This is a genomic window from Pseudomonas reactans, from assembly GCF_013387025.1.
Classification (GTDB): Bacteria; Pseudomonadota; Gammaproteobacteria; order Pseudomonadales; family Pseudomonadaceae; genus Aquipseudomonas; species Aquipseudomonas reactans.
In genome coordinates, this window is sequence record NZ_JACAQP010000028.1 from 1 (window position 1) to 57,671 (window position 57,671).

At 61.2% G+C, this 57,671-nt stretch carries 48 protein-coding genes (1 of these 48 running past the window's edge); 27 read left to right on the forward strand and 21 right to left on the reverse strand.

The features are described from left to right. Nucleotides 1-289 precede the first annotated feature (289 nt). Nucleotides 290-1,567 (reverse strand): HAAAP family serine/threonine permease, encoded by a 1,278-nt coding sequence (locus tag HX793_RS22875; protein ID WP_016980153.1) that lies wholly within the window; start codon nucleotides 1,565-1,567, stop codon nucleotides 290-292. A gap of 284 nt (nucleotides 1,568-1,851) precedes the next feature. On the opposite strand from HX793_RS22875, the gene HX793_RS22880 reads away from it, so the two are divergent. The 5 genes from HX793_RS22880 to HX793_RS22900 all read left to right on the forward strand — a co-directional run bounded on the left by HX793_RS22880 (nucleotide 1,852) and on the right by HX793_RS22900 (nucleotide 6,135). Continuing rightward, the gene (locus HX793_RS22880) at nucleotides 1,852-2,445 is read left to right on the forward strand and encodes a TetR/AcrR family transcriptional regulator (RefSeq protein ID WP_177096612.1); all 594 of its coding nucleotides are present in this window, start codon (nucleotides 1,852-1,854) and stop codon (nucleotides 2,443-2,445) included. Between the two features lie 184 nt (nucleotides 2,446-2,629). After that, nucleotides 2,630-3,154: a cysteine hydrolase family protein gene (locus HX793_RS22885; RefSeq protein ID WP_177096610.1), complete on the forward strand. Its 525-nt coding sequence runs from the start codon at nucleotides 2,630-2,632 to the stop codon at nucleotides 3,152-3,154. A 53-nt stretch (nucleotides 3,155-3,207) separates the two neighbouring features. Next, the gene (locus HX793_RS22890; protein ID WP_177096608.1) at nucleotides 3,208-4,161 is read left to right on the forward strand and encodes a 2-hydroxyacid dehydrogenase; all 954 of its coding nucleotides are present in this window, start codon (nucleotides 3,208-3,210) and stop codon (nucleotides 4,159-4,161) included. A gap of 129 nt (nucleotides 4,162-4,290) precedes the next feature. Then, nucleotides 4,291-5,358, forward strand: a complete 1,068-nt coding sequence (locus HX793_RS22895) for a phosphotransferase family protein (protein ID WP_016980157.1) — start codon at nucleotides 4,291-4,293, stop codon at nucleotides 5,356-5,358. A 9-nt stretch (nucleotides 5,359-5,367) separates the two neighbouring features. Further along, a complete protein-coding gene (locus HX793_RS22900; protein ID WP_016980158.1) occupies nucleotides 5,368-6,135 on the forward strand; it encodes an SDR family oxidoreductase in 768 nt (255 codons plus the stop codon). A 117-nt stretch (nucleotides 6,136-6,252) separates the two neighbouring features. On the opposite strand, the gene HX793_RS22905 is transcribed toward HX793_RS22900, so the two are convergent. Further along, complete coding sequence (locus tag HX793_RS22905) at nucleotides 6,253-6,705, reverse strand: carboxymuconolactone decarboxylase family protein (RefSeq protein WP_177060694.1); 453 nt, start codon at nucleotides 6,703-6,705, stop codon at nucleotides 6,253-6,255. A 155-nt stretch (nucleotides 6,706-6,860) separates the two neighbouring features. Here HX793_RS22905 and pdxR point away from each other — a divergent pair, with 155 nt between their 5' ends. The 3 genes from pdxR (at nucleotide 6,861) to HX793_RS22920 (ending at nucleotide 9,158) form a co-directional block, all read left to right on the forward strand. Then, complete coding sequence (gene pdxR, locus HX793_RS22910; RefSeq protein WP_016980160.1) at nucleotides 6,861-8,294, forward strand: MocR-like pyridoxine biosynthesis transcription factor PdxR; 1,434 nt, start codon at nucleotides 6,861-6,863, stop codon at nucleotides 8,292-8,294. Nucleotides 8,295-8,378: 84 nt separating this feature from the next. Continuing rightward, nucleotides 8,379-8,660, forward strand: coding sequence for a putative quinol monooxygenase (locus HX793_RS22915; protein ID WP_177053152.1), 282 nt, complete (start codon nucleotides 8,379-8,381; stop codon nucleotides 8,658-8,660). A gap of 96 nt (nucleotides 8,661-8,756) precedes the next feature. Further along, nucleotides 8,757-9,158 carry a cupin domain-containing protein gene (locus HX793_RS22920; RefSeq protein ID WP_177096605.1) on the forward strand — a complete coding sequence of 134 codons (402 nt, stop codon included), beginning with the start codon at nucleotides 8,757-8,759 and terminating at the stop codon, nucleotides 9,156-9,158. A 134-nt stretch (nucleotides 9,159-9,292) separates the two neighbouring features. On the opposite strand, the gene HX793_RS22925 is transcribed toward HX793_RS22920, so the two are convergent. Next, nucleotides 9,293-9,922, reverse strand: a complete 630-nt coding sequence (locus HX793_RS22925) for a DNA-3-methyladenine glycosylase I (RefSeq protein WP_177053150.1) — start codon at nucleotides 9,920-9,922, stop codon at nucleotides 9,293-9,295. Nucleotides 9,923-10,139: 217 nt separating this feature from the next. On the opposite strand from HX793_RS22925, the gene HX793_RS22930 reads away from it, so the two are divergent. The 4 genes from HX793_RS22930 to HX793_RS22945 all read left to right on the forward strand — a co-directional run bounded on the left by HX793_RS22930 (nucleotide 10,140) and on the right by HX793_RS22945 (nucleotide 13,700). Continuing rightward, nucleotides 10,140-11,465, forward strand: coding sequence for a C4-dicarboxylate transporter DctA (locus HX793_RS22930; protein WP_177053159.1), 1,326 nt, complete (start codon nucleotides 10,140-10,142; stop codon nucleotides 11,463-11,465). Nucleotides 11,466-11,547: 82 nt separating this feature from the next. Continuing rightward, a complete protein-coding gene (locus tag HX793_RS22935) occupies nucleotides 11,548-12,249 on the forward strand; it encodes a FadR/GntR family transcriptional regulator (protein WP_016980165.1) in 702 nt (233 codons plus the stop codon). Between the two features lie 18 nt (nucleotides 12,250-12,267). After that, the gene (locus HX793_RS22940) at nucleotides 12,268-12,975 is read left to right on the forward strand and encodes a GntR family transcriptional regulator (RefSeq protein ID WP_177053149.1); all 708 of its coding nucleotides are present in this window, start codon (nucleotides 12,268-12,270) and stop codon (nucleotides 12,973-12,975) included. A gap of 92 nt (nucleotides 12,976-13,067) precedes the next feature. Further along, complete coding sequence (locus tag HX793_RS22945) at nucleotides 13,068-13,700, forward strand: hypothetical protein (protein ID WP_177053148.1); 633 nt, start codon at nucleotides 13,068-13,070, stop codon at nucleotides 13,698-13,700. Between the two features lie 55 nt (nucleotides 13,701-13,755). Here HX793_RS22945 and HX793_RS22950 read toward each other — a convergent pair whose 3' ends face one another. Further along, on the reverse strand, nucleotides 13,756-18,624 hold the full coding sequence (locus HX793_RS22950; protein WP_016980168.1) for an NAD-glutamate dehydrogenase: 4,869 nt from the start codon (nucleotides 18,622-18,624) through the stop codon (nucleotides 13,756-13,758). A 490-nt stretch (nucleotides 18,625-19,114) separates the two neighbouring features. Here HX793_RS22950 and HX793_RS22955 point away from each other — a divergent pair, with 490 nt between their 5' ends. The 8 genes from HX793_RS22955 (at nucleotide 19,115) to HX793_RS22990 (ending at nucleotide 27,253) form a co-directional block, all read left to right on the forward strand. Further along, nucleotides 19,115-19,468 carry a hypothetical protein gene (locus tag HX793_RS22955; RefSeq protein ID WP_177053147.1) on the forward strand — a complete coding sequence of 118 codons (354 nt, stop codon included), beginning with the start codon at nucleotides 19,115-19,117 and terminating at the stop codon, nucleotides 19,466-19,468. Between the two features lie 146 nt (nucleotides 19,469-19,614). After that, nucleotides 19,615-20,574, forward strand: a complete 960-nt coding sequence (locus HX793_RS22960; RefSeq protein WP_003174327.1) for an AAA family ATPase — start codon at nucleotides 19,615-19,617, stop codon at nucleotides 20,572-20,574. Nucleotides 20,575-20,579: 5 nt separating this feature from the next. After that, entirely contained in the window at nucleotides 20,580-21,512 is a 933-nt protein-coding gene (locus tag HX793_RS22965; RefSeq protein WP_025857778.1) for a DUF58 domain-containing protein, read from the forward strand. Continuing rightward, entirely contained in the window at nucleotides 21,509-22,003 is a 495-nt protein-coding gene (locus HX793_RS22970; protein ID WP_028616472.1) for a DUF4381 domain-containing protein, read from the forward strand. The genes HX793_RS22965 and HX793_RS22970 overlap by 4 nt, the downstream gene beginning before the upstream one ends. Further along, nucleotides 21,996-23,084, forward strand: a complete 1,089-nt coding sequence (locus tag HX793_RS22975) for a vWA domain-containing protein (RefSeq protein ID WP_177096603.1) — start codon at nucleotides 21,996-21,998, stop codon at nucleotides 23,082-23,084. The genes HX793_RS22970 and HX793_RS22975 overlap by 8 nt, the downstream gene beginning before the upstream one ends. Further along, nucleotides 23,081-24,820 (forward strand): tetratricopeptide repeat protein, encoded by a 1,740-nt coding sequence (locus HX793_RS22980; protein WP_177053145.1) that lies wholly within the window; start codon nucleotides 23,081-23,083, stop codon nucleotides 24,818-24,820. Before HX793_RS22975 ends, HX793_RS22980 begins: the two co-directional genes overlap by 4 nt. Continuing rightward, the gene (locus HX793_RS22985; RefSeq protein ID WP_177096601.1) at nucleotides 24,817-26,457 is read left to right on the forward strand and encodes a BatD family protein; all 1,641 of its coding nucleotides are present in this window, start codon (nucleotides 24,817-24,819) and stop codon (nucleotides 26,455-26,457) included. Before HX793_RS22980 ends, HX793_RS22985 begins: the two co-directional genes overlap by 4 nt. A 562-nt stretch (nucleotides 26,458-27,019) precedes the next feature. Then, complete coding sequence (locus HX793_RS22990; RefSeq protein WP_177096598.1) at nucleotides 27,020-27,253, forward strand: DUF6124 family protein; 234 nt, start codon at nucleotides 27,020-27,022, stop codon at nucleotides 27,251-27,253. 488 nt (nucleotides 27,254-27,741) lie between these two features. On the opposite strand, the gene HX793_RS22995 is transcribed toward HX793_RS22990, so the two are convergent. Together HX793_RS22995 and HX793_RS23000 are read right to left on the reverse strand one after the other, a co-directional pair. Continuing rightward, complete coding sequence (locus HX793_RS22995; protein ID WP_016980176.1) at nucleotides 27,742-27,963, reverse strand: helix-turn-helix domain-containing protein; 222 nt, start codon at nucleotides 27,961-27,963, stop codon at nucleotides 27,742-27,744. Nucleotides 27,964-27,973: 10 nt separating this feature from the next. Beyond that, entirely contained in the window at nucleotides 27,974-28,603 is a 630-nt protein-coding gene (locus HX793_RS23000; RefSeq protein ID WP_157787172.1) for a hypothetical protein, read from the reverse strand. Nucleotides 28,604-28,795: 192 nt separating this feature from the next. On the opposite strand from HX793_RS23000, the gene HX793_RS23005 reads away from it, so the two are divergent. The 3 genes from HX793_RS23005 to HX793_RS23015 are packed head-to-tail and all read left to right on the forward strand — an operon-like array spanning nucleotide 28,796 to nucleotide 34,262. Further along, on the forward strand, nucleotides 28,796-30,037 hold the full coding sequence (locus HX793_RS23005; protein WP_177096597.1) for an exonuclease SbcCD subunit D C-terminal domain-containing protein: 1,242 nt from the start codon (nucleotides 28,796-28,798) through the stop codon (nucleotides 30,035-30,037). Next, on the forward strand, nucleotides 30,034-33,672 hold the full coding sequence (locus HX793_RS23010) for an AAA family ATPase (RefSeq protein WP_177096595.1): 3,639 nt from the start codon (nucleotides 30,034-30,036) through the stop codon (nucleotides 33,670-33,672). Before HX793_RS23005 ends, HX793_RS23010 begins: the two co-directional genes overlap by 4 nt. Then, nucleotides 33,669-34,262 (forward strand): glutathione S-transferase, encoded by a 594-nt coding sequence (locus HX793_RS23015; protein ID WP_177053141.1) that lies wholly within the window; start codon nucleotides 33,669-33,671, stop codon nucleotides 34,260-34,262. The genes HX793_RS23010 and HX793_RS23015 overlap by 4 nt, the downstream gene beginning before the upstream one ends. A 17-nt stretch (nucleotides 34,263-34,279) precedes the next feature. Here the strand turns inward: HX793_RS23015 and HX793_RS23020 are convergent, their stop codons facing one another. The 5 genes from HX793_RS23020 to HX793_RS23040 form a co-directional block, all read right to left on the reverse strand. After that, nucleotides 34,280-34,459: a hypothetical protein gene (locus HX793_RS23020; protein ID WP_016980181.1), complete on the reverse strand. Its 180-nt coding sequence runs from the start codon at nucleotides 34,457-34,459 to the stop codon at nucleotides 34,280-34,282. A gap of 156 nt (nucleotides 34,460-34,615) precedes the next feature. Continuing rightward, the gene (locus HX793_RS23025; RefSeq protein WP_177096593.1) at nucleotides 34,616-35,791 is read right to left on the reverse strand and encodes a lactonase family protein; all 1,176 of its coding nucleotides are present in this window, start codon (nucleotides 35,789-35,791) and stop codon (nucleotides 34,616-34,618) included. Continuing rightward, entirely contained in the window at nucleotides 35,778-36,074 is a 297-nt protein-coding gene (locus HX793_RS23030) for a DUF5629 family protein (protein ID WP_177053139.1), read from the reverse strand. The genes HX793_RS23025 and HX793_RS23030 overlap by 14 nt, the downstream gene beginning before the upstream one ends. Nucleotides 36,075-36,152: 78 nt before the next feature. Continuing rightward, entirely contained in the window at nucleotides 36,153-38,528 is a 2,376-nt protein-coding gene (locus tag HX793_RS23035; RefSeq protein WP_033902391.1) for an efflux RND transporter permease subunit, read from the reverse strand. A 15-nt stretch (nucleotides 38,529-38,543) separates the two neighbouring features. After that, on the reverse strand, nucleotides 38,544-39,572 hold the full coding sequence (locus HX793_RS23040) for a WD40/YVTN/BNR-like repeat-containing protein (protein ID WP_177096616.1): 1,029 nt from the start codon (nucleotides 39,570-39,572) through the stop codon (nucleotides 38,544-38,546). Between the two features lie 306 nt (nucleotides 39,573-39,878). Between HX793_RS23040 and HX793_RS23045 the strand changes: the two genes are divergently transcribed. Beyond that, a complete protein-coding gene (locus tag HX793_RS23045; RefSeq protein ID WP_177096591.1) occupies nucleotides 39,879-40,994 on the forward strand; it encodes a Gfo/Idh/MocA family protein in 1,116 nt (371 codons plus the stop codon). 111 nt (nucleotides 40,995-41,105) lie between these two features. Here HX793_RS23045 and HX793_RS23050 read toward each other — a convergent pair whose 3' ends face one another. The 10 genes from HX793_RS23050 to HX793_RS23095 form a co-directional block, all read right to left on the reverse strand. Further along, nucleotides 41,106-42,809: an AMP-binding protein gene (locus tag HX793_RS23050; protein WP_177096590.1), complete on the reverse strand. Its 1,704-nt coding sequence runs from the start codon at nucleotides 42,807-42,809 to the stop codon at nucleotides 41,106-41,108. 31 nt (nucleotides 42,810-42,840) lie between these two features. Continuing rightward, complete coding sequence (locus HX793_RS23055) at nucleotides 42,841-44,139, reverse strand: acetyl-CoA C-acetyltransferase (protein ID WP_016980188.1); 1,299 nt, start codon at nucleotides 44,137-44,139, stop codon at nucleotides 42,841-42,843. Further along, nucleotides 44,136-45,026, reverse strand: a complete 891-nt coding sequence (locus tag HX793_RS23060) for a MaoC/PaaZ C-terminal domain-containing protein (protein WP_177053137.1) — start codon at nucleotides 45,024-45,026, stop codon at nucleotides 44,136-44,138. Before HX793_RS23060 ends, HX793_RS23055 begins: the two co-directional genes overlap by 4 nt. Before the next feature lie 3 nt (nucleotides 45,027-45,029). Next, nucleotides 45,030-46,373 (reverse strand): 3-oxoacyl-ACP reductase, encoded by a 1,344-nt coding sequence (locus tag HX793_RS23065; RefSeq protein ID WP_177053136.1) that lies wholly within the window; start codon nucleotides 46,371-46,373, stop codon nucleotides 45,030-45,032. Nucleotides 46,374-46,508: 135 nt separating this feature from the next. Further along, nucleotides 46,509-49,034 (reverse strand): acyl-CoA dehydrogenase, encoded by a 2,526-nt coding sequence (locus HX793_RS23070; protein WP_177053135.1) that lies wholly within the window; start codon nucleotides 49,032-49,034, stop codon nucleotides 46,509-46,511. 273 nt (nucleotides 49,035-49,307) lie between these two features. Then, a complete protein-coding gene (locus HX793_RS23075) occupies nucleotides 49,308-50,753 on the reverse strand; it encodes an outer membrane protein transport protein (RefSeq protein WP_016980192.1) in 1,446 nt (481 codons plus the stop codon). A gap of 122 nt (nucleotides 50,754-50,875) precedes the next feature. Then, nucleotides 50,876-51,385, reverse strand: a complete 510-nt coding sequence (praB, locus tag HX793_RS23080) for an alkane oxidation protein activator PraB (protein ID WP_095016522.1) — start codon at nucleotides 51,383-51,385, stop codon at nucleotides 50,876-50,878. A 132-nt stretch (nucleotides 51,386-51,517) separates the two neighbouring features. Then, nucleotides 51,518-52,012: an alkane oxidation protein activator PraA gene (gene praA / locus HX793_RS23085; protein ID WP_016980194.1), complete on the reverse strand. Its 495-nt coding sequence runs from the start codon at nucleotides 52,010-52,012 to the stop codon at nucleotides 51,518-51,520. 133 nt (nucleotides 52,013-52,145) lie between these two features. Next, nucleotides 52,146-53,426 carry an alkane 1-monooxygenase gene (locus HX793_RS23090; protein ID WP_177053134.1) on the reverse strand — a complete coding sequence of 427 codons (1,281 nt, stop codon included), beginning with the start codon at nucleotides 53,424-53,426 and terminating at the stop codon, nucleotides 52,146-52,148. A 294-nt stretch (nucleotides 53,427-53,720) separates the two neighbouring features. After that, nucleotides 53,721-54,719, reverse strand: coding sequence for an alpha/beta fold hydrolase (locus HX793_RS23095; protein WP_177053133.1), 999 nt, complete (start codon nucleotides 54,717-54,719; stop codon nucleotides 53,721-53,723). A 266-nt stretch (nucleotides 54,720-54,985) separates the two neighbouring features. Here HX793_RS23095 and HX793_RS23100 point away from each other — a divergent pair, with 266 nt between their 5' ends. The 3 genes in view from HX793_RS23100 to HX793_RS23110 are tightly spaced (at most 15 nt apart) and all read left to right on the forward strand, a layout consistent with a single transcriptional unit that may run on beyond the window. Then, nucleotides 54,986-56,524, forward strand: a complete 1,539-nt coding sequence (locus tag HX793_RS23100; RefSeq protein WP_177053132.1) for a flavin-containing monooxygenase — start codon at nucleotides 54,986-54,988, stop codon at nucleotides 56,522-56,524. Continuing rightward, a complete protein-coding gene (locus HX793_RS23105; protein WP_177053131.1) occupies nucleotides 56,521-57,411 on the forward strand; it encodes an SDR family NAD(P)-dependent oxidoreductase in 891 nt (296 codons plus the stop codon). The genes HX793_RS23100 and HX793_RS23105 overlap by 4 nt, the downstream gene beginning before the upstream one ends. A gap of 15 nt (nucleotides 57,412-57,426) precedes the next feature. Continuing rightward, nucleotides 57,427-57,671, forward strand: the 5' portion of a protein-coding gene (locus tag HX793_RS23110; RefSeq protein ID WP_177096587.1) for a metal-dependent hydrolase. Its footprint extends 589 nt past the window's final position; the window shows 245 of its 834 coding nt (coding positions 1-245); it begins with the start codon at nucleotides 57,427-57,429; its stop codon lies beyond the right edge, outside the window.

A 57,671-nucleotide genomic window follows, 5' to 3' on the forward strand; every position in this document is an offset into this window, starting at 1 on the left:
ACGCTGGCCGAACGCAGGCTTTGGAGCGTGGGTAACCCGGCAGGACGCCGGGTTAGCCGCGCTGGGCCAAGGATGGCCCATCGCGGCGGCCCACGCTCCAAAGCCGGAGTGAGGGCATGCCGAGCCTAGGCGAGGCACCGAGTGTTGGGGCGAAGACCTTTTGCTTACTTTTGGGTCTTTCCAAAAGTGAGCCGCTGTAAGAGCGGAACCCTAAGTGGCCGTTACCGCAGCAACGGATATGTACACTCGCTATCGCAAGTAAGGTGCAGTCAGACAGACCACACCAGCCTCAAGCAAAAAACGAATAAACCACCGCAGTAATCGCCACCAACCCCACCGCCGTGACAAACACATTGGACGCCTGCCCACGGTACTTGGCCATGGCCGGCACTTTGCGAATGGCATACATCGGCATCAGAAACAGGATCGAAGCAATGATCGGCCCCCCCAGCGCCTCAATCATCCCGAGAATGCTTGGGTTCAACGTGGCAACGATCCAGCACACCACCAACATGAACGCCGCCGTCATCCGGTCCAGACGCTTGGCCTCAGGACGACGACCAGTCTTCAGCACCAGCCCCTTGAGGCCTTCACTCGCACCGATGTAATGCCCCAAGAACGACTTGGCAATCGCCACAAACGCGATCAACGGTGCCGCAAACTCGATGGTCGGATTATTGAAGTGATTGGCCAGGTACGACAGGATCGACAAGTTCTGTGCCTTCGCCTCGGCAAGCTGCGCCGGCGACAGGGTCAGCACGCAACTGAACACGAAGAACAGCACCATCACCACCATCAGCAGATGCGCGCGCGACAGGATCTGCGAGCTGCGCTCATCCGCGTGGACGCCGTACTGGCGCTTCTGGTCCACCGCAAAGGCCGAGATGATCGGCGAATGGTTGAACGAGAACACCATCACCGGGATCGCCAGCCACAAGGTATTGAGCAACGCGGACGGCGCAGGGACCTGGCTGGCGGTGCTGAGGATGCCGCCGTTCCAGTGCGGGATCAGGTACACCGCCAGGAACAGCAAGGCGACGATAAACGGATACACCATCAAGCTCATGGCCTTGACGATCACCTGCTCACCGCAACGCACCACGGCCAGCAGGCCGAGGATCAGCACGAACGACAGCAGCGCCCGTGGCGGCGGCATGATGTGCAGTTGGTGCTCCATGAAGCTGCCGACCGTGTTGGTCAACGCCACGCTGTAGATCAGCAGGATCGGGAAGATCGCGAAGAAGTACAGCAAGGTGATCAGCGCGCCGGCCTTGATGCCGAAGTGTTCTTCGACCACGTCGGTGATGTCGGAGCCTTCACGGCCGGACAGCACAAAGCGGGTCAGGCCACGGTGGGCGAAGAAGGTCATCGGGAACGCCAGCAGCGCGAGGATCACCAGTGGCCAGAAGCCGCCCAGGCCCGCGTTGATCGGCAAGAACAGCGTACCGGCGCCAATGGCGGTGCCGAACAGGCCAAGCATCCAGGTGGTGTCCTGGCGGCTCCAGCTTGTGAGGGTTGCAGGTGTCGTTGCATAGCGTTCGTCGACGCTATTGGCCTGATCATTCATCCGGTCGGATCTCCGCATTTACACGGCCGGGACGAGTCAGAAAAACCTGACAGGCAGCGCCCCGACCATAGAAGGGGCCGGATTGTCCGGGATTCTTGTGAATAAGCAAAGACTTAGCTGAGGAACGGTGGTGCGGTGCAGGCCCGCAGGGGCACCTGTATACGGCGGTATTCGGGGCGTGCGGCTGAATGCGGAATATACATTCCCGCACAAATCTATTTTAGAATCGCACGTGATCCTGTAGTTTTCATCCAGCATCCGCCGTTTATCCAGAGAGCCCTGCCATGCCTCGCGTTTCCCGCAAACAAGCCGAACTCAATCGCGAAATCATCGTCGAGGCGGCCACTCATCTGTTTCGCGAACGCGGTTTGCACGGCATTAGTCTGTCGGACGTCATGGCCGCCGCCGGCCTGACCCACGGCGGCTTCTACGGGCACTTCGCCTCCAAGGAAGCCCTGGCTACCGAAGCCTGCCAGCAGGCGTTCGAGCAGGCGAACCTGGGCTGGCAGGCAAAAATCGATCGCAGTGAAGATCAGCAGGCTGCCCGCGAGGCCGTGATGGGGCCTTATCTGACAGCCACCCATCGCGACAACCCTGGCGATGGCTGCCCTGTCTCGGCCTTCGCCCCGGACATGTGCCATGAGCCCGCCGACACCGCCTTGCAGCACGCCTTTATTGATGGCGTCGAGAAGTCCTTAGAAGCCTTTGCGCAGCTACAGGAGGGAGATCGCCAGGCAATGCTGGCCAACTACGCGATGATGATCGGCGCAGTGACCCTGGCGCGTGCAACACGTGGCAATGACCTGTCGGATGAATTCCTGGCTGCTGCACGAAATTCCCTACTGGCCGTTGACAGCCCTTCCTCTGCCCCAGCATGATCGGGCCATGAACATTTTCCAGCGCTGCCTCACCCGCACCACCACCACGACCGCTTCCGGCGGGTCGCGCGGTGGCTGTGAGTGCCTGAGCTAGACACTTCACAGATTCAACCCAAGGCCCCGCCAGCAATGGACGGGGCCTTTTTATTGCTCCGCCCGTTCGGCAACCACAAGGAGCAACACCATGGCTGACGCCCTGCTGATCATCGACATGCAAACCGGCTTATACGATGGCCCGGAAAAGCCCTTCGAGCGCGAACGCGTGCTCGCCACTATCAACCTGCTGATTCAGCGTGCACGCCTGGCTGGCGCCCCGATCTTCGTCGCCCGTCATACCGGGCCAGCAGGCTCACCGATAGAAGCCGGCAGCCCGCTCTGGCAACTGTGTCATGGGCTGGAGGTAGACGAATCTCACGATCACCTGTTCAACAAGACCCGCCCCAGCTGCTTCCTGGGTACAAATCTGGAACAGCAACTGAGAGCAGCGCAGGCCAAAGACCTGGTGATCGCCGGTATGAAAACCCAGTTCTGCATCGACACCACTTGCCGGGTAGCCGTGGAACTGGGGTTTTCGGTGGTGCTACCGGAAGACGGCCATACCTGCATGGACACACCGGCACTCAAGGCCGAGGCGATTATCGAGCATCACAATGCGACCCTTGCCGGGGCGTTTGTGAAGTGTACGCGCGCGGCCGAGATAAGCTTCTGATCGCTCAAATACGGCATACTCCTCCCCTCAAACCCTTCAGGAAGAGCCTTCCGATGACCGCTACTGTTTTGGTCCTGGTTGAAACCATCAACGAATACCTGCCCATCATCGAGGGTAATGACTTTCATGTGATCCTGGCGCCGACACCCGCCGAACGCGCCGAAGCCATCAAGGCCCATGGCAGCCAGATCAGGGCCGTGCTGACCCGTGGCCCGCTGGGCTTGTACGCCGAGGAAATCGCCGCCCTGCCCTTGCTGGAAATCATCTGTGTGATCGGTGCCGGCTACGAACACGTAGACCTGCAAGCCGCCAGCGATCGCGGGATTGTCGTGACCAATGGCGCCGGGGTGAATGCGCCATCGGTGGCCGATCACGCCATGGCATTGCTGCTGTCGCTGGTGCGCGGCATCCCGCAGAACGACGCCGCCGTGCGCCGCAGCGAATGGCCGAAAGTGATGCGCCCATCACTGGGCGGCAAGCAACTGGGCATCCTCGGCCTGGGGGCTGTGGGCCTGGAAATCGCCAAGCGTGCAGCCCTGGGCTTTGGCATGGAGGTGAGTTACCACAACCGCCAGCCGCGCGATGACGTGGATTACACCTACTGCGCCACTGCGGTGGAGCTGGCGCGCACCTCGGACTTCCTGATCCTCGCCACCCCCGGCGGCGCCAGCACTCGCCACTTGATCGATCGCCACGCCCTGGATGCCTTGGGCCCGAATGGCTACCTGGTCAATATTGGCCGTGGCAGCGTGGTGGTCACCGCCGACCTGGTCGCCGCCCTGGAGCAACGCCGCATCGGTGGTGCCGCATTGGATGTTTTCGACGACGAACCCCAAGTGCCCGACGCCCTCAAGAAACTCAGCAATACCGTGCTCACCTCCCACGTCGCAGGCCTGTCGCCGGAAGCGGCCCACGACACCGTGCAGCGTGTGGCCGACAACCTGGTGGAATACTTCGCCGGTCGCCCGGTCCTCACGCCGGTCGCCCTGCCCCCGCCCACTAAATGACCGATCAGGCACGCTGATCATCGTCCAACACGCTAACCTATTAAGCCGCCCCGACCTTGTCGCTGGGCGGTTGTGCGCATTAGATTAGGAAATAGTCCAAGGCCTTTAGAATAAGCAGAAGGGATAAGCATGGCGCTGAACGACCAATCGACCCAGATTCGCCCAGGCGAAGAACTTGATGCCAGCCTGATCGATCCCTACCTCAAGGCCCATATCCCGGGCCTGAGCGGCACACCCACCATCAGCCAGTTTCCCGGTGGCGCGTCCAACCTGACCTACCTGCTGGAATACCCTGGCCAGGAATTCGTGCTGCGCCGCCCGCCCTTTGGCCATAAGGCCAAGTCCGCCCACGACATGGGCCGCGAGTACCGCATCCTCAACCAGCTCAAAGATGGCTTCCCCTATTGCCCCAAGGCCTACGTGCATTGCACCGATGAGTCAGTGATCGGCGCCGAGTTCTATGTGATGGAGCGGGTCAACGGCATCATCCTGCGCTCTGACCTGCCGCCTGAACTGGGCCTGGACGCCGCCAAGACCGAAGCGCTGTGCAAAAGCTTCATCGACAAGTTCGTCGAACTGCACCAGGTGGACTACAGCGCCTGCGGCCTGGCCGACCTGGGCAAGCCGGAAGGCTACGTGGAACGCCAGATCCGTGGCTGGAGCGACCGCTACGAAAAAGCCCTGACCCCCGACGCGCCGCGCTGGGAAGCAGTCCGCGCCTGGCTCAACGACAAAATGCCGGCCGACCACCCGACCTCCAGCATCGTGCACAACGACTACCGCTTCGATAACGTGATCCTCGACCCGCACAACCCGATGCAGATCATCGGTGTGCTGGACTGGGAGCTGACCACCCTCGGCGACCCGTTGATGGACCTGGGCAACACCCTCGCCTACTGGATCGAAGCGGCCGACCCGGCGCCGGTGCAACTGATGCGCCGCCAGCCGAGCAACGCGCCGGGCATGCTCACCCGCCGTGAATTCGTCGACTACTACGCCGAACGCGCAGGTCTCCAGATCGACAACTTCGACTTCTACTACACCTACGGCCTGTTCCGCCTGGCCGGCATCGTGCAGCAGATCTACTACCGCTTCTTCCATGGCCAGACCCAGGACAAACGCTTTGCGCAGTTCATTCACATGAACAAGCTGCTGGAGCAGATGAGCCTGAACGTCATCAGCAAATCGTCCCTTTAAGGAACCGCTATGTCCAAGACCCACCTGTTCGACCTCGATGGCAAGATCGCATTCGTTTCCGGCGCCAGCCGTGGTATCGGCGAGGCCATTGCCAAGTTGCTGGCCCAGCAAGGCGCCCATGTGATCGTATCCAGCCGCAAGCTCGAAGGCTGCCAGCACGTAGCCGACGCAATCATCGCCGATGGCGGCAAAGCCACGGCCGTGGCCTGCCATATCGGTGAAATGGAGCAGATCACCCAAGTGTTCGCCGGTATCCGCGAACAGTTCGGGCGCCTGGATATCCTGGTCAACAACGCCGCCACCAACCCGCAGTTCTGCAACGTGCTGGACACCGATCTCGGCGCGTTCCAGAAGACCGTTGACGTGAACATCCGTGGCTACTTCTTCATGTCCGTGGAAGCCGGCAAGCTGATGCGCGATAACGGCGGCGGCAGCATCATCAACGTCGCGTCGATCAACGGGATTTCCCCGGGTGTATTCCAAGGCATCTACTCGGTGACCAAGGCCGCCGTGATCAACATGACCAAGGTATTCGCCAAGGAATGCGCGGCGTTTGGCATTCGTTGCAACGCCCTGCTGCCGGGCCTGACCGACACCAAGTTCGCCTCGGCGTTGGTAAAGAACGACGCGATCCTGAAAATGGCCCTGGCGCAGATCCCCCTCAAACGCGTGGCCGATCCGAGCGAAATGGCCGGCGCGGTGCTGTTCCTGGCCAGCGATGCATCCAGCTACACCACCGGCGTGTCGCTGAATGTGGACGGTGGTTTCCTGTCCTGATCTCACAAACGACACCCCACCCTGTAGGAGCGAGCTTGCTCGCGAAGAAAGTCAGGCCACCGCGAGCCTCCAGACAGCCCGCGTTATCGTTGACGACCTTCGCGAGCAAGCTCGCTCCTACAGAGGTGAGGCATTCGGCGGCTGCTGCCGAAAACTCACCGCCAGGCGGTTCCAGCCACTGATGCTGGACACCGCCATGGTCAGGTCCACCAGTTCCTGCTCGCTGAATTCCAGCCGCACGGCGGCGAACAGTTCATCCGATACCGTCGAGGTCGGCAGTGTCGCGACCGATTCGCTCCAGGCCAACGCGGCCTTTTCCCGCGCCGTGAAGAACGGCGAATCGCGCCAGACGCACAACGCGAACAAACGTCGCTCGGTCTCGCCGCGCTGACGCGCCGCCATCGAGTGCATGTCCGTACAGAAACCACAGTGGTTGAGCTGCGAGACACGGATTTTGAGCAGCTCCAGCAAAGGCTTTTCGATGGACAAGCCGAAGGTGGTCGCCTCCAGCATCAGCATGCCTTTAAGCGCCTGCGGCGAGGCGGTGTAGTAATCCAGGCGGGGTTCCATGGGGGCGGCTCTCTGGCGGTGGGTGCAATGACTGTCCAGCCTAGAACCCACACGGCATAAGCCCTATAGCCAATCGGCCGGTTTCTGCAGAGACCATTTTGAGCCTGCCGCGCACGCGCGTACGCTTGGCGCAAAGTAAATCCCCGGAATAAGACATGGAACTGCACGTTGTGATCAACGGCCGCAAAGATCTGGCCGAACAGTTGTATCAACAGTTGCGTGAAGCCATTGGCTCCGGACGCCTGGCGGCCGGCGCGCAGCTGCCGCCCAGCCGCTTGCTCGCCGAGCAATTGGGCGTGTCGCGCAAAACGGTGTCGGATACCTACGCTACCCTGACCTACGAGGGATTGCTGATCGGCAAGACCGGCCGCGGCACCTTCGTCAACGCCCGTGCGCCACAGACCGAACGCCTGCAAACCGCCACCGACCTGGCGTGCGCCGCCAACCTGGCGAAGTGGCAATCACTGCCCTCGCCCATGCGTCATCCCACTCGCGACAGCACGTTGCGCTATGAATTTATCGGCGGCGCCACCAGCCGCAACCAGTTTCCCCAGGATGAATGGCGACGCTGCACCCAGGACGCCCTGCGGCGCATCGCCCAGAACAGCGGTTTCTACAGCCAGCCTGAAGGTTTGCCGGCGCTGCGCAGTGCGATCGCCGGGCATATCGCGTTCTCACGCGGGGTCAACTGCCGCGACAGCGACATCGTAGTCACCAACGGCGCACAGCAGGCGCTGGACCTGATCGCCCGTGTCGTGCTGGAACCCGGCAGCATTGTCGCCATGGAAGACCCTGGCTACAGCCCCGCGCGTCAGATGTTCATGGCGATGGGCGCCAGCGTCGCCAGTGTGCCGGTGGATGAACAGGGTATTCAGGTCGAGCGGATTCCCGACGGCACACGCCTGATCTACGTGACGCCCTCGCACCAATTCCCGCTCGGCATGCCGATGAGCCTGCCGCGCCGTGAAGCCTTGCTGGCGCGGGCGTTCGAGCTGGGCGCGATCATTATCGAGGACGACTACGACAGCGAATTCCGCTACGAAGGACGGCCCACCGACTCCCTGCAAAGCATGGACACGCGTGGTGTGGTGACCTACGTCGGCACCTTCTCGAAAACCTTGCTGCCAGAACTGCGCCTGGGCTACGCGGTGCTGCCACCCGCAATTTATGGCGCAGTGCTCAAGGCCAAGCAGCTGACCGACCAGCACAGTTCCACACTGCCGCAATGGGCCCTGGCCAAGTTCATCAGTGAAGGCTACTTGCTCAAGCATATCCGTCGCTGCCACACGGTCTACGCCGGGCGCCGTGAACGCATCCTGCAACGTCTGGCGGGCGACTTGTCGCCGTGGTTCGAAGCGGTGCCTACGGTGGCCGGGTTCCACATGGCGGCGCTGTGCAAAGTACCGGTGAACATCCCGTTGTTGATGGAGCTGGCGCGCCGGGTAGAAGTGGGTTTGTACCCCTTGGATGTATTTTTCCACGATGCGCCGGTACGCCCTGGTTTGATCATCGGCTTTGGCGCCATCGAAACCCTGGACATCGACCCGGCGCTGGACAAGGTGCGCGATATTCTCCAGCAGATTGGCTAGCGGATTTTCCGGCGGATTGGTCATTGGTCCTGGCTTCGCCAGGCTCTAGCCTGTGCACTGACCCCGACCTCGGAGACCATCGCCATGCCAGCCTGTGCCTTCAACACTGTCCATGTCCGTGCGGCAGCCGGGCGCTCAGCGGAACTGGGCGAGCGCCTGCAGCAGATAGCCGACGCCGTGCGCACCGCCCCCGGCTGCCTGGATTACGGGGTGCAGCGCGACCCGATAGACCCCGACCTGTGGACCGTCACGGGACGCTGGTCCTGTGCCGAGCAGCTCAGCGCACACTTCGCATTACCGGCCCTGCAAGGCTTTATCGAATTGACCCGTGAACACCTGGCCTGTCGCCTGGACTTCGACCACTGAGGTATTGGTCTCCTGCTCTTCGCCGGGATTGGTCATTGGTCACCCAGGCCTTGCGGCGTAGGGTGAAGAGGTCTCGAACTACTCGGAAACTTCGCCATGAAACCACTGCTCGCCGCCGCCCTGATGCTCGCCTCGCTCAGCGCCTTTGCCCATGAACCGGTGTACAACCAGGAGTCGATCAAGGTCCTGCAAGAACATGCCTTGACCAATGTGCCCGGCAAGAAAACCATCATGCTCACCGTCGATTACGCCCCTGGACAAGCCACTGTGCCCCATAGCCACACAGGTACTGCTGTGGCCTATGTGCTGGAAGGCGCGATCACGTCGCGGGTGAATGATGAAAAAGCGAAGACCTACCAGGTCGGAGAATCGTTCTACGAGCCTGCGGGTTCGCGGCACTTTGAATCGAGTAATGCCAGCCAGACAAAACCGGCCAAGTTGCTGGTGGTGATGGTGCTGGATGACAAGGCTGAAGTACTCACCCCCTTGCCACATTAATCCGCCACACCGCAGTAAAAATGTGGGAGCTGGCTTGCCTGCGATAGCGGTGTATCAGTGACAGATGTTTCGGCTGACCCACCGCTATCGCAGGCAAGCCAGCTCCCACAGTTTGAACTGTGTTTCGTCAGGTATTAGGGGCGTTTGAATCGCCGGCGCAGGTCTTCGATCTGTGGCCGGCACGCACAGCCTTCCAAATGATCATTGACCATCCCCATTGCCTGCATCAACGCATACATCGTGGTTGGGCCCACATAGGTCCAACCGCGTTTCTTCAAGGCTTTCGACAAACGTACCGAAGCCGGTGATGTGGGATTGCCCGTCCAATACGCCATGTCCACCACCTCAGGGCGCTCGTTTTCACTGGGCTCAAACGTCCACAGCCAGCGTGCCAGCGAACCCGTCTCATCCACCAGTTCACAGGCCCGGCGCGCGTTGTTGATGGTGGACACGATCTTGGCCCGATTGCGCACGATGCCCGGGTCCTGCATCAAGCGCTCGATATCTGCCTCGCCGTACTGCGCCACCCTTCTGAAATCAAAGCCCTCAAACGCCACCCGAAACTGCTCACGCTTGCGCAGGATGGTGATCCACGCCAGGCCCGCCTGAAAACCCTCCAGGCAGATCTTCTCGTACAACTGGATATCATCTGCCACCGGCACGCCCCACTCCGTGTCGTGGTAACGCGGGTATTCCGGCGCAGCCGTGCGCCAGGTGCAGTGGGTCTGCCCGGTTTCGTCAGTGGTCAGTCCTGGTGTGTCCATCCATCACCTCATGTGCCGAGCGGCGGATGATAAGCGAAAAAATTTCCACGGCGCCAACCGCTCAAGCATCACCCTCACCGACCAACTGGTCAGACCGGGACCTGTCAACCGCCAAATAATTGCTTGTGATTTCAAAAATACCGGGCGTAGACTGGCCGCGCACTGGACTTACCGGTAAGACCACAACAATTAAGCCCTGGAACCACCAGGGCACCGAATAGAGATCCCTCCCATGCTCAGATGGTGCTCGCGTTCGATTTTCCTGCAAGTCGTGATTGGCCTGATGCTCGGCATCGCCTGCGGCCTGGCCCTTCCCGAATTCTCCTCGCAACTCAAACCCCTGGGTGACGGCTTTATCAAGCTGATCAAGATGCTGATAGGCCTGATCGTGTTCTGCGTGGTGGTCAGTGGCATTTCCGGCGCCGGCGACCTGAAGAAAGTCGGGCGCATCGGCCTCAAGTCGGTGATCTACTTTGAGGTCCTGACCACCGTTGCCCTGGTGATCGGCCTGGTGATGGCCTTCAGCACCGGTATCGGCCAAGGCGCCAATATCCACCTGGAGCAGTTGTCGTCCGCCGGCCTGAATGAACTGGCCGACAAGGGCCAACACATCCGCGGCACCAGCCAGTTCCTGATGGACCTGATCCCCAACTCAGTGATCGGCGCCTTTGCCGACAACAACGTGCTGCAAGTGCTGCTGTTCTCGGTGCTGTTCGGCAGCGCGTTGAACCTGGTGGGCGAAGCCGCCTCGGGTATCTCGCGACTGATCAACGAATTGAGTCATGTGATCTTCCGCATCATGGGCATGATCGTGCGCCTGGCGCCGATCGGCGTGTTTGGCGCGATCGCCTTCACCACCAGCACCTACGGCCTGGATTCCCTGCAACACCTGGGCAGCCTGGTGGGCTTGTTCTACCTGACGTGCTTTGCCTTCGTCGGGCTGATCCTCGGTCTGGTGATGCGCCTGTCGGGCCTGCGCATGCTGCCGCTGCTCAAGTACCTGCGTGAAGAACTGCTGATCGTGATGGGCACCGCGTCCTCCGACGCCGTGCTGCCACAGATCATGCGTAAACTCGAACATCTGGGTATTGGCAGCTCCACCGTGGGCCTGGTGATTCCGACGGGGTACTCGTTCAACCTCGACGGGTTCTCCATCTACCTGACCCTGGCCATCGTGTTTATCGCCAACGCCACCGGCACGCCGCTGTCGATGACGGACCTGCTGACCATCCTGCTGGTATCGCTGATCACCTCCAAAGGCGCCCACGGCATTCCCGGGTCGGCGCTGGTGATCCTCGCGGCGACGCTCACGGCGATTCCGGCGATCCCAGTGGTGGGCCTGGTGCTGGTGTTGGCGGTGGATTGGTTCATGGGCATCGGTCGCGCATTGACTAACCTGATCGGCAACTGCGTCGCCACGGTGGCCATCGCCCGCTGGGAAAAAGACATCGACCTCCAGCGCGCCAACAAGGTGCTGGACGGCCAGCAAGGGTATACCTTCCAGGCGAAGAAACCGGTATTGCCGGCGCATCAGGAGTTCTGACCGATTTCATGAGCGACACCGCTCCCACAGTTAAGAGTCGCCATGCTCGCTAATGTATTCGCAACATAAAGGAGAGGTAGACGTGATCAGCACCTCAACCGTCGTCAATTCAGTGGTAGAAAAACTCCGCGCCGCCTTGGCGCGTGGCCAGTGGCGCCGGGGCGAAATGCTCCCCGGTCAGCGCGAACTGGCCGAACAGATGGGCATCAGCCGCCCCAGCCTGCGTGAGGCGGTGATCGTACTGGAAACCCTCGGCCTGGTGCGTTCCATGCCCGGTAAAGGCGTGGTGGTACTGGAAACCAGCGTCAGCGAGCCGCAATCCAGCGACGCCGTGGCCGACGCCAGCCTGGAAGACATCCTGCAATTGCGCTACACCCTCGAACCCTTCATCGTCGGCCTGGTGGCCCAGTCCATCAGCAGCAAGGAAGTCGGCCAACTGCGCCTGACCCTGATGGACATGCGTGAAGCCCTCGACGCCGGCGACGCCGAAGCCGGGATGAACGCCTACATCGGCTTTCACGAAGAACTGTTCGCCCTCACCTCCAACCCGATCTTCCAGAACGTGGTGCAACAGACCAGCAACGCCCTCAAGCAAAGCGCCCAGGTACTGCGCAACTCGCCGGAACACCTGGCCGAACGCCTGCAGGAAAACGACGCCGTGGTGCGCGCCATCCGCAACAAGAACAGCGCCCTGGCCAGTGCCGAGATGCGCCGGCACATCCTTCAGGAAGGCCTGCGCATGGGCATTCGCTTGAACATCCCGGACGACCATCTGGGCAGCTGATTTTTTTGGAGACAGGCCATGACCGCCCACGCCTTGCACTACGAACCGATCCTCCCGACCCTGCGCCTGGTCGCCGGTAAAAAACCTTCGGTGGACGACATCTACCCGCGCCTGTTCGACGCCATCCTGGAACAACGTATCGCCCCGGCCAGTCGCTTTACCGAAGAAGGCCTGGGCGAGATCTTTGGGGTGAGCCGCAGCGTGATCCGCCGCGTATTGGCAAAGCTGTCCCATCAGCAAGTGATCATCCTACGTCCCAACCAGCGTGCCCAGGTGGCTGCGCCGGATGCACAGCAGACCCGCCAAATCCTGGAGGCCCGCCGCCTGACGGAAATGACTGTGGTGCAACTGGCCTTCGCGCAGGCCACATCGACGCAGATCCGGCATTTGCGCGAACTGATCGCGCGGGAGCGTGAGCATATTGAACGGGACCAACGCGGGCCAGCCATCCGCCTCTCCGGCGAATTCCACCTGCAACTGGCAGCGATGGCACGTAACGCGCCCTTGGCGCAATTTCTCAACAGCCTGGTGCCGTTAACGTCCTTGATCATCGCCCAGTACGAAGCGAAGGCGTGCACCTATTGCGCGTGGCAAGAGCATGAAGCGATTGTGGATGCAGTCGAACAACGCGATGTGAAGCGCGCAATAAGCCTGATGACCCAACACCTGGATCACCTGGAGGCCAAATTGCTGAGCCACGATGGCCAGATGGCCCACCCTGGCTGACTGCAATTACAACGCTGATCTACGAAATCACCGACAGCACGGACGGTCATAGAACCGCAGAATTGCATTCATTCCTATAGCCTTGAACGCGGATGAATAGCACTATGCACCCCCTCACTTTTGCACTAGTCACTGGCCTGGTCGTCACACAGTTCAGTGTCGATGTACGGGCCGGCGACGCGTTAACTGCCGGGACTTATATCATCACCCCGGCAGCCCCCGTGTGGTTGCTTGAACAGCCCTACGCGGATGGCCCGATGCTGACCGCCCGCACCTTCGGTGGCAGCGCTTACGGCGACTACCACGTCAAGGCCAGCCTTGAGATCAGCTGTCACCCACAGAACCCGACCGCCAGCCTTGCACTGCAGATCACACCGTCGGCGCTAGACTTTGACGTCACCCCCTTCGAAGGTCCAGACGCGAGCGCCAATGGGCCGTTGCGTATCACTACGGCGACACGCACGAGCATCGAACACTCGGTAAACGGCGTCTGGACCTACGGCGGGGCATTCCAGATCGGTACAGTATTTGCGCTCAATGCGACTGTTCCCCACGACGAACTAGCCTACTGGGCCAGCGATGCCTCGCGCGGCCAGACACTAAAACTCTCAATAGCGCCCGCCAAAGAGGGTGACAAGCCGCTGACCGCAACGTTCTTGTTGCCTGCCAACAACAACGGGTTGAAAAGAGTCATTCAGCCCTGCCTCGGTAACGCCAGTTTCTGAGCAAAAAAAAGCCCCGTATCTCAAGATACGGGGCTTTTTTTGTCTTACAGCTAAATCAAGCCGGTTGCAGCACCGACTGACCGCTCAACGCCAGGTCCAGCAACTCACGGTTGGCCACCGCGTACATGGCGTAGTCCGTACCCACAGCGGCACGGATTTCCACCATCATCGCCACCCAACGCTGCGCCATGTCCTTGTGCTGCTCAAGCCACAGGGCCACGCGGGCTTCCATGTCTTGTGGCGCGTCGGCCATTTGCAGCACGGAGATGGTGATTGCGCGTTGCTGCCAGTCCACGTCATCGCGGAAGGCTTCACGGGCCTGGGCCTGCCAGTTGTTGGCCACCGGCAGATCGCTGATCTGCTGCAGGTACCACGGCAAGTCCAAGGCGCTGCCGACGGCGAAGTAGGCCTTGGCCACTTCGGCGGCGTCATGCCCGGTCACGTCAGCGGCTTCGATGATCGGCAGCAAGGTGTACAGGTGCGTCGTGCCTGCAACCATGCGCGCCAACAACTCCGGCACACCGGCTTCGGTGTATTTGCCGTAGCGGTTCTGCCAGCCTTCGCGGGTCGGGCCTTCCAGCAGTTCGTCGAGCTTGAGGCCCAGCGCTGCCAGGTGCGGACCGAAGTGCGCGGTGTCACGACCAGCGTCTTGCTCGTTGCGACGGCTGCGCAGGAACCAGCGTGTAGCACGGCGGCCCAGGCGCATCAGCTCATCCATCAGCTCCAGTTGCACGTCAGCGGAAACCTGGTGGTCCAGGGCTTCAATCTGACGGAACCAGTGCGGGAGGTGGAAGATGTCACGCACGATCACATAAGCGCCCGCCACGTTCGCCGGGCTCATGCCGGTCGACTCTTTGAGTCGCTGAACGAAGGTGATACCCATGTGGTTGACCAGGTCGTTGGCGATCTGGGTGCTGACGATCTCACGCTTCAGGCGGTGGCGACGCATGGCCTCGGAGAACTTGGCGACCAGGCTCGGTGGGAACGCGGTCTCCATGTCACGGGTCAGGTAATCGTCATCCGGCACCAGGGACTTGAGCAGCGCTTCCTTGAGGTCGATCTTGCTGTAGGAGATCAGCACCGACAGCTCCGGACGGGTCAGGCCCTTGCCATTCGCGGCGCGCTCGGTGAGCTGCTCCTCGGTCGGCAGGTACTCGATGGCGCGGTCCAGCTTGCCACGGCCTTCCAGGTCGCTCATCAGGCGCTTGTACTCGGCGGCACGCTCGTAGGCACGGCGCGCAGCCAGGGACAGGGCCTGGGTCTGCTTGTAGTTGTTGCCCAACACCAGGTTGCCGACTTCGTCGGTCATGCTCGCCAGCAACTGGTTGCGTTGCTTGTCGGTCATGTCACCGGCCTGCACCACTTCGTTGAGCAGGATCTTGATGTTCACTTCGTGGTCGGAGCAGTCCACGCCACCGGCGTTGTCGATGAAGTCGGTGTTGGAACCACCGCCATTGAGGCCGAACTCCACACGACCCAACTGGGTCATGCCGAGGTTACCGCCCTCGCCCACTACCTTGCAGCGCAGCTCGTTGCCGTTGACGCGCAGCGCGTCGTTGGCCTTGTCGCCCACGTCGGCATGGCTTTCGGTGCTGGCCTTGACGTAGGTACCGATACCGCCGTTCCACAACAGGTCCACCGGTGCCTTGAGCAAGGCGTTCAGCAGTTCGGTCGGGGTCAGTTTGTCGGCCGAGATATCGAAGCGTTCTTTCATCTGTGGCGAGATGGCAATGCTCTTCGCGCTGCGCGAGAAGATGCCGCCGCCTTCGGACATGATGCTGGTGTCGTAGTCGGTCCAGGCAGAACGCGGCAGCTCGAACATGCGCTGACGCTCAACGAAGCTGGTCGCCGGGTTCGGGTTTGGATCGATGAAGATATGCAGGTGGTTGAACGCTGCGACCAGTTGCAGCTTGTCGGACATCAACAAACCGTTACCGAACACGTCACCGGCCATGTCGCCGACGCCCACCACGGTGATGCTGTCTTCCTGCACGTTGATGCCGCGCTCACGGAAGTGACGCTGCACACCGACCCACGCGCCCTTGGCGGTGATGCCCATTTTCTTGTGGTCGTAACCAGCGGAACCGCCGGACGCGAACGCGTCACCCAGCCAGAAGCCGTAGTCGATGGCGATGCCGTTGGCGATGTCGGAGAAGGTCGCAGTGCCCTTGTCCGCTGCGACGACCAGGTACGGGTCATCGTCGTCATGACGCACGACGTTGGCCGGTGGCACCAGGGCGCCGTCCTTCAGGTTGTCGGTGATGTCCAACAGGCCCGAAATGAAGATGCGGTAGCAGGCGATACCTTCGGCCGCGATCTCGTCACGGCTGCCGCCCAGTGGCAGGCGACGCGGCAGGAAGCCGCCCTTCGCACCCACCGGCACGATGACCGAGTTCTTCACTTGCTGGGCTTTTACCAGGCCGAGTACTTCGGTACGGAAGTCTTCTTCACGATCGGACCAACGCAGGCCGCCGCGCGCGACGTTGCCAAAGCGCAGGTGCACGCCTTCAACCCGTGGCGAGTACACGAAGATTTCAAACTTCGGCACTGGCTTGGGCAGTTCAGGGATCGCGTGCGGGTTGAACTTGAAGCTGAAGTACGACTTGTTCTGGCCGTTCGCGTCAGTCTGGTAGAAGTTGGTGCGCAGGGTGGCCTTGATCAGGTCCAGGTAGCGACGCAGGATGCGGTCTTCGTTGAGCACCTGAACATCGTCCAGGGCGGTGAGGATCGCTTGCTCCAAACGTTGCTGCTTGTCTTCCAGGTCATCGCTGGTGAGCTTGCGCGCCAGGTAGAAACGGGTCTTGAACAACCGGGTCAACTCGCGGGCGATGTCGGTGTGGTTGTTCAGGGTGCTGGCGATGTAACCCAGGTCGAAGCCCAGGCGGATCTGCTTCAGGTAACGGGCGTAGGCACGCAGCAGCGCCACGTCGCGCCATGGCAGGCCGGCGGTGAGTACCAGTCGGTTGAACGCATCGTTTTCGGCGTCGCCATGCACGATGTGCACAAACGCGTCCTGCAGGGTGTCGTTGAGCTGCTGGATGTCCAGGTTCACGCCTTCGGCGGCGATGAACGCGAAGTCATGGATCCAGAACTCACGGCCATTGGCATGGCGCAGACGGTACGGGAATTCACCCAGCACACGCAGGCCGAGGTTTTCCAGGATCGGCAACACGTCGGACAGCGCCAGCGGGGTGTCGGCGTGGTAGAGCTTGCAATGCAGCTCGCGCTGGCCGGAAACCTGGCCCAGCGGCTGGTAGAAGCTCATTACCAACGGGTTGGCTTCGGTCAGGCTGAGCAGGTGCTGCATGTCGACCACGGCCGAATGTGCGGCAAAACGCTCGCGGTAACCGGCCGGGAAACCTTTCGGGAAATCCGCCAGCACGTTGGTGCCGTGGGCCTCGCCGAAGCTTTCCACCACCAGGCTGGAATAGTCGTCCTGCCAACTGCGGCACGCCTGCACCACTTCTTTTTCCAGTTGCAGCGGGTCGATGTCCAGGCGGTTCTTCGGGTCAACCCGCAAAATCAACTGCACACGGGCCAGCACGGACTCGGAGAAGAAGGTCCAGAATTCGCAGTCCGAAGCCTTCAGGCGATCCATCAGCACTTGCTGGATCTTCTGGCGCACTTCGGTGGAATAGATGTCGCGTGGCACGTAGGCCAGGCAGTAGCAGAAACGACCGTAAGGGTCTTTGCGCAGGAATACGCGGATTTTGTTGCGTTCCTGGATCTGCACGATCGACATCACGGTGCTGAACAGTTCGTCGACCGGGGTCTGGAACAGGTCGTCACGTGGCAAGACTTCAACGACTTGCGCCAGCTCCTTGCCCAGGTGCGCCTTGGGCTGGAAGCCGGAGCGGCGTTCGATTTCCGCGACCTTGCGGCGGATGTACGGAATCACCCGCACGCTTTCGCCATACACCGACGAGGTGTACAGGCCCATGAAGCGGTGTTCCTTGATCACTGTGCCGTCGGCGCTGATCTCGCGGATCGACACGTAGTCCGGATACGCCGGGCGGTGCACGCGGCTCGGGTGCGCAGCCTTGGCGAACGACAGCACGGTCGGTTCACGCAGGTAGGCCACGGCATAGTCTTCGATGCGCAGGTCGTCGGCGGTGAGGCCGGCGCGCAGCAGTTTGGTCAGGCCGAGGAACGAATCGGCGTCATATTCGATATGACCGCCGTCGGCCTCGTCACGTACCACGAACTCTTCATAGCCGAGGAAGGTGAAGTGGTTGCCCACCAGCCATTCGAGGAAGTTCTTGATCTCGGCTTTTTCTTCGCCGTCGATGCTGTACTGGCTGGCGTCGATACCGGCCAGCAGGTCTTGGACCTTGGCTTTCATCGGTTCGAAATCGGCCACGGCCACGCGCACTTCACCCAATACCTGCTCAAGCTCTTTGCTCAGCACATTCAGTTCGGCGGCGTTGGCACAGCGGTCGATTTCCAGGTACATCAGCGATTCTTGCAGGATGCCTTCGCCCTGGGTGCCTTTTGGCAGGATCTCCAGCAGCTCGCCCTTGGCGCCACGGCGTACGCTGAGCACGGTGGTCTGCAAGGTGTGGATGCTGTAGCCGCGACGGTTCAGCTCGGTACGGACCGAGTCCACCAGGAATGGCAGGTCATGGTGCAGTACTTCGACCGCGGTGTGGGTCGACTGCCAGCCATGACGTTCGTAGTCGGGGTTGTAGACCCGCACTTGCGGTTGGGTGTGGTCAAAGCGCTCAAGCAGGCGCCACGCAGAAAGAGTGCAACCGGCCAGGTCGGAAAGGCGACGCTGGGTCAGTTCGTCCAGGGAAATGATGCCGAAGAATTGTTCAGCGAACAGCGCCACTTGTGGCAGTGCCTGTTCACTGATGTGCTGCGCCAGTGCCGCTTGCAGTTGATGCTGGAAGTCGGCCTTGCTGGCTGCGGTGAAGAACGCCATCTGTGGTACTCCGCTTGGGCTTGTTATTGATGGAAGCGTCGCGTGTTATCCCCTTGCGGGGAGACCGTCAGCGCTGTTCGCTGGTACTGATATAAGCACACTAGCGAATCAGGGTGACAGGTGGGTGAAGCTGGACAAGACAATGAGGTCACATACAACTTCCATAAGATGCGCACCTTGCCGGGTGACGGTACGACGGGCAGGTCAGGCGCCTGGCTCATGCACATCCGTTGCGCAGCTTAACGAGTGTGGGAAGCCCACTGCTTGCGACGCTGCGACATATTCGGTCATCGGTAAGCAGGCGTGGGGTTGCGACTTGGGCAACCCGCTATTTCCAACCAAAAAACCGCCTATTGAACGGCCTGCGAGTACCAGAAATGACTGATTTTGCCCCTCAGGTCATGCACTGGGTCTGACACAGGATGCAGCACAAAATTCGCCGCAATGGCACAATTGCCCGCATTACGCCTTATCCCAGACAGGATTCCCCATGCTGCAGCTGAAAACCGACGCCCTGATGGTCACCCCGTGCGATGACGAAGAAGACAACATGGCGATGCTGTGCTGTCACGGCAAGAACGGCGAGATGTTCATGCTGACCCGCTACCCGGATGAAGACGAAGTGGAACTGACCTGGGATTACGAACCGTCGACCCTCGACGGGCTGAAAGTCACCCTGGGCGCCACAACCCTGCTGGTTGAGCTGGCCGCAGGCGATGCCGATGCACTGGGCGGCAAGGACCAGTTGGAGATCACCCACGCCACAAGTGCGTCGGACCTGGCCGAAGTCGAGGAAACCCTGCAAAACATCCTCAAAGGCACTGGCACCTACATTCGGGCGTGAAGCCTTCCACACAAAAATGCTACAAGTTTTGCCAAAAATACCCGTTACGCCGTTAGTCGCCAGCCCCTTCGATGCATTAAAGTAAGGCTCCCAAGCCCGGCGTTTTTTCTCGACCACCGGGCTCATCTCTCCAGGAACCGTCATCGATGGAACATCGTGAAGCGCTGCTTGCGCTGCGAACCTTTCTTTCTACGCAGATTCTCGGCCAGGAAAAACTCATCGATCGCCTGTTGATCGCCTTGCTCGCCGACGGCCATATGCTGGTGGAAGGCGCGCCGGGCCTGGCCAAGACCAAGGCCATCAAAGAGTTGGCCGAAGGCATCGAAGCGCAGTTCCATCGCATCCAGTTCACCCCCGACCTGTTGCCCGCCGACATCACCGGCACCGAGATCTATCGCCCGGAAACCGGCAGTTTCGTGTTCCAGCAAGGGCCGATCTTCCACAACCTGGTGCTGGCGGACGAAATCAATCGCGCGCCGGCCAAGGTGCAGTCGGCTTTGCTGGAGGCCATGGCCGAGCGCCAGGTCAGCGTCGGGCGCAGCACGTATGACCTATCGCCGCTGTTCCTGGTGATGGCCACGCAAAACCCCATCGAGCAGGAAGGCACCTACCCGCTGCCCGAAGCCCAGCTCGACCGTTTCCTGATGCATGTGAAAATCGGCTTCCCGGACGCCGCCGTCGAGCGACGCATCCTGCAACAAGCCCGTGGCGAAGCGCTCAACGGCGAAACCAAGCCAGAGCGGCGTGTCAGCCAGCAGGCCATCTTCGCCGCGCGCAAGGAAATCCTCGGCCTGTACATGGCCGACGCCGTGGAGGAATACCTGGTGCAACTGGTAATGGCCACGCGCACGCCGGCCAAGTTCGACCCGGAAATGGCCGAGTGGATCGCCTACGGCGCCAGCCCACGCGGCTCCATCGCCCTTGACCGCTGTGCCCGCGCCCATGCCTGGCTGGCCGGTCGCGACTTCGTCAGCCCGGAAGATATCCAGGCGGTGCTGTTCGATGTGCTGCGTCATCGCATCATCCTGTCGTTCGAGGCCGAAGCCGCTGGCATTGACCAGGACCGTGTGGTGCAGCGCATTCTCGACGTCGTTGCCGTCGCTTGAAACCCATGAACGCCAGCGATGGAATTCGCGTCACGCTCAGCGAGCTGATCGAGATGCGCCATCGCGTGCGCGAAGTGCAGCTGTTTTCCACGCCGAGCCAGCGCAGCCCATTGATCGGCTTGCACCATTCCAAGCTGCGCGGGCGTGGCGTGGACTTCGACCAAGTGCGCGTGTACCAGGCTGGGGATGACGTGCGCACCATCGACTGGCGTGTGACGGCGCGAACGCAGGAACCGCACACCAAGCTGTTCCATGAAGAGCGCGAACGGCCGATCTTTATCATGGTGGAGCAAAGCTGCCGGCTGTTTTTCGGCTCGGGGCAGATGTTCAAATCAGTGCTGGCCGCCCAGGCTGCCAGCCTGATCGGCTGGGCCGCGCTGGGGCATAACGACCGCGTGGGCGGTTTGGTGTTTGGCGACAACGAGCACTACGAAATCAAGCCGCGCCGCAGCAAGCAAAGCCTGCTGCAACTGCTCAACCGTCTGGTGCGCGTCAACCAGAGCCTGAGCACCGAAAGCCGCCCCGAAGCCGACGCCCTCGGCATGGCCCTGCGCCGTGGCCGCGAAGTGTTGCGTCCCGGCAGCCTGGTGATTGTGATCTGCGATGAGCGCGCGCTGACCGAAGGTGCCGAGCAACAGCTCAGCTTGCTGTCGCGGCATTGTGACCTGCTGCTGTTGCCGATCTCGGATCCACTCGACCATGCCCTGCCCGCCGCCGGGCTGCTGCGTTTCGCCGAACGCGGCGCCCAGTTGGAACTGGACACGCTGAATTTCGACCTGCGCCAGGCCTACAAGGCCCAGGCCGAAGCGCGCATTGCGCGCTGGGAGCTGCTCGCGCAGAAACTGCGCGTGCTGTTGATGCCCCTGAGCACCCAAAGCGAAATGGTCGAGCAACTGCGCGAATACCTCAACCCGCAACGTCCGGTTAAAAAACAATGAGCAGCCTTGACCAACTGCAACCGCTGATCGCCCCACCCGCCATCGGCTTCTGGCCGCCCGCGCCGGGTTGGTGGCTGTTGCTGCTGGTGATTCCGTTGCTCGGCTGGGGCCTGTGGTCACTGCGCCGTTTTCTGCCGACCCGCCGCCCCATCGCCCGTGCCGAACAACCGCTGGACCCGCTGCGCATCGCCGCCCTGGCAGAGCTTGCGTTAATGCCCAAGCCTTACGATGGCGCGCCCGCCGGCGCCTGGTTGCAACAGCTCAATGGCCTGCTCAAGCGCCTGTGCCGCAACGACTACCCCTACAGCCAGAGCCACACCCTCAACGGCCGCAAATGGCTGGCATTCCTCGACAACCGCTGCCCCGCTGCTGGCCTCACGCGCTGGATGGTCTTGGTAGAAGGCGCCTACAAACCCGAATGCAAACTCGACGACAAGGCCATCGCCGGCCTGACCCAGGCCGTCGACACCTGGATTCGCAAACATGTTTGAGTTCGCCTGGCCGTGGACCTTTGCCCTGTTGCCCTTGCCGTGGTTGATGCGCCTTGTGCTGCCGGCCGCCGACAGTGGCGAGCCCGCGTTGAAAGTCAGCTACCTCAGCGACCTTGAAGGCCTGGCCCGTCGCCGCGCTCGCGTCAACCTGCCCGGCTGGCGCCAGCAAGCGCCGTTCGTGGTGCTGTGGTTGCTGCTGCTGACCGCTGCAGCTCGGCCGGAATGGCTCGGCGAACCGTTGCCGATTGCCGCGAGTGGCCGTGATCTGCTGGTGGCGGTAGACGTGTCGGGGTCCATGGACTTCCCGGATATGAATTGGCAGGACGAGGACGTGAGTCGCTTGAGCCTGGTCAAGCACCTGCTCGGCGATTTCCTTGAGGGGCGCGAAGGTGATCGCGTCGGCCTGATCCTGTTCGGCAGCCAGGCGTATCTGCAAGCGCCGCTGACCTTTGACCGTCGCACCGTGCGTACCTGGCTGGACGAAGCGCGCATCGGCATTGCCGGCAAGAACACCGCGATTGGCGACGCCATCGGCCTGGCCCTCAAACGCCTGCGCCAGCGCCCGGCGCAGAGCCGCGTGCTGATCCTGGTCACTGACGGCGCCAACAACGCCGGGCAGATCGATCCGCTGACCGCCGCGCGCCTGGCGGCTGAGGAAGGCGTGAAGATCTACCCGATCGGCATCGGTGCCGACCCAGAACAAACCGGTTCCCTGGGCATCCTGGGCGTGAACCCGAGCCTGGACCTGGACGAACCAGCACTCAAGGCCATCGCCGAAGCCACCGGCGGCCAGTACTTCCGTGCCCGCGATGGTGAAGAGTTGCAGGCGATCAAAGAAACCCTCGACCAACTGGAACCGGTCGAACAGCAACCCACCCAAGCGCGCCCGGCCCTGGCGCTGTACAGCGCGCCGCTGGCCCTGGCCTTGGTGCTGAGCATGTTGCTGGTGATTCAGGAGCGCTGGCCGAACAACGCGCTGCAACGGCTGTTCAACAAATTGTCGAGCAAGGGCATTTTCCTGCAACAACACCCTGAGTGGCGCCAGCGCCTCAAGCGCCTGCGTTTGCGGAGGCGTCGATGATCGACCTGTGGCCGCATTGGTTCCGTCCGTGGTGGTTGTTGCTGCTACCGTTGCTTGGCTGGTTGCTGTGGCACCTGTGGCACCGGCAAAAACGCGCCGGGCGCTGGCAAATGATCCTGCCGCCGGCCTTCCACGCCGTGCTGCTCAGTGGTGGCAACGGCCGTGAAAGCAAATCACCGTGGATAGTGCTGGGCATTGCCTGGCTGCTGGCCGTGCTGGCATTGCTTGGCCCGAGCTGGCAGCGTGTGGAGCAGTCCAGCCAGAAGCCTTCCGACCCGCTGGTGGTGTTGCTGGAACTGACCCCGGAAATGCTCGCCACCGACAGCCCGCCCAACCGCCTGGAGCAGGCACGCCGCAAGCTGTACGACCTGTTGCAGGCGCGCACCGATGCGCAAACCGCCATCGTTGTGTATGCCGGCAGCGCCCACACCCTGGTGCCACTCTCGGACGACCTGGCCACCAGCCGCAACCTGCTGGAAGCCCTGCGCCCGTCGATCATGCCCGAGCCCGGCCATCGCGCCGACCTGGCCGTCGAGAAAGCCCTCGGCCTGCTCAAGCAAGGTGGCCTCGGCCAGGGTCGCCTGCTGCTGATTGGTTCGTCGCTGTCCAAACAGGAACGCCAGGGCATTCGTCTGCTGCTACAAAGCGCCCAGGCGCCCACCCTGTCGATCCTTGGCATCGGCAGCCGTGAAGGCACCCCTGTGACCCAGGAAAGCGGTGAGTTCCTCAAGGACGAACAAGGCGCGATCCTGGTACCGCGCCTCGATAGCCCGACACTCAAGGCCTTCGCCAGTGAAATGGGCGGCCGCTACCGCGCTGCGCGACTGGACGACAAGGACCTGCGTCAACTCGGCGTGCTCGACCCGCCACAAACCCTGCGCAACGACGGCCAACTGCTGCACCTCGACACCTGGGCCGACCAGGGTTACTGGCTGCTCCTGCCCTTGTTGCTACTCGCTGCCTGCGCCGGGCGGCGTGGCTGGCTGTTCTGCCTGCCGCTGCTGCTGTTGAGCGCGCCGCAGCCCAGCTACGCGTTCGGCTTGCAGGACTTGTGGCTGCGCCCCGACCAGCAAGGCCAGTACCTGCTGAAGAAAAAACGCCCCGCCGAAGCTGCCGAACACTTCGAAGACCCGCAGTGGAAAGGTGTGGCGCTTTACGAAGCAGGCAACTATGCCGAGGCGATCAAGCTCTTTGCCGAAGGCAATGACGCCTACTCCCACTACAATCGGGGTAACGCCCTGGCCAAGTCCGGCGAACTGGAAGCCGCCATCGACGCCTACGAACAGGCCCTCGAAGCCCAGCCCGACCTGCAACCAGCGCTGAAAAACAAGGCGTTGGTGGAAGCCCTGATGCAGGAACAGGCCGAACCGGAACCCACCGAGCCTGCAAAAAACGAGGATGACGAAACCACCCAACCCGGCCAAACTGCGCAACCGGGCGCCAGTGGGCAAAACGCCACAGGTGGCGAGCCGTCCTCCCAAGGGCAAGGCGAAGCCGGGACTGACGACACCCAACCCGGCAACACGCCGCACACCACGGGTAACGAAGTGCCGGGCAGCGAACTGGGTGACGAACAGACCACCACCCCGCCGCTGCGCCCCAATGATGCCAGCCTCGACGGTGAGCACCGCCAGGCCCTGGAGCAATGGCTGCAGGAGATCCCGGACAACCCCGGCGAGCTGCTGCGCCGCAAATTCTGGTACGAACAGCAACAACATCAGGACAAGACTCGATGAGCCGCCGCACCACCCTACTGCTCCTGCTCGCCCTCTCGGCAGGCCACGCCCAGGCGGCGAACCTGACCGCCAGCGTCGACCGCAGCCGCGTCAATTCCGGGGAAACGGTGGAACTGACGGTGGAATCCAGTGATGTCACGCAGTTCGGCAAGCCCGACCTGTCGCCGCTGGATGCGCAGTTCGAAGTCAGCGGCACGCGCCAGATCAACCAACTCACCACCCTTGGCGGCGATAACCACGCCACCACGCGCTGGATCATCACCCTGTTGCCCAAGGAAAACGGCACAGTGGTCATCCCGCCCCTGCAAGTGGGCGAGTACAAGACCCAGCCGATCAGCCTGCAAGTGGTCGAAACCGCCAGCCAGAACACCGCCGCCGAGCTCGCGCCGGTGTTTGTCGAAGCTAACCTCGACCAGACCAGCGTCTACGTCCAGGCCCAGGCGCTGTTGACCGTGCGCGTCTACCACTCGGTGTCGCTGTATGACGACAGTAGCCTCACGCCCTTGCAGATTGCCGATGCGCGCGTGGAGCAGTTGGGCGAGTCGCGCACCTACGAAAAGGTCATCAACAGCATCCGCCACGGCGTGATCGAAACCCGCTACGCGATTTATCCGCAACACAGCGGCACGCTGGTGATCCCGGCGCAGACCTTCAGCGCGACACTGGTGGAGTCGCGCCCGCCCCAGGAAAATACCCTGCAAGGCACCAAGCCCGGCAAACTGATCCACGTCAGTTCCGCAGAGTTGCCGCTGGTGGTCAAGCCCAAGCCTGCGCTGTACCCCGCCGATACGCCATGGCTACCGGCACGCAGCCTGACCCTGAGTGAAAACTGGAACCCGGAGCCTGAGCATGTGCAGGTCGGCGACTCCCTGACCCGCAGCCTCACGGTCAAGGCCGAGGGCCTGTCCAGCGCGCAACTGCCGGCCCTGCCCAGCACCGACATCAACGGCCTGCGCCGCTACCCGGACCAACCGGTGCTGGGCAACCAGACCAAAGACCGTGGCCTGATCGGCAGCCGCGAAGACCGCGAAGCCCTGGTGCCCACCCGCGCCGGCAGCCTGGAACTGCCCGCCGTGGAGGTGGTGTGGTGGAACACCCACGAAGATCATCTGGAGCGCACCAGCCTGCCAGCGCGCACCTTACAGGTTGCGATCAACCCGAGCCTGGCCGTGGACACACCCGCCACGCCGACCGTGATCACCGCGCCGGACGATGAACGCCTGTGGTTGTGGCAACTGAGCACGTTGATCCTCGCCTGCACCACCCTGCTGGGCTTTGGCTTGTGGTGGCGTGCCCGTCGGCAACCGGCCGTGTTGCGCGCCGCGCAAACCGGCCCGAGCCCGCGCACCCTGCTCGACGATCTCAAGCGCGCCACCCAGGCCAACGACCCGCAAGCTACACGCCAGGCCCTCGACGCCTGGGCGCGGCAACAGCCGGAAACGCTGGCCGATATGGCCGCGCGGTTTGTGCCGTTGTCGGATGCGTTGGATGGATTGAATGGCGCGCTGTACAGCGAGAGTGGGCATTTCTGGCTGGGTGAGGACCTGTGGCGTGCGGTGAAGGCGATTCCGATGGCTGAGCGTGAGGTGGATCCAGCGGCGGATACCACCAGTTTGCCGCCGCTTTACCCCAAATAACCCACTTTGCTGTGGTGAGCTAGCTTGTTGTGGTGAATGGGCTTTCTGTGGCGAGCGGGCTTGGCCCGCGTTGGGGCGCGAAGCGGCCCTAATCCAGACGACTCAATCATTCAGCCAGACCTCGTTGGCAGGTTTTGGGGCTGCTGCGCAGCCCAACGCGGGGCAAGCCCGCTCGCCACAGAAAGCCCGCTCACCACGAGAGGCCTGCTCACCACAGTCAGGTTGCTCGGCAAACCCTGTGTCATGCATTGTTAAAGGCCAGCAATCCATATCGCTTTAATTTGCAGGAAGTTTCCTAGACAATCCCACGGCCTTGCGCCTGCTCATTCCACTGGCTAGCCTTCGCTCCGTCGCTGCATATCAGCGATCAGGGGTGAGATCCTGTGAACAGGAAGCCAAGCGCCACAACCGCGAGCAACATGCTTTATGGCGGCTGTGTGCGGGCGGACTTCGGTCCGACCGGTTGCTCCTGCCCGGTAATCTCACCCCGCACATAGCTGCCACCTTTTGTCGAGTGAGATCGCCAAAAGAATGGCTCCCAACTTTGTCAGGAGATCCATTCATGAACAAAATCGTCCCCGACCCACCGCCCACCTTCACCGTCCACCACGACCTCAGCTTCGAAGACGCCCTCACCCAGATCTGCGACCTGCTGCGCTGCGCCGCCGCGACCGCTGCTGGCACCACCCAGGCGTTGAGCAGTGATCAGCGCTACATGGCTGGTGCCACCGAGCACTTGATCAACAGTGCCAAAACCCTGGCCGACCGCGCACTGGAATGCCTGAAACTCCCCTGATTCCGGCCAATGTCTGCGCGCATTAGCGCGCAGACATTGACGAGATCATATTTTACAGGCGGAAAATCATCACCCGCTTGCGGTCTCGCACGTACCGCGTCGGCTCCGGATGAACCCAGGGTGATGGTTCTGTATCCCCATGAGGATCACGACATTCAACGCCACCTTCCCCTGCCACCCTCTCGGCGGGCCGTTGGGGTACTTCGCTCTGAGTGACTGATGAGGGAAGCGCGTACAGCAGCGCCGCAGGCAGCCCTATCACATTGAACAGCAAGCCGCCGCCGAACGCATGCCCACTCACCCAACCGCTCAAGATCACTACCATCAGAATTCTCACGATTTCGACACTCTCCCGTAAGGCCGATCCTAAAGCCGCCCACGCGCCATCCGAGCATCGATGGCATCGCCCGCGAATCGGTTTTGCATGAAGACACATTTGCCTGGACGAGTCAGGACGACTCGACGCTGATCAGTACCCTGGCCTGTCGCTATTCTGGGCTGTCGCCCCCTGGCAGGTAGTCCAGAATATCGCCGGGCAGGCAATCGAGGACTTCACAGATGATCTCCAGGGTTGAAAAGCGGATGGCCTTGGCCTTCCCGGTTTTCAGGATGGACAGGTTTGCCTGGGTAATTCCGGTTTTTTCGGACAGCTCCCCGAGGCGCATTTTCCGCTTGGCAAGCATGACATCCAGATTGACAACAATCGGCATTGGGCACTCCTTAAATAACCGCCTCCAACTCCTGCTCAGCCGTGGCAAGCCGTTGGGCTGCCATGCTGCCGATAGCGAGGGCGATGCCCGTTGAAAACAGCGGGAAATTGATCTCAATGTTCCATAGATAAACGCCGCTGCTGGCGCCGGCTATCCAACCGTTGAGAATGTGCGTGAGAAAAGACGCCACTGGCCAAGCCAGGGTCACGATAGCGAAACGCCGCATGCACTGGGCAATGCGCAGGGCCGTGGGGTACATGCGCAAGCTCGCGAGCAGGGCTTTCAAGGCCATGAACAGCGCAATGGTAAAGCTTGTTTCTACGACAAGGGTGATTAATGCACCTGACAAACCTTCGGACGCCGCGATGGTAATGGTCAGGCCGTTGTTGGTTTCTTTTGACGGTGCCCCTTCGTACACCAATGGCACTTCATACGAACTGCCGAACAGGTTGATTGCCTGGCCGTCAATCGCGGTCAGGAAAAATGCCGCAGAACCGATAATTGCCGCCGCCGCAGACAACAACACGCACGCACCTTCGAGCCCTTTGAGCAATTTCTGTGACAGCGTAAAGCCCGACACCGGCCGGTTGTAATGAACTGGATTCAACATGACGCATCCCCGTTTGAGTGGTGGGGCCATCCTAGCGATAATTTCTCGCTTTTCAATTCATATTTATCGTTTATCGATAAATATTAAAAAATTCACAATTGGCCCTCGAGGCATTGAACAGTGTCTGTTTGCACGGGCATTTACAGGTAAACTCCCTTCCTTTTCACCGCCCCTTTCTGTTCACGGCGGCCATTCACTTTTTTTGCTTTCACGGAGTTCACCTTGCGTCTGTTTCACACCTCCGACTGGCACCTGGGCCAAAACCTCCACGGCCAGGAACGCGACTTCGAACACGCCTGCTTTCTTGAGTGGCTGCTGGGCCAACTGAACACCCATCTGCCGGATGTACTGCTCATCGCCGGGGATATCTTCGACACGGTCAACCCGCCGCTCAAGGCCCAGGAGCGTCTGTACGATTTCATCATCAGCGCCCACGAACAGAACCCCAAGCTGACCATCGTGATGATCGCCGGCAACCACGATTCCGGCTCGCGTATCGAACTGCCCGCGCCACTGATGCGCCGCCTGCGCACTCATGCGCTCGGCCGCGTGTTGTGGCTGGATGACGGCCAACTCGACGCCGAACGCCTACTAATCCCCCTGCCGGACGCCAAAGGCAAGATCGCCGCCTGGTGCCTGGCGCTGCCGTTCTTGCGCCCGGCGGAAGTCACGGGCGCGCATTTGGGCGATGACTACCTGCGCGGCATCGGCCAGGTGCATGAATGGCTGATCGCCGCCGCTAACGCCAAGCGCAAAAAAGGCCAGGCGCTGATCGCCATCAGCCACGCGCACATGGCCGGTGGTTCGGTGTCGGAAGACTCCGAGCGCAGCCTGATCATCGGCAATGCCGAGGCGCTGCCGGCCAGTCTGTTTGATCGAAGTGTCGCTTACGTCGCCCTCGGTCATTTGCACAAGCCGCAGAAGGTCAATGGTGAGGAACGCATTCGCTATAGCGGTTCGCCGATTCCACTGTCGTTTTCCGAAATCGGCTACAAGCATCAGATCCTCGACGTGACGTTCCAAGGCCAATGCCTGGTGAACGTCGAACCGATCCTGATTCCGCGCTCGGTCGACCTGCAACGCCTGGAAGCCGCGCCGCTGGCCGATATCCTCAAGGCCCTGACTGAGTTGCCCGACGTCGACCTGCTGGCCGAAACCCAGCGCCACCCTTGGCTGGAAGTGCGAGTGCGCCTCGACGAACCACAACCCGACCTGCGCCAGCAGATCGAAAGCGCCCTGCAAGGCAAGGCCGTGCGTCTGGTGCGTATTGCTGCCGAATACGCGGGTAAAGGCAACCGTGAGGACGAAGGCGACGACCGCCTGATCGAACTCGACCAGCTCACGCCCCAGGAACTGTTCAGCCGCGCCTGGCAGGACAGTTATGGCAGCGAAGTGGATGAACAGACCTTGAAGGACTTCGCCGTGCTGCTCCAGGAAGTGCAACAGGAGGAGGAACAGCCATGAAGATCCTCGCCATCCGCCTGAAAAACCTGGCTTCACTGGCCGGCCCGTTTGAAATCGACTTTACCGCCGAGCCCCTGGCCAGTGCCGGGTTGTTCGCGATTACCGGACCGACCGGCGCCGGTAAAAGTACCCTGCTCGATGCCTTGTGCCTGGCGTTGTTTGGCGCGGTGCCGCGCCTGGGCGACACCGGCCAGGCGAAGATGCCGGATGCCGACAGCGACATTTCCATCGGCGACCCGCGCACCCTGCTGCGGCGTGGCACCGGCGGCGGTTATGCCGAAGTGGATTTCGTCGGCGTGAGTGGCCGTCGCTATCGCGCGCGCTGGGAAGCCAATCGCGCCCGCGACAAGGCCAGCGGCAAGTTGCAGAACAGCCGCCAGAGCCTGATCGACCTAGACAGCGACCAACTGCTGGCCAGCCAGAAAACCGAATACAAAACCCAGCTGGAACTGGCCCTGGGCCTGAACTTCGAACAGTTCACCCGCGCCGTATTGCTCGCGCAAAGTGAGTTCAGCGCCTTCCTCAAGGCCAACGACAACGAGCGCAGCGAACTGCTGGAAAAGCTCACCGATACGGCCCTGTACACCCAACTCGGTCGGCGCGCGTTCGACAAGGCCAAAGAGGCCCGGGATGCGCACAAGCAGTTGCAGGACCAGGCCACCGGCGTGGTGCCCCTGGCGCCCGAGGCTCGTGTGGAGCTGGATCAGCAGTTCGATGCGGCACAACAGCAACTCAAGACCCAGCAAGCCCAACTCAAGCAACTTGAGCTTCAGCACACCTGGCTCAAGGAACTGCGCGAATGGCAGGAACGCCAACTCGCTGCCACCGAACAACTGCAGCGTGCACAAACCGAATGGGATAACCAGCGCCAGCAACGTGAAGACCTGAGCCGCCTGGACCAATTGGCGCCTCAGCGTCACCAGTTTGCGCGCCAGGCCGAACTCGGCAGCGTGCTTACCCCGTTGGCCGTGCAGATTCACTCGCATATCCAACAGCAAGGCGAACTGCATACCCGCCAGGAGCAGGCCCAGCATCAACAAGCCAGCGCGCAAACTGCGTTGGCTGAGGCCCTGAAAAACCAAACGGATGCCGTGCCATTGCTGCGACAGGCGTTTGAAGAGCAAAGCACCCTCGCCCACTTGACCAAAGAGCTGACCAAGCGCACCGAGGACCAACAGCAGCACCAAAGCGCCTGCACCGAAGGTCAGGCCCAACTCACCGGGCTGCTGGAAAAACAGCGCCATGTCGCTGAACGCCTGCAACGCCTGGCGACCGAGCTTGAGCACAGCGCCGTCCTCGCGCCACTGAGTGATGCCTGGACCGCCTACCGCGACCGCTTGCAACAGCTGACGCAGATCGGCAATCGCCTGAATAAAGGCCAGGCCGAACTGCCGCAATTGGAGCAACGTGCGACCAGCGCCGCCGAGCAGTTCACTCAGCAACGCGAAGCCCTGGACCTGCTGTATCAGGAGGCAGGTGCCGAACCTCATGCAGTGGCCGAGCAGATCCAATTGCTGGCGAGCCTGCTGCAAGACAATCGCAAACAGCAACGCGCCTTCGAAGACCTGACGCGCCTGTGGGACAACCAGCAGCAGCTGGACCAACACGCCGCCAGCCTGACGCAAAAGCTCAGCGATGCCCAACAGCAACGCGAGCAGTTGAACCAGACTGGCCTGCAAACCAAGGCCGAGCTGACCGTTGCCGAACAGACGCTGAATGTGACCAAGCAACTGTTGGAACGCCAGCGCCTGGCCCGCAGCGCCAGCGTCGAGGAGTTGCGCGAGCAGTTGCAGGACGACCAACCCTGCCCGGTGTGCGGCAGCCACGAACACCCGTACCACCAACCCGAAGCGTTGCTGCAAAGCCTGGGTCGTCATGACGAAAACGAAGAAGCCACCGCTCAGAAAGCTGTGGACAGCCTCAAGGAAAAACTCACCGAGTTGCGTGGTGAAGTGGGCGGCTTGATCGCCCAGCAAAAGGAATACCTGCAACAGCAGGAAAAGCTGACCACACAACAGCAGGCGCTCAAGCCAACCCTGGATGCGCACCCGCTGGCCGCGTCGTTGCTCAACCAGGACACCGCCCAACGCAGCGCCTGGCTTGAACAGCAACTAGGCCAACTCAGCCAAAGCATCGCTCAGGACGAACAACGCCAAGGCGCCCTGCTCAACCTGCAACAAAACGCCGGTCGCCTGCAGCAACAACTGCAAGCCGCCCAGGAAGCCAGCCAGCAGACCCGTCAATTGCTGGTCGATCAGCAACGCGAGCTGACCAGCGACCGCGAACGCCTCGACCAGGAACTGAGCGCCTTCGCCAACCTGCTGCCCGCAGAAACCCTGGAGGGTCTGCGCGCCGAACCGGCTGCTACCTTCATGCAGCTGGACCAGCAAGTCAGCCAGCGCCTGGAGCAGCTGGGCCATCAACGCGATGAGCTGGCCGAGCAACAAGAACGCCAACAGGCGATCGAGAAGGAACAGACCCACCAGCAACATCGCCAGCATCAGCTTGATGCGCTGATTCAGCAGGTCACCGAGCTGACTGCCCAGCAACAGGCGGCCCAGGAAAAACTCAGCGCGCTGCTCGGTGAGCACACCAGCGCCGAACACTGGCAGCAACAGTTGGAACAGGCCGTGACCCAGTCACGCCAAAGCGAAACCGACGCCAACAAACAGTTGCAAGAGATCCACAACGCCCTGATCCAACTGGCCGCCGACCTCAAGGCCCAGCAGGAACGGGAACACGCGTTGCAGGCCGAACAACAGGCCCTTGTCACGCGTATCAGCGAATGGCGCGCCTTGCACCCGGAACTCGATGACGCTGGCCTCAACCGCTTGCTGGCCTACGATGACGCCCAGGTCAGCCAATTGCGCCAGCAGTTACAGCTCAGCGAAAAAGCCGTCGAACAGGCCAAGGTACTGCTGCAAGAACGCGAACAGCGCCTGGCCGACCATCAGGCCCTGCACAATGGCAACCTCGCAGCCGAGGAGCTGGACAGCACCTTGGCCACGCTCAACCAGCAACTGGCCGAGAGTGAGAAACACTGTGCCGAATTGCGCGCGCGCCAGTCCGAAGACCAGCGTCGCCAGGACGCCAACCAGGCCTTCGCCGAGCAGATCGCCAAGGCCTATGACGAGTGGCAACGCTGGGCACGCCTGAACGCGCTGATCGGCTCGGCCACTGGCGACACCTTCCGCAAGATCGCCCAGGCCTACAACCTCGACCTGTTGGTGCACCACGCCAACGTGCAACTGCGCCAACTGGTACGACGCTACCGCCTCAAGCGCGGCGGCAGCATGCTCGGCCTGTTGGTGATGGACACGGAAATGGGCGACGAGCTGCGCTCGGTGCATTCATTGTCCGGCGGCGAAACCTTCCTGGTCTCACTGGCGCTGGCCCTGGGCCTGGCGTCAATGGCCTCCAGTACATTGAAAATCGAATCACTGTTTATCGATGAGGGCTTCGGCAGCCTCGACCCGGAATCCCTGCAACTGGCCATGGACGCGCTGGATGGCTTGCAGGCTCAGGGGCGTAAGGTTGCGGTGATCTCCCACGTGCAGGAAATGCACGAACGCATTCCGGTGCAGATCCAGGTCAAGCGTCAGGGCAATGGCTTGAGCACCTTGGAGGTCAAGTGAGCGAGGCGCTGCTGTATTCGTTCCGGCGCTGCCCCTACGCGATGCGGGCGCGTCTGGCCCTGCGCTACAGCGGCGTGCCAGTGCGCATCATTGAAGTCAGCCTGAAGGCCAAGCCGGCCGAAATGCTGGCGCTGTCGCCCAAGGGCACAGTGCCAGTACTGAACGTTGACGGGCAGGTGATTGAAGAAAGCCTGGAGATCATGCAGTGGGCTTTGGCGCAGAACGACCCGGATAACTGGTTGCTGCACGGCGACCCGGCGGTATTCGCGTTGATCGCCGAGAACGACCAGGACTTCAAGTATCACTTGAATCGATACAAGTACGCCGAACGCTACCCGGAACAGCCGATGGAGCATTATCGCGCCGAAGGCGAGGTGTTCTTGCAAAAGCTGGAAGCGTTGTTGGCAGAGCGCGACTACCTGTTGGCTAACCACCTGACCCTGGCGGATGCTGCACTGGCGCCGTTTGTGCGCCAGTATGCCCATGTGGATCGAGTGTGGTTTGCCGGTACATCGTATAAACGGTTGCAGGCTTGGCTTGAGCGCTTTCTGGATTCAGGGTTGTTCATCGCGGTGATGGCAAAACCCTGAATACCGCGCCAGCGGGCTCACTGCTGAGTCTTGTGATCCAGAGCAGCATAGAAGTTGGCGCTTTGTTGCAGGTATTTCTGGGTGTAGGCGCTGGTGCTGGATTTTTTGCCGGAGACTTCCACGCTGGCCGCGGCTGGCAGGGCAACAGTGGCGGAAACAGCGGAAGCGGCGATGATGGAGAAGAGATTCAGATTCATGTCGGTAACCCTTGTGTTCGTTTGGTTGAGTGGCCGGGGAAGGCCTTGGAACCAAACTTACGCCCGAGGGCTAAGCCTTAGAAATGCTTTGAAACAGTAGCCGCTATTAATGGAATTAATAGAAAGGCTCAGGCCCCGCATAACGGGGCCTGTGGCTTATTGACGCACCAGGAACTTCAGGTCGCTGGGTGCATCGATCGGCAATTTCTGCACGGTTTTACCCAGCAGGCCGGTTTTGGGGTCGCGTTCGACCACCACGATTTCATTGCTTTTCTGGTTGGCGATCAGCAAGAACTTGCCGCTAGGGTCCAGGCTGAACTCACGTGGGTGGTCGCCTTCCACGGAACGGCGTTGCAGTTCCTTGAGATGTGCGGTGGCCGGATCGATGCTGAACACCAGCAGTTGATTGGCCGTGCCACGGTTGCTCAGGTACAGGAATTTGCCATCGCTGGAGGCATGCAGCGCCGCACCGGCCTTGTCGGCCACCGGTTGCCCGGCGGCGAAGTCCACCAACTGCGTCTGGGTCAGTTGGCCGTCCTTGTAGTCGAACACCGCCACCTGCGCGCTCATCTCGGTGGTCAGCCAGGCATGCTTGCCATCCGCACTGAACAGCAGGTGGCGCGGACCGCTGCCGGGCGGCAATTGCACCGAGGCCGGGTTGGCCGGGGTCAACGGCAGCTCATGGTTGGCCTTAGGGTCGTAGTGGTAGGCAAACACCTTGTCCGCGCCCAGGTCCTGCACAAACACGTATTTGCCATCCGGCGACGACACCACCGAATGCACGTGGTTGGACGCCTGGCGCTCAGGGTTGACGCGACTGGCCGGGTGCCCGCTCAGTTGCACCGGCGCCGACAGCTTGCCTGTGGCATCCACCGGCAGCACCGCCAGGCTTCCGCCCGGATCTTCCAGCACCGAATAGTTGGCGACGAACAGGTAGCGTCCATCGGCAGCCACGCTGGAATGGGTCGGCTCATTGCCCAGGCTCTGCACCTGGTTGATCAACGTCAGCTGATGGTTCTTCGGGTCGATGCTGTAGCTGCTCACCCGCCCGACCGGGTCTTTCTGGCCGGGGCCGTTCTCGTTGACCACAAACAGGTGCTTCTGGTCCTTGGAGATCGTCAGCCACGACGGATTGGCCGCCTTGGCCGCCAACACCGGCTGGCCTTGGAACTTGCCAGTGCGGCTGTCGAATTGCAGGCGATAGATGCCTTCGCTGCTGCCGGCGGTGTAGCTGCCCACCAACAGTTCATAGGTGTCGGCCAGCGCGGCTTGCACCGACATGGCACCGACACTGCCCGCCATCAGCAGGGGCCAGAATTTACGCATCATCATCCGCTTCATCCTCGTCGTTATTGTTGTCGCCCTTGATCGCGCTCAGGCAGACCAGACGATGTTCACCGTCTTCGTTGCGCAAGAGCCAGCTTTGCAAGCTGTCATCAAAGGTGGCGGCGTCCAGTTGTTCTGGACTGAACTTCCAACGCTTGAGTTCCCGGCCGTCCATGCTTTCGATCAGCAAGTGCTGGTCAAACGTGAAGTCGAAGGCGTGCAGCCCATTGATGATCAGCATGTCGCTGTCGGTCAGGGCGGTGCTCAGGTTGGGTTGCGAATCGGTCATGATGTGAAGTCACTGCGGGGGAAAAGACACATGATAGGTCAATTCCCCCGCGGTGCCTTGCGGCAATGGTCTAATCGATCAATGCGCGAAGAGTGAGTTGCCCTTCTGCCCCGCCAGTTTCTCCGGTTTGATCAGGAACCGCGCCAGCGCCGGTAGCAGCCACAGTGCGCCGAACATGTTCCACAGCAGCATGAAGGTGAGCATCAGGCCCATGTCGGCCTGGAACTTGATGGCTGAGAAGATCCAGGTGCACACGCCGATTGCCAGGCACAGGCCGGTGAACAGCACGGCTTTACCGGTGGACTTGAGCGTCTGGTAATACGCCTCTTGCAGCGGCAAGCCTGCGCGCAGGAAGCTTTCCAGGCGGCTGTAGATGTAGATGCCGTAGTCCACGCCAATCCCCACGCCCAGCGCCACCACCGGCAAGGTCGCCACCTTGACGCCGATGCCCATGAACGCCATCAACGCGTTGCCCAGCACCGAGGTCAGCACCAGCGGCAGCACGATGCACAGGGTCGCCGCCCAGGAGCGGAAGGTGATCATGCACATGGTCGCCACGCACAGGTACACCAGGATCAGGATGGTCAGCTCGGATTCCTTGATCACCTCGTTGGTGGCCGCCTCGATCCCGGCGTTACCGGCGGCGAGGATGAACTCCAGGCCGTCCTTGTTGTTTTCCTTGGCGAAGTCCTGCACCGCATGCACCGCGCGGTCGAGGGTTTCGGCCTTGTGGTCGTTGAGGAACACCAGCACCGGCGCCAGGGAGCAGTTGTTGTTGTACAGGCCATCGGCACGGGCGATGGAGTTGTTCAGCACATCCGGGTTGCGCGACAGGGTTTCCCATTTCAGGTTGCCCTCGTTCATGCCCTTGATCATTTGCTTGGACACGGTCACCAGCGAGATCGCCGACTGCACGCCCTCGGTGTTCTGCATCTTCCACATCAACTGGTCGATGGGCGCCATGGCTTCATAGCGCGAGCAACCTTCGGCCTTGGTCTTGACCATTACCACCAGCACGTCGGAACTGGTGGAGTAGTTGCTGATGATGAAGTTGTTGTCCTTGTTGTAGCGCGAGTCCGGGCGCAGTTCCGGCGCGCCTTGGTCGAGGTCGCCGATCTTGAGGTTCTGGCTGTACCAGAGACCGCCACCAAAGGCGATCAGGGCCAGGAAGATCGAGACCGGCGCGACTTTCGGGCTGGCAAATTTCGACAGCAGGCGCCAGAACGGGTGTTCGCGGTTCGCGTCTTTCTTGCTCTTGGCGATGGCGCGCTTGCTGATGCCGACGTAGGAAATCGCCACCGGCAGCAGGATCAGGTTGGTGAACACGATGACTGCTACGCCGATAGAGGCGCCGATGGCCAGTTCGCGGATCACGCCGATGTCGATGATCAGCAGCGTGATAAAGCCCACCGCATCGGCGAGGATCGCGATCATTCCCGGCAGGAACAGTTGGCGGAAGGTGCGGCGTGCAGCGGTCAGCGCGTTGTCCGCTTCGCTGGATTGCAGGGCGATACCGTTGATCTTCTGCACGCCGTGGGAAATACCGATGGCAAAGATCAGAAACGGCACCAACATCGAGTAGGGATCCAGCCCAAAGCCGGCGGCATGCATCAGGCCCAATTGCCAGACCACCGCCACCAGAGTGGTGCTCAACACTGCAATGGTGCTGCGCAGGCAGTTGGTGAACCACAGCAGCAGAACCAGGGTAATACCGAACGCCACGCCGAAGAACAACACCACCATGATCAGGCCATCGATCAGGTCACCGACTTTCTTGGCGAAGCCGACGATGTGGATCTGGACGTTGGGGTTCTGCTCCTGGAACTTGGTGCGGATCTTGTCTTCCAGTTCATGGGAGAACTTGCGGTAGTCGAGGGCCAGCAACTTGCCCTGATCCTGCGGGTCCGGGTAGGACTCCAGCAGCGGGATGTCGACGATGCTCGACTTGAAGTCGTTGGCCACCAGGCGCCCGACCTGGCCGGACTTGAGCACGTTGTTGCGCAGTTGATCGAGGCTTTCCGGCGAGCCGTTGTAGCTCTGCGGGATCACTTCACCGCCGGCAAAGCCTTCTTCGGTCACTTCGGTCCAGCGGACGCTGGGGCTCCACAGCGACTTGAGGCCCGAGCGGTCGACACCGGAGATGTAAAACACTTCGTCGTTGATTTGACGCAGGGTCTCCATGTACTCCTTCGTGAAGATGTCACCGTCCTTGGCCTCCACCGAGATGCGCACCGTGTTGCCCAGGTTCGCCAGGTCATTGCGGTGCTCCATCATCTTCTCGATGAAGGGGTGTTTGAGCGGGATCATCTTTTCAAAGCTGGTGGACGGGCGAATCAAGGTCGCCTGCCAGAACAGGAAAATACTCACCAGCAGGCAGATCACGATCACTGCCGGGCGGTTGTTGAAGATCAGGCGCTCAAGAAAGGTCGCTTTATCGTTGTGATGACTGCTCATTCTTTCCCCGCCTTCTTATTGTTTTGTAGGTTCGGCGCCATCGGCTTTAGCGACGCGAACGCCCCCCTGCCCGGCCAGAATCAAGTTGCCATTACCTGCCGCCGTGACGGACGACAGGGAAATCCGGTCCGCACGGTTGAACACACTGAAGGTCACGCCGTCGTCATGGCTGACCACCACGCTGCCGCCGTTGCCGACCACGACAATCGAGCCGTCTTCCAGCAACGTCGCGCCGGACAAACCAAACTCCAGCGCTCCCCGCGCAGCGTTCAGTTCAACTTGCTCCCAGGTGCTGCCAAAATCCGAGGACCGGTACAGGTTGCCGCGCAAGCCATAGGCCAGCAGGGTGTGCGGCTGAGCGGTGCCGATCACGCCAAACAGCGAGCCCTCGTAGGGGCCTTCGAGTTTTTCCCAGGTCTGGCCGTCGTCGCTGGAGCGGAACATGCTGCCCTGCTCGCCAACGATGAACAGGCCGGCGTCCTTGATGTGGGCAATGGCGTTGAGGTGATATTGGTCTTCGTTGTCGAGGCGGTCGCTGACGTCGTCCCAGGTCTTGCCGCCGTCGGTGGTTTCGATCAACGCACCGTAGGCGCCGACGGCCAGGCCGTGGTTGGCATCGTTGAACCACACGTCCAGCAACGGCGCTTCGCGTTTGAGGTCCTGGTACTGCTGGGTCCAGGTGGCGCCGCCGTCGGAACTGGCAAGAATCTGCGCATCGTGGCCCACCGCCCAGCCCTGCTTGTCATCGACGAAAAACACCGCCGTGAGCAACTGTCGAGTGGGGACTTTGGCTTGGGTCCAGGTGTTGCCCTGGTCATCGGAATAGAGGATGTGCCCGCGATCACCGACCGCCACCAGGCGCTTGCCCGCGTGGACCACATCGATCATCAGGCCTTTGGCGGCCTTGGGGGATTCAATCGCAAACGAGGTATCGCTGGCGGCCTGGACGGCTGCCGGTAACACGACAGCGCCAAACAGCGAGAGCGCTGCGGCCAGCATCGCAACCCTGCGTGCGGCGCGTGGGCGGCAAACAACCCAACCCATGACAGGCTCACTCATAGACCTTTCTCCCATTTATTATTGTTATCGCTGCCTTCCGGGGCCTTGAAACCTGCAATCTAGAGCGCCTGGAGGAAGCAGGGGCCATCCTATCGGGCTTTCGAATCGTCTGACAATCGGCGCTACGTTATCTTTTGTTAACTGACGCCCTTTCGTCAGCGCCTGAATATAGCTGCATTCGCGGGGCTGATCGCCGGAGCGTCAATGAATTTTTATTCCATCTATTGAAATGTGGGAATTTTTATTCCATTAATAGTGCTCCTGAAAACAATAATCCAAAGGACCACGGCGATGCGTGAACTCGGAATCGGCTTGATCGGCACAGGCTTCATGGGGCGCGCCCACGCCTTGGCCTTCAATAACGCCCGTGCGGTATTCGAACTGCCGGTACACCTCAAGCTGGCAGCACTGGCCGACGCCGACACCGAGCGCGCCCACCGCTGCGCCAAGGATTGGGGCTTTGCCCAGGCCCATGGCGACTGGCAGGCGTTGATCAATGATCCCAACGTCGACGTAGTGGCCATCACCACGCCCAACCATTTGCATTACCCCATGGCCATGGCGGCCATCGCGGCGGGCAAGGCGGTGTACTGCGAAAAACCCCTGGCCGTGAGCCTGGAACAGGCCGACGCCATGCGCCGCGCCGCCAGTACTGCGGGCGTGGTGACGCGGGTGGGCTACAACTACCAGCACAACCCGATGATCACGCTGGCGCGGCAGATGATTGCCAGCGGCGAATTGGGTGAGATCATCAGCTTCCAAGGCGAGTTCAGCGAAGACTTCATGGCTGATCCGGCCTCGCCATGGTCGTGGCGTTGTGAAGTGGAACACGCGGGCGGCGCCCTGGCGGACCTGGGCAGTCACTTGCTGTCGATGGCGCGTTATCTGGTGGGTGATGTGGCCAGCGTGTGTGCCGACACCCAGACCGTCCACGCCCGGCGACCTGCCGTCAAAGGCAGCACCGACCTTAAATCGATTGCGGTGGATGACCAAGTGCACGCCCTGCTGCGCTTCGCCAATGGCGCACGCGGTACGGTGAGCAGCAGTTGGCTCAAGCACGGGTACAAGAACCACCTGAGTTTCGAAATCAGCGGGACCCAAGGCACCTTGGCATTCGATCAGGAGCGCTTGAATGAATTGCAGGTCTGTCGCGTGGGCCAGGACGGGTTCCAGCGTTTGCTCGCAGGCCCTGCCCTGCCCGGTTATGCGGCGTTCAGCCCGGCGGCGGGCCATCAGTTGGGCTACAACGAACTGAAGACGCTGGAGGTGCAGGAGTTGATCCTGGCGCTGGCCGGTCAAGGTGCGGATGGCACTGACTTTGAGGCAGCGTGGGAAGTGGAGCGGTTGGCGACGGCGATTCGCGTGGCGGCCAAAGAGGAGCGCTGGGTAACCGTGAACTCACTCTAAAATCCACCACAAAACTTTGTGGGAGCTGGCTTGCCTGCGATGACGGTGTAACAGGTACACCGCTATCGCAGGCAAGCCAGCTCCCACATTTGGATCACCTAAACCTTCAAATTAGCGCAGTGCCCGGCGCAGAACTTTACCGACGGTGGTCTTGGGCAACTCAGTAGTACGGAACTCCACGTACTTCGGCACCTTGTACCCCGTCAGGTACTCCCGGCAATGCGCAAGGATCTGCTCCTGGGTCAGGCTCGGGTCCTTGCGCACCACGATGATCTTGACCTTCTCCCCGGTCACGCCATCTTCCACACCAATCGCCGCCACTTCGGCCACACCAGGGTGCAGCGCCACCACGTCCTCGATTTCATTGGGGTACACGTTGAAGCCGGAGACCAGGATCATGTCCTTTTTCCGGTCGACCAGGCGGATAAAGCCGCGCGTGTCCATCACGCCGATATCCCCGGTCGACAACCACCCTTCGGCATCCAGCACCTCGGCAGTGGCCTCCGGACGTTTCCAATAACCTTGCATCACTTGCGGCCCGCGCACCTGCAGTTCGCCCTGCTCGCCAATCTCAGCCAACTCACCGTCTTCGCGGATAAACCGCACCCAGGTCGAGGGCAATGGCACGCCGATGCTGCCGGTGAATTCCATCTCGCGCATGCGCGCAATGTTGATCGGGCTGATGCTCACCACCGGCGAGCATTCGGTGAGGCCGTAGCCTTCGATGATCGGCAGCCCGGTGACTTCCTTCCAGCGCTTGGCCACCGCCGTGTGCGTGGCCATGCCGCCGGCGATCACCATGCGCAGGTCGGAAAAGTCCCGTGCGCAGAACTCCTTGTTCTCGAGCAAGCCGTTAAACAAGGTGTTGACCCCGGCAATCCCGTTGAAGCGCTCCTTGCGCAGGATCATCTGCACGCGCTTCACGTCCCGTGGGTTGGCGATCAGGATGTTGCGCCCGCCCAGGCACATGAACATCAGGCAATTCACCGTCAGGGAAAAGATGTGGTACAGCGGCAACAAGGTGACGTTGGTTTCCTGCTTGTCCTGGTCCAGTTGGTCGCCAACCCAGGCCTTGGCTTGCAGCAGGTTGGCGATGATATTGCGGTGACTGAGCATCACGCCCTTGGCATCGCCGGTGGTGCCGCCGGTGTATTGCAAAAAAGCCAGGTCGTCGAGGTGCATCTCCACCGGGAAATGAGTGAGCGCCCGCCCCTGTTTCAGCACCTGGTTGAAGCGCAGCGAGCCGCGCAGATTGAACGCTGGCACCTGCTTTTGCACGCTACGCAGGATGAAGTTCATCGCCGCGCCTTTGAATGTCCCCAGCAAATCGCCGATGGCCGCGATTACCACACGCTTGACGCTGCTGCCGGTGATGACTTTTTCCAGGGTGTGGGCGAAATTCTCGAAGATCACCACGGTTTCCGCGCCGCTGTCCTTTAGCAGGTGCTTGAGCTCATGGGAGGTGTACAGCGGGTTGACGTTGACCACCACCGCGCCGGCCAGGATCGTACCCAACAGGCAAATCGGATACTGCAAGCAGTTGGGCATCATCAGCGCGACACGATCACCCTTCTTGACGCCCTGCCCCTGCAGCCACGCGGCAAAGGCATAACCTTGCACCTGCCAGTCGGCGTAGGTCATTTCGGTGCCGATGCTGACGTACGCCACCCGCTCGCGGAATTTTTCCAGGTGCTCCAGGAACACCTCGCGCAGCGACGGGTAGTCCTCGATAGCGGCGTCGATATCCGCCGGGACGCCGGGCAGGTAAGCGTTCAACCAGATCCGTTCGGCTTGCTCCAGGCTTACAGCGTTCATGGCAGTCTCCTTGTTGTTGTTTTTGATAGCGCTACTTTTCGACGATGGCGGTAATGCCCAGCCCGCCCGCCGCGCAGATGGAAATCAGGCCGCGCCCGCCGCCGTTCTCATGGATGATCTTGGCCAGTGCCGCCAACTGCCGGCCACCGGTGGCGGCGAAGGGATGGCCGCAGCCGAGCGAGCCGCCGTTGACGTTCATCTTCGCGCGATCGATGGTGCCCAGAGGCGCTTCCAAGCCTAGACGCTCGCGGCAATAATCGGGGTCTTCCCAGGCCTTGAGCGTGCACAACACCTGGGCCGCAAAAGCTTCATGGATCTCGAAGAAGTCGAAATCCTTGAAGCTCAGGCCTTCGCGTTTGAGCATGCGCGGCACTGCATAGGCAGGCGCCATCAGCAGGCCTTCGGTGCCGTCGACAAAATTCACCGCTGCGGTTTCGCCGGTACGCAGGTAGGCCAGCACCGGCCAGCCGTTGGCGGCTGCCCATTCTTCGCTGGCCAGCAACACTACCGAGGCGCCATCGGTCAGGGGGGTGGAGTTGCCGGCTGTAAGGGTGCCGTTCTGGCGGTCGTAGGCTGGAGACAGGCCAGCGAGCTTTTCCAGGCTGGCATCGGCGCGCAGGTTGTTGTCCCTGGCCAGGCCGCGATGGGGGCTGATCAAGTCGTCGAAGAAGCCGCGCTTGTAGGCCGCATCCAGGCGCTGATGGCTGGTGAGGGTCAACTCATCCTGGGCCAGGCGCTTGATCTGCCAGCGCTTGGCCATTTCTTCGCAGTGTTCGCCCATGGACAGGCCAGTGCGCGGCTCGCCGTTGCGCGGCAGCAATGGCTTGAAGAACATCGACGGACGAACCTTGAGCAACGTCTTCAACTTGTCGCCCATGCCCTTGGCACGATTGGCGGCGAGCAAGGTGTGGCGCAGGGATTCATTGATACCGATGGGCGCGTCGGAGGTGGTGTCGGATCCCCCCGCAATGCCCACCTCGATCTGCCCGAGGGCAATCTTGTTCGCCACCAGCAATGCCGCCTCCAGCCCGGTGCCGCAGGCTTGTTGCACGTCGTAGGCCGGCGTATCCGGCGACAAGGTGGTGGACAGCAACGACTCACGGGCCAGGTTGAAATCCCGCGAGTGCTTGATCACCGCCCCGGCGGCAAACTCACCGAGGCGTTGGCCGTGCAGGTTGTAGCGGTCGACCAGCCCTTGCAGCGCGGCGACCAGCAAGTCCTGGTTGCTGTCGTGGGCGTACACCGTGTTGGAGCGAGCAAACGGGATGCGGTTGCCGCCGATGATCGCGACGCGGCGGACCGGGGCCGGGTTGAAGCTGTAGTCACTCATTCCAGGTTCTCTTTCCAGATGAAAAGGCCACGCATATGGGGTTTGTCGCCGGCGAAATTGCGCACTTCGAACTCGCGGCGCGGGGTGGTCACCGGATGACTCCACAGCGCGACCTGGCCGGGCAGGAAGATCGGCAGCTTGAAGTCACAATGGGCCTCGGCCTGGTCCAGGCCGCCGGGCGGTTGCTGGGCGGCGAGCGCACGGCCCAGGGTCCACATGCCATGGGCGATAGCACGGCGAAAGCCGAAGAGCTTGGCGCCGATCAGCGAGGTGTGGATCGGGTTGAAATCCCCCGACACCTTGGCAAAACGCCGGCCCAGGTCGGCGGGCAACACCCAGCGCTGGGTGCGCAGCAAGCCCGCCTCCTGCAAGGGCAACACGTCACCCCACGGTTCGCCAGCCGGGTCCTTGACGTCCCGGCGCAGGTACAGGCTGTCGCTTTCCCACACCAGCGTGTCGGCACCGTAGGCACGGGTGGCGATGCTCAGCGCCTGGCCCTTGGGATGGGCGACCCAACGCTCGCAATACACCTCAATGCGCAACGCCTGGTCTTCGTGCAAGCGTTGGTGCTGACGGATGCGATTGGCTAGGTGCACCATGCCGCTGGCCGGGTACGGGAAGCTGGGGCGCGTCAGCAGCATCAAGTGCAAAGGGAACGCCAGCACATGGGGATAGGACAGCGGCACCCCCTGCTCGCGGCGAAAACCACAGGCACGACCATAGGCGGCGATGTCGGCGGCAGACAACGCCACTGCCGAACGCACCAGGCGTTCCGCGGGCAGCACAGGCGCACCGTCGAGCTTGGGTTTGCGCAGGGCGCGTACGCCATCCAGCAGCAAGCGGCTGCGTGAAGGCGGCGGATCAATGATCTGCGTCACGTAGTCCATGGCTCAGGCTCCCAGCAGGCTTTGGCCGCACACCCGTACGACTTGGCCGTTGACCCCGCCGGACGCCGGATGCGCCAGCCAGGCGATAGTTTCGGCCACGTCGATCGGCTGCCCGCCCTGGGACAGCGAATTCATGCGCCGCCCGGCTTCACGGATCATCAGCGGGATCTTGGCGGTCATCTGGGTTTCGATGAACCCCGGCGCCACCGCATTCACCGTCACTTGCTGCGCCGCCGCACGCGGTGCCAGGCCCTGCACCAGGCCGATCACACCGGCCTTGGAGGTGGCGTAATTGCTTTGTCCGAGGTTGCCGGCGATGCCGGAAATCGACGAGACACAGACAATTCGTCCTCCAGGATTCAGGCCTTGGCTATCCAATAACGCATTGCTGAGCTGTAACGGCGCTTCGAGATTCACCGCCAGTACGCTGCGCCACGCGGCCTCGGTCATTTTGGCGATGGTCTTGTCGCGGGTGATCCCGGCGTTGTGCACCACCACGTCAAAGGCGCCGTATTGGCTGAAATGGGCTTGCAGCAGTGCGGCTGCGTCCGTCGCGGTGATGTCCAGGGGCAGCGCGGAACCGCCGACGCTGTCCGCCGCCTGTTGCAACGCTGCCTGGGCCTGGGGCACATCCACGCACACCACGTGCGCGCCGTCCCGCGCCAACACCTGGGCAATCGCCAGGCCGATGCCACGGGAGGCGCCGGTGACCAGGGCGCGACGGCCGGCGAAGGGTTTGTCCCAATTGACCGTGACTGGGCCGTCCACCGGTTTTTCCAGGCGCACCACCTGCCCCGACACATAGGCCGAACGGCGCGACAGGAAGAAACGCAAGCTGCTGTCCAGCGCGTCTTCGGCACCCGGCGCCACGTAGATCAACTGCACGGTGATCGCCCGGCGCAATTCCTTGGCCAGCGAGCGCACCAAGCCTTCAAGGGCACGCTGGGCAATGGCCTGGGGCAAATCCTGGCAATGCTCCGGCGCAGTGCCGAGCACCACCACGCGGCCATGGTGGCCAAGACGCTTGGCGTTGGCGTGGAAGAACACATACAGCTCGTCCAACTGTTGCAGGTCGGCCACGGCGCTGGCGTCAAACACGGCGCCCTGCACTTTCACCGTAGACGGCGCCTTGAGCGTGGCCGGGGTAGCACTGACAGTGTCCGTTGCCGCGAAGATCCGCTGCACCTCGCCAGCCAGGCGCCCTGCCCCGGCAACGATCACCGGGTTGGCCAAGCCCTGCTGGCCGCTGCGATGACGTTGCAGTGGCAAGGGTTGCGGTAAGCCGATGGCCTGGGCCAGGCGACGGCCCCAGGCGGAATTGACGAAAGAAAGGTAGCTGTCACTCATAGGTACATTCACTCACAACACATTCTGACCGTGTAAACCCGATCCCATGTGGGAGCTGGCTTGCCTGCGATAGCGGTGTGCCAGGTGTACCGCTATCGCAGGCAAGCCAGCTCCTACATTCGAACCGTGTTTCTCCTAATTCACCGAGGCGTTTTCGCTTTGGCTGGTGCGACGTTTCGCCGTCGGCTCCAGCGCTTGCTTGCGCTGCTGCAACGCCTCCAGCAAACCGAAGTCCTGCGGAAAGTCATCCACCTGGATGCCGTGGTCGGCGTATTCCACGTAGCGGCCGAGCAAGGTGTCTTCGTCATCGCTGATCAGGTCCAGCGCCCGCGCCTTGACGCGCCAGGCGGTGAAGGCCGTGGCGGAGATGGGCATCGGTTCGATCAGGCCCTGCTTCACGGCGGACTTGAGCCGGGCGTCGATCAGCTCAACCTGCGGCAGCAGGCGGAAACCCAGTTCGCCGTAGGCCAACTTGTCAATTTCCGGACGTGGGATGTAGGAATTGGCCAACAAGCGGTCGCGGGTTTCGCCCGGTGTCTGCACCACGTCGGCCACTTGGGCCAGCAGACGGTCCGACGGTTTGCGCAGTGGGATCCCAAACGGAAAGGTCAGGCCACGCAGCACCGCTGCGGCAGGTTTCGAGGGGTAGTTATCGAGCACTTCCGCCAGCGCTTCGTGGGCCCGCAGCAACGCGTCCTGGGCCGCCCAGTGCACCAGCGGCAGATCCGCCTGGGGCCGGCCATCGTCTTCAAAACGCTTGAGCACGCAGGACAGGATGTACAACTGCGACAGAATATCGCCCAGGCGCCCGGTGATACTTTCCTTGCGCTTGAGGGCACCGCCCAGCACGCCCATGGAAATGTCCGAAATCAGCGCGAGTACCACTGACAGACGATTGGCCTGGCAGTAGTAGGACGCCAGCGCGGGGTCGGTCTTGGCCGGGGCAGAAATCAACCGGCCTCCTGTCAGGGAATGCACCGCAGCACGGACGGTATTGGCCAGCACAAAGCTCACGTGGCCGAACATGGCGCTGTCGAAGGCTTCCAGCGCTTGACGCTTGTCCGGGTTGCGCGCCGCTTCCATCTCACGGAATACATAGGGATGGCAGCGGATCAGGCCCTGACCAAAGATGATCAGGCAACGCGTCATGATGTTCGCGCCTTCCACCGTAATGGCAATGGGGCTTTGCTGGTAGGCACGGGCCAGGAAGTTGTTGGGGCCCATACAGATGCCCTTGCCGGCAACGATGTCCATGCCGTCATTGACGATGATCCGCGCACGCTCGGTGACGTGGTACTTGGCAATCGCCGAGATCACCGAGGGTTTCTCACCCGCGTCCAGGGACGCCACCGACACCTTGCGCACCGCATCGCAGGCATACAGATGCCCAGCCATGCGCGCCAAAGGTGCCTGCACCCCTTCGAACTTGCCGATGGGCAGGCCGAACTGTTTGCGCATTGCGGCATAGGCGGTGGTGCCGCGCACCGCCACCTTGCCCAGGCCGACGTTGGCCGACGGCAAGGAAATCGCACGGCCGGCGGCCAGGCACTCCATCAACATGCGCCAACCGTTGCCGACTTGCTCGCGGCCGCCAATCACCCACTCCAGCGGGATGAAGACATCCTTACCGGTAGTAGGACCGTTCTGGAATACCGCGTTCAGCGGCCAGTGACGGCGGCCGCTGTTCACGCCCGGATGGGACGTCGGGATCAGCGCGCACGTGATGCCGAGTGAACCGGGAGCGCCGAGCAACCCATCCGGGTCTTCTGCGCGAAACGCCAGGCCAAGCACCGTGGCAATCGGGCCCAGGGTGATGTAGCGCTTGTCCCAGGTCACACGGAAGCCCAGGACTTCCTCGCCTTCATGGGTACCTTTGCAGACGATGCCCAGGTCGGGAATCGCCCCGGCATCAGAACCGGCATACGGGCTGGTCAGCGCAAAACACGGGATGTCTTCACCCCGGGCCAGGCGCGGCAGGTAGTAATTGCGCTGGGCATCGGTGCCGTAATGCAACAGCAACTCGGCCGGCCCGAGGGAATTGGGCACCATCACCGAAATCGCCGCCGCCGAACAACGCGTCGACAGCTTCATCACCACCTGCGAGTGCGCGTAGTGGGAGAAGCCTTTGCCGCCGTATTGCTTGGGAATGATCATGCCGAGGAACCCGGCCTCCTTGGTGTACTGCCAGCCTTCGGGCGACATGTCCTGCCACACCTGGGTGGTTTCCCAGTCGTTGGCGATGTCGCACAGGGTTTCCACTTCGTTATCGAGGAAGGCTTGTTCTTCGGCGCTCAGGCTGGCCGGTGCGGCTTGCAGCAAGCGCTGCCAGTCGGGCTTGCCGCTAAACAACTCGGCGTCCCACCACACGGTGCCGGACTCGATGGCGGCGCGCTCAGTGTCCGACATTGCCGGCATGATCGTACGAAACAAGCCCAAGGCCTTGCTGGTCAGCAAGGTGCGGCGCAGGGGTTTGATCGTCATCAGCAGCGCGGGCGCGACCACCAACACCGCCGCGACAGTGGCGCCGAACCCGGCAACCACGTTGAGCCAGTAACCCGCTACCAGCCAGACCAGGCCTGCACCCAACCAGTGAAGGGCAACGGCCTGTCGATACGCCAGGGCAATCGCAGCTGCGAAACCCACCAATAACCAGATAACCATGGGATACCTCTACTTGATTCAGGGCAAGGCTTGGATGCGGCAGGTCGGAATGACCCGCGACGTAAAACCACCTTACAAACTCGGGAGCACAAATTAAAATATTATTTTAAATTTTTATTTAATTTACAGGCAAAAAAAATAGCCGCTGAACCCGTCAGCCAGATTTCAGTGGGCCGTTGGAATTGGAACGGGTCGCATGGGCGACCCGTCGATGCGGTAAACCCGCGGAGCAACAGAAAGATGCGCTGACTGACTGCTCCACCACCCCATGCATTAGAACTTGTAAGTGGCCGACAGGCTGACAACCTCACCTTTGCTGTCGACTTTGCCATCCAGGCGCGCGGCGCCCAGGCGGTCGACGTTGACGGTTTTGAGCTTCACCTGCTCGACAAATTGCCGTGAGTAGGCACCGTCGATACTCAAGCCGGGGATGGCCTTGATATCGTAGCCAAAGCCAAGAGAAGCGAAGTAACGATCGCCGTCGGGGATACGTGGGTCACGCGTGGAATTGCGAGTGGGGGTCTGGTCATAGGCAACACCGGCGCGCAGGGTGAAGTCGTCGGTAAGCTTATAGTCGCCCCCCAGGGAATACATCATGACGTCCCGGTACTTGTAGGGAATCGATACGATGGTATTGCCATCGGACTTCAGGGTCAGCGCCTTGAATGACGACCATTGGGTCCACAGCATACTGGCGCCGAGGCTGAATCGGTCGTTGAACACATGCACCCAGTCGATGGCGGCGGTGGCCGGAATGTCCAACTGAGTGGATGCGTTCGCGCCGTCCGGAAACAGTTTGAGGCCGGGGTAAGCACGCTCGACCAGCGTCAAGCCATCCCCTCCGGCATCGGTCATCAGCAGCCTGCTGCCTGGATCAGCATAGATGTTGTATTTGCCTTCCATTTTGTTCTTGATCTTGGCGTGGTAGTTGAAACCCAGCGTGTCTTTCTCAGTGGGTTTCCACGCCAGGCCGGCGAACCAGCCCACCGAGGTGTTATCGACCTTGACGCGCATCAGCGACTGCCCTACCCCTGATGGGAACGGGATGCCGAAACCACCCAGCCCCGGCGAGACCGCCGCCGCCGCATACAGGTCGACGTTCTGGCTCACGAACCCTGTGCTGTGCTGAACAATGGCACCTGCACCGATAGAAAACTGGTCATTGACCTTGAACGACAGCGAGCCGGTCAACCCTACGGTTTCAATTTTGGTGTCAACGGCAAAGTCACGGCCTTTCCAATCCTGATCCCAAGTGGACTTCATGCCCTGCGGAACGACCTGACTCAAGCCAAAACTGAAACGGTCGTTGATGGGTATCACCAGGAAGCCGGTGGGTAACCAAGCCGTAAAGCCCGCTTCACCCCCATTGCCTTCACGCGGCGTGGAGGTCACACCGCCGAATTCGTCCATGACCCCGGAGGACGTCGGGTCGCCTTTGTAGTCATAGGCATTTCCCTTGAACTTGATATTGATACGCGCATAGATAACGTTCTGCTGCGCGATGGTTTGGTCAATGAACGCCATGGCGGCCGGGTTGTTGTAGGCTGAAGAAGGGTCATTCTTGAACAGTGAACCACCGCCAAACGCACGGCCCCAGCCTTGCGCGCCAAATGTAGGAGTCGAGTACCCGCCAGCCTGAACGGGCCCGGCTGCGACCATAAACCCGCTCAACAACGCCAGGCCAAGTAACGCCTGGGCCTGTTGTTTCTTATTATTCATGCTCCACTCCTTATTATTTTTATCCACCACAGCCGGAATCACCGCCTTGGCTTGCCTTAACAAGTGCCCTTTGCAGGGCACTTGCGTTTCAACGTGTGATCATCACGTCAAGCGCACGCCTATCAAGGGTTGACAGTGAGCGTTGGGGTTGGCGTCGCGGTCAGCGCAGTGATTTTGCAACTGCCGACGGTTTGTGCCGATGGAACAGTGATGGTGTGAGTGCTGTTGTTGTAGACCACATTGATGGTGGCGGGAGCGCTTGCGCAGTTGCTGACGATCTTGAAGTTCACGCCCGATACAGTGCCTGCAAAGGTGTCAGGCCCGGTGGCGGTGGAGGCGGTCAAGGTCCATGGCAAACCCAGCAACACTGGCACACCGCAAAGTGGGTTGGAGCCGCTCACAGTGGCACCGGTGATCGACGCGTTGGCACCACTCGCAGCCACGCTGCCGGTAAAGACGATGGTGCAAGCCACGGGCGCACCGAACGACGCAGGCGATGTAACCGTGATAGCACCTGCGGGCGTGGTGAAACCCGCGCCAGGAGGAGAAATGGTAGCGGCATTCACCATGGAAGCAGCACCCATGCAAACAGTCAAAGCAGTCAACGACACGAGAGTTTTCAAGCTTTTCATTGTTTTTCCTCACATGTTATGGCGAATTCATTTCGCCAGGGGTAATGGCCATGATCGAGAGGTCACGGTGAAACTGCAGAACTTCCCTTTCCAGCCAAATCTCAATTCAATTACCGAAACAACATCTAACGCTTATTCAACAACTTTGAAGTTCGGCGGCATTTTGATCGACACCGTCTTGATCTTGCAGTCTTCGCCAATCGGGACGTTGGCGGCTTCCAACTTACCCGTGGCGTTATCCCAGGTGCCGTCGGCCGTTGAGGGCCCACACTTGCCGCCCAGACCAAACGCGTGCACATCCACACTGATCTTCGACATAGAACCGCTTTTGGTATCCTTGGCGACCAGGATCCACGGCAAGTTGATGGCTTCCACCCGGCTGCACTTGAGGCCGCCATCGAATTCGACTTTATCGACATTGACCGATGAACCATCAGCCGCCACTTTGCCGGCCACCTTGATAGTGCAGTCGGCACTGATCAACGCGCCTTTGGAAAAACTGATGGGGCCCTGGGCGGTAAACGCACTGCCGGCGGGTTCGATGCGCGCTGCCTGGGCCTGGTGATAGGCGATCAGCCCCAGTGCAGCCAATACGATATGTGTGGTGAATTTGGCAGGTGCTTGCATGGTGTACGTCCTTCCCTTTAATTATTTTTGTTCGGGTCAAACAACTTTCTGGCAACCGATCTGGAAAATCCCGGGCGATAGAGGCCTGCGCGGCACGCAGGCCCCGAGTACGCAAACAACGTGTTACTTGAACTTAAAACGGTTTGGCGCTGTTGCTGTACTTCTCCAGGTACTTCAACCGTTGTGAGGGCTGAAGATTGGTCAGGGTGATATCCCCGGCATAATGGTTCAACACTCGGTGATCCATTCGCCGCCGCCACAAGTACGGCACATACGCCCAGACAATCATGCTCGCGTAACCATAGGGAAGTTGCGGCGACTCATCAAAATGACGCAACGACTGATAACTACGGGTGGGGTTGGCATGGTGATCGGAGTGCCGTTGCAACTGGAACAGAAAGATATTGGTCACAATGCGGTTACTGTTCCATGAATGCCGTGGCGAACAACGCTCGTAACGGCCATTGGGCAACTTCTGACGTTTAAGGCCGTAGTGTTCGACGTAGTTCACAACTTCCAGCAACGAAAACCCGTAGATGCCCTGAATGATCAGGAACGGCACCACCGCCCACCCCAGCCAGGCGATCATCGCGCCCCACAACACTACGCTGTACATCCAGGCGCTGAGCACACCGTTTTGCCAGTGCCAGGCAGGCAGGCCGAGCTTGCGCAGGCGTTCGCGCTCCAGGTTCCACGCCGAGCGGGCGCTGAACCAGACCGAGCGTGGCAGGAAAGCCCAGAAGCTCTCCCCCAGTCGCGAACTGGCTGGATCTTCCGGCGTGGCGACACGTACGTGATGGCCGCGGTTGTGCTCGGTATAAAAGTGCCCGTAGAACGTCGGCGCCAGGGTGACCTTGGCCAGGAACACTTCGAGCGCGTTGGGTTTGTGCCCCAGCTCATGGGCGGTGTTGATCGCGATGCCGGTAGCGGCGCCGGTCGACATGGCCATGCCCAGGTAAGTGAACCAGCTCAACTCGCCATGCAGTTGAATGCGCGCGGTGAGGTAGCTGGCCGCACGGGACAGCCAACTGGACGGTTCCAGGTTCGCGGCAGCCTGTAACAGTCCACCCTGGATGATCCACTCGATACCGCCGGCGGCAAGCCAACCGGTGATCACCACCGACGAGATCACAAACAGCACGCCGGTGTAGACGATCCAGCGGTAGTAGCTTTGGGATTCAAGGTGGCTGACGGCGGATTCGGGCGGGTTGCTCACGTCTTCACCGAGCATGCCATCGATCAGCGGGATCAGGCCGAAGATCACCAGCACGCCGACCCACCAGAGTTGCTGGATACCGGTGGTGATGGCCAGTGCACCAGACAGCAAAGGCGTGGCCAGGGGCATGATGCCCAACCACCACAGGTGACGCTTGCCGTCGGTCCAGGTGCCAGGAGCTGCCAAAGTCTGATTCATGGCAGCCACCGTTGCGGGGCAGAAGACAGCAGGTTCAGGGAGCGTTGAATGCTCCGAGAAATCAACCATGCGATAAAAGACGTTTTTTTCATTTTTATTCGCTCTTAGGCATTTCAAAAATCATTTCAAATTAAACATTGAAATATTTTTTTAAAGAAATAGCGCGGAATCGTTAGGTCGTCAACTACTTTTTCGAGGCCTTTTTTACGTGACCAGGCAGTCTCTTTTTCAGCCGCTTGGTCAGGTCTCTACGGCAAGCGTTTCGGACGGTACAACCCGCAATGAGGGCCACGATTATTTGCTTGCCAGGGCAAACGGCGGATGCAGGATCGCGGCGGTTTGCCCTGGCCGCGCACGCTTGGCCAACTGTTGCACCGCCTCCACCACCCGCGCGGTGGCGGTGATCGGCAACATGTGCCCGCACCCCTCCACCACCTGCAGCTTCAGGCCTGGGACCTTGTCGGCCAGGGCCTGGCCGTGTTTGCGAAAGTCCAGGACCTTGTCTTGCGCGCCGTAGATCAGGCTGATGGGCAACGTCAGTTGTGGGTAACGCTTGACCATGTGCGGCAGGTCGTCGTTGACCAGGGCGATCTCGCTGGATGCGGCATAGAAGTTGTCGGGGCGCATCCCCAGCAGTCCGCCGCCACGGGTGGCGAAATCGTCAGGAGCGCTGTCGGGTACAAACACGCCTTTGACCACCGCACGGCGTGTCAACAGGCCAATGGGCACCGTGAGCGTGTGAGATACCCAGCGCCGCAGCCAAGCCGGCCGTACCGCCAGTGACCAGAACACCAGGGGCAAGGTGGGTTGCGGATGGGTCAGCGGCGCCACTAACACCAACCCCGACACTGCGTGGGGATGGTCAAGGGCCAGCGCCAGGGAAATCGCACCGCCTAGGGAATGCCCCAACACCAGGGGCCTATCCAGGCCCAGGATGTTGATAAAGGCTGCCACTTGCCGCGCCTGGGCCGGCAGGTCCGCAGCGGTGCCTTTATGACGCGTGGAGTAACCCGACCCAGGACGGTCGAGTGTGATCACTCGGAAGTGTTCACGCAATTGCCCGGACAGCGCATACGTCAGGTTGCGACTGCTGCCCATCAGCCCGTGAATCATCACCAGCGGTGGGCCCTTGCCCTCTTCGTAATAATGAAAGCGCTCGCCCTCCACCTCCACAAAGCGCCCGTTGTTCGGAACGGCGGCTTCAATGCGTCGTGTCATCCACCCGCTGAACCCCCATAAAACGGCGCTCGCGCCTATGAAAACAGCCGCAGCGATAACCCATTCAACAGCCATAGCTCGGTCCTCTGCTTCCCTGCTGCTGTCGACCCGACCGGAATTGATCGAGCCTCAGCTATCGCCCAAACCACGGACCTGAACGTCGCGGCTATCCGTCGGACAAGTCGCACATGAGGAACCTGGGACTAGCGTAGGCGATATTTTCAGGTAGATTATTTAAAATCTTTTTTAAAATAAGTAATTCAATTTTTCTTTGCAATGGTGTTCTATCTAAAAGACACAACAAGAAAAGGAGCACACCCGATGCCCATGAAGGAATGCTTATGAATGCCCTGAGCGACTCAATCGACATCGCCATCATCGGCTCCGGCTTTGCCGGCCTGTGCATGGCGATCAAACTCAAGGAAGCCGGGTTCACCGACTTCTTTGTCGCCGAACAGGCCAACACCCTTGGCGGCACCTGGCGTGACAACCACTACCCTGGCTGCGCCTGCGATGTGCAGTCCCATGTGTATTCGTTTTCCTTCGCGCCCAACCCGGACTGGACTCGGCAGTTCGCGCCGCAAGCAGAGATCCGCGCTTACCTGGAGCAATGCGCCACGCGTTTCGAGCTGGCGCCCTACTTGCGGTTCGGCATGGGCCTTGAACGGGCGGTATTCGATGAGCAGCACCAGCGCTGGCAATTGCGCTTCAGCAATGGTCGCCAGGTCAGCGCACGGGTGCTGGTGTCGGGCATGGGCGGTTTGTCGCGCCCGGCGCTACCGGCTATTGCGGGGCTCGACAGTTTCAAGGGCAAGCGCTTCCACTCCCAGCAGTGGGACCACGACTATTCCTTGAAGGGCAAGCGCGTGGCGGTGATCGGCACCGGCGCCAGTGCCATCCAGTTCGTGCCGCAGATTGCGCCGCAGGTCGCTCATCTGGACCTGTTCCAACGCACTCCACCCTGGATCATGCCCAAGCCCGACCGGGAGATCTCGCCTGCCGAACGCTGGCTGTTCAAGCGCCTGCCCTTCACCCAACGGCTGGTGCGTGGCGCCTTTTACTGGGCGCTGGAAGGCCGTGTGGTCGGCTTTGCCCTGCACCCAAGGCTGATGAAAATGGTGCAGAAAATCGCCCTGCGCCACCTGCACAAACAGGTAGCGCGCCCTTCCCTGCGCAAGACCCTGACCCCGGACTACACCATCGGCTGCAAACGCGTGCTGATCTCCAATGACTACTACCCCGCACTGTCGCGCAGCAATGTCGAGGTGGTCACCGACAATGTATTGCGCATCGAAGCCGACGGGGTGATCACCGCCGACGGTATCAAGCACCCGGCCGACTGCCTGATCTTCGGCACCGGCTTCCAGGCCACCGATCCCCTGCCCCGCGACTGCATCATTGGGCGCGGCGGCGTAGACCTGATGGACACCTGGCAAGACGGCGCACATGCCTACAAGGGCACCACAGTACCCGGCTATCCCAACCTGTTCCTGATCGTCGGGCCCAACACCGGCCTGGGGCATAACTCGATGATCCTGATGATCGAAGCCCAGGTGACCTACATCCTCGACGCGCTTGAGCAAATGCAGCGGCATCGCATCGCCAGCGTAGACGTCAAACCCAACGTGGAGGGCGCCTACAACCAACAACTGCAAGCCAAGCTCAAGCGCACCATCTGGAACACCGGCGGATGCCAAAGCTGGTACCTGGACCCACGCACGGGCAAGAACACCACGTTGTGGCCGGGCTCGACCTGGCGCTTCAAACGCGTCACCCGCCAGTTTGCGCTCAAGGACTATGTGACCCGTCTGATGCCGGTCAATGCGCCCAACCATCCTGTACCTACGCCCCATTCCACTGCCGAAGGGAGCTTGTCATGAAGTCATTCAACGGCCGCGTGGCGGCCATTACCGGCGCCGCCTCCGGCATGGGACGCGCCCTGGCGTTGGCCTTGGCGCGAGAGGGTTGCCACCTTGCGCTGGCGGACAAAAACAGCCAAGGGCTGGAACAGACGTTGGCATTGATCAAGACGTCAACCCTGGCACCTGTGTTGATCACTACGCAGGTGCTGGATGTGTCCGATCGCACGGCCATGGAGAGCTGGGCTGCACGCTGCGCAGCCGATCACGGCCAGGTCAACCTGGTCTTCAACAACGCCGGGGTGGCCCTGTCGAGCACGGTGGAGGGCGTGGACTACGTCGACCTGGAATGGATCGTCGGCATCAACTTCTGGGGGGTGGTCCACGGCACCAAGGCATTTCTGCCGTACCTGAAAGCCTCAGGCGATGGCCATATCGTCAACACCTCCAGCGTGTTCGGCCTGTTTGCCCAACCGGGCATGAGCGGCTACAACGCCACCAAGTTTGCCGTGCGCGGCTTTACCGAATCCCTGCGCCAGGAACTGGATATGCAGCGTTGCGGCGTGTCAGCCACCTGCGTGCACCCTGGCGGCATTCGCACCGATATCTGCCGCAGCAGCCGTATCGACGCCAACATGACCGGGTTCCTGATCCACAGCGAACAACAGGCCCGCGCCGACTTCGAAAAACTGTTTATCACCGACGCCGACCAGGCCGCCAAGGTGATCCTGCACGGCGTACGCAAAAACAAACGTCGCGTGCTGATCGGCCGCGACGCGTATTGCCTCGACCTGCTCGCCCGCTGCCTGCCGGCGGCCTATCAAGCCCTGGTGGTGTTCGCCAGCAAACGCATGGCGCCCAAGCCACGCACGCCGGTGTTTGAAACCAACGACGAGCCCCGTCTCTGAACAGGAGCACGCATTATGTTGCCGATCCGCCGTGACATCCGTTTCGCCCTGCCCGCCGAGCGCATCAAGGACTGGCATGAACAGGGGCCGTTCATCACGCACTTCTTCAATGCCCTGTCGCTGCTGTTCCCCCAGGGCGAACTGTTTTTCATGGACAGCGTGCGCCACTACCGTCAACGCATCGATGACCCTGCACTGAAGAAAGAGATCCAGGGTTTTATCGGCCAGGAAGCCATGCACAGCCGCGAGCACGTGGCCTA

What these genes read in the sequence shown, in the direction of transcription:
- HX793_RS22955 (WP_177053147.1), top strand. Translation starts at nt 19,115, where the DNA reads ATGCTGCAGCTGAAAACCGACGCCCTGATGGTCACCCCGTGCGATGAC.
- HX793_RS23090 (WP_177053134.1), bottom strand. Translation starts at nt 53,426, where the DNA reads ATGAATCAGACTTTGGCAGCTCCTGGCACCTGGACCGACGGCAAGCGT.
- HX793_RS23095 (WP_177053133.1), bottom strand. Translation starts at nt 54,719, where the DNA reads ATGGCTGTTGAATGGGTTATCGCTGCGGCTGTTTTCATAGGCGCGAGC.
- HX793_RS22885 (WP_177096610.1), top strand. Translation starts at nt 2,630, where the DNA reads ATGGCTGACGCCCTGCTGATCATCGACATGCAAACCGGCTTATACGAT.
- HX793_RS22965 (WP_025857778.1), top strand. Translation starts at nt 20,580, where the DNA reads ATGAACGCCAGCGATGGAATTCGCGTCACGCTCAGCGAGCTGATCGAG.
- HX793_RS22970 (WP_028616472.1), top strand. Translation starts at nt 21,509, where the DNA reads ATGAGCAGCCTTGACCAACTGCAACCGCTGATCGCCCCACCCGCCATC.
- HX793_RS22990 (WP_177096598.1), top strand. Translation starts at nt 27,020, where the DNA reads ATGAACAAAATCGTCCCCGACCCACCGCCCACCTTCACCGTCCACCAC.
- praA (WP_016980194.1), bottom strand. Translation starts at nt 52,012, where the DNA reads ATGCAAGCACCTGCCAAATTCACCACACATATCGTATTGGCTGCACTG.
- HX793_RS22920 (WP_177096605.1), top strand. Translation starts at nt 8,757, where the DNA reads ATGAAACCACTGCTCGCCGCCGCCCTGATGCTCGCCTCGCTCAGCGCC.
- HX793_RS22945 (WP_177053148.1), top strand. Translation starts at nt 13,068, where the DNA reads ATGAATAGCACTATGCACCCCCTCACTTTTGCACTAGTCACTGGCCTG.
- HX793_RS22980 (WP_177053145.1), top strand. Translation starts at nt 23,081, where the DNA reads ATGATCGACCTGTGGCCGCATTGGTTCCGTCCGTGGTGGTTGTTGCTG.
- HX793_RS23020 (WP_016980181.1), bottom strand. Translation starts at nt 34,459, where the DNA reads ATGAATCTGAATCTCTTCTCCATCATCGCCGCTTCCGCTGTTTCCGCC.
- HX793_RS23055 (WP_016980188.1), bottom strand. Translation starts at nt 44,139, where the DNA reads ATGAGTGACTACAGCTTCAACCCGGCCCCGGTCCGCCGCGTCGCGATC.
- praB (WP_095016522.1), bottom strand. Translation starts at nt 51,385, where the DNA reads ATGAAAAGCTTGAAAACTCTCGTGTCGTTGACTGCTTTGACTGTTTGC.
- HX793_RS22995 (WP_016980176.1), bottom strand. Translation starts at nt 27,963, where the DNA reads ATGCCGATTGTTGTCAATCTGGATGTCATGCTTGCCAAGCGGAAAATG.
- HX793_RS23050 (WP_177096590.1), bottom strand. Translation starts at nt 42,809, where the DNA reads ATGAACGCTGTAAGCCTGGAGCAAGCCGAACGGATCTGGTTGAACGCT.
- HX793_RS22960 (WP_003174327.1), top strand. Translation starts at nt 19,615, where the DNA reads ATGGAACATCGTGAAGCGCTGCTTGCGCTGCGAACCTTTCTTTCTACG.
- HX793_RS22890 (WP_177096608.1), top strand. Translation starts at nt 3,208, where the DNA reads ATGACCGCTACTGTTTTGGTCCTGGTTGAAACCATCAACGAATACCTG.
- HX793_RS23040 (WP_177096616.1), bottom strand. Translation starts at nt 39,572, where the DNA reads ATGGGTTGGGTTGTTTGCCGCCCACGCGCCGCACGCAGGGTTGCGATG.
- HX793_RS22950 (WP_016980168.1), bottom strand. Translation starts at nt 18,624, where the DNA reads ATGGCGTTCTTCACCGCAGCCAGCAAGGCCGACTTCCAGCATCAACTG.
- HX793_RS23035 (WP_033902391.1), bottom strand. Translation starts at nt 38,528, where the DNA reads ATGAGCAGTCATCACAACGATAAAGCGACCTTTCTTGAGCGCCTGATC.
- pdxR (WP_016980160.1), top strand. Translation starts at nt 6,861, where the DNA reads ATGGAACTGCACGTTGTGATCAACGGCCGCAAAGATCTGGCCGAACAG.
- HX793_RS23045 (WP_177096591.1), top strand. Translation starts at nt 39,879, where the DNA reads ATGCGTGAACTCGGAATCGGCTTGATCGGCACAGGCTTCATGGGGCGC.
- HX793_RS23000 (WP_157787172.1), bottom strand. Translation starts at nt 28,603, where the DNA reads ATGGCCCCACCACTCAAACGGGGATGCGTCATGTTGAATCCAGTTCAT.
- HX793_RS22875 (WP_016980153.1), bottom strand. Translation starts at nt 1,567, where the DNA reads ATGAATGATCAGGCCAATAGCGTCGACGAACGCTATGCAACGACACCT.
- HX793_RS23025 (WP_177096593.1), bottom strand. Translation starts at nt 35,791, where the DNA reads ATGATGATGCGTAAATTCTGGCCCCTGCTGATGGCGGGCAGTGTCGGT.
- HX793_RS23100 (WP_177053132.1), top strand. Translation starts at nt 54,986, where the DNA reads ATGAATGCCCTGAGCGACTCAATCGACATCGCCATCATCGGCTCCGGC.
- HX793_RS23060 (WP_177053137.1), bottom strand. Translation starts at nt 45,026, where the DNA reads ATGGACTACGTGACGCAGATCATTGATCCGCCGCCTTCACGCAGCCGC.
- HX793_RS22940 (WP_177053149.1), top strand. Translation starts at nt 12,268, where the DNA reads ATGACCGCCCACGCCTTGCACTACGAACCGATCCTCCCGACCCTGCGC.
- HX793_RS23010 (WP_177096595.1), top strand. Translation starts at nt 30,034, where the DNA reads ATGAAGATCCTCGCCATCCGCCTGAAAAACCTGGCTTCACTGGCCGGC.
- HX793_RS23070 (WP_177053135.1), bottom strand. Translation starts at nt 49,034, where the DNA reads ATGGTTATCTGGTTATTGGTGGGTTTCGCAGCTGCGATTGCCCTGGCG.
- HX793_RS22900 (WP_016980158.1), top strand. Translation starts at nt 5,368, where the DNA reads ATGTCCAAGACCCACCTGTTCGACCTCGATGGCAAGATCGCATTCGTT.
- HX793_RS22915 (WP_177053152.1), top strand. Translation starts at nt 8,379, where the DNA reads ATGCCAGCCTGTGCCTTCAACACTGTCCATGTCCGTGCGGCAGCCGGG.
- HX793_RS23075 (WP_016980192.1), bottom strand. Translation starts at nt 50,753, where the DNA reads ATGAATAATAAGAAACAACAGGCCCAGGCGTTACTTGGCCTGGCGTTG.
- HX793_RS22880 (WP_177096612.1), top strand. Translation starts at nt 1,852, where the DNA reads ATGCCTCGCGTTTCCCGCAAACAAGCCGAACTCAATCGCGAAATCATC.
- HX793_RS23065 (WP_177053136.1), bottom strand. Translation starts at nt 46,373, where the DNA reads ATGAGTGACAGCTACCTTTCTTTCGTCAATTCCGCCTGGGGCCGTCGC.
- HX793_RS22895 (WP_016980157.1), top strand. Translation starts at nt 4,291, where the DNA reads ATGGCGCTGAACGACCAATCGACCCAGATTCGCCCAGGCGAAGAACTT.
- HX793_RS22925 (WP_177053150.1), bottom strand. Translation starts at nt 9,922, where the DNA reads ATGGACACACCAGGACTGACCACTGACGAAACCGGGCAGACCCACTGC.
- HX793_RS22975 (WP_177096603.1), top strand. Translation starts at nt 21,996, where the DNA reads ATGTTTGAGTTCGCCTGGCCGTGGACCTTTGCCCTGTTGCCCTTGCCG.
- HX793_RS22985 (WP_177096601.1), top strand. Translation starts at nt 24,817, where the DNA reads ATGAGCCGCCGCACCACCCTACTGCTCCTGCTCGCCCTCTCGGCAGGC.
- HX793_RS23030 (WP_177053139.1), bottom strand. Translation starts at nt 36,074, where the DNA reads ATGACCGATTCGCAACCCAACCTGAGCACCGCCCTGACCGACAGCGAC.
- HX793_RS23105 (WP_177053131.1), top strand. Translation starts at nt 56,521, where the DNA reads ATGAAGTCATTCAACGGCCGCGTGGCGGCCATTACCGGCGCCGCCTCC.
- HX793_RS22905 (WP_177060694.1), bottom strand. Translation starts at nt 6,705, where the DNA reads ATGGAACCCCGCCTGGATTACTACACCGCCTCGCCGCAGGCGCTTAAA.